Source organism: Acinetobacter higginsii, assembly GCF_000369525.1.
GTDB classification, from domain to species: domain Bacteria; phylum Pseudomonadota; class Gammaproteobacteria; order Pseudomonadales; family Moraxellaceae; genus Acinetobacter; species Acinetobacter higginsii.
In genome coordinates this window covers 78872-136542 of record NZ_KB850076.1, presented here as the reverse complement: position 1 = coordinate 136542, position 57671 = coordinate 78872, and the positions used below count along the sequence as shown (strand labels likewise).

Here is a 57671-nt window from a genome sequence, read left to right as displayed (position 1 = left end):
TTCACCTTGTCCCATATGATAAACTAAAGCATGTAGTCCAAAGCCCATCATAAAGTCAGCACCGGTTAAACGGTCTGCCACTAGAAACTCTTTATCTTTTAAATATTCATTTAAATAGCTAAATACTTTATCGAACTCAACTTGGGTATAATTTTCTAGAAATACCAACTTCGTACCCTGCTTGGTTTCAATCGCATTAAACGTTTTTAATAAAAATGGCAGCATGGCAGAGCTTTCTGAGAAATGAATCCACTGTAGATAATCGACATAGGTAGGTTCATCCATATCAGGTCCTAAATGCGGCGCAAGTTTCTGAATTAATAACTCAACGATTGCGCCTGACTCTGCAATAACTTTGCCATCCCATTCCAATACTGGAGATTTCCCTAAAGGATGGATGGTTTTTAAAGAGTCAGGGGCCAAATGCGTGTTTGAGTCACGATAATAGCGTTTCAGCTCATAAGGCTGCTTGATTTCTTCAAGTAACCACAAAATGCGAAAAGAACGTGATTGATCTAAATGATGTAGTGTAATCATGATAATTCCTATTTTTTTAAATTTTTACAACGACTTTGCCAAAGTTTTCGCCTTTCAACATACCATTGAAAGCATTGATCGTGTTATCTAAACCTTGCACCATATGCTCTTTATATTTGATTTTTCCGTCTTTCAACCATTCAGACATTTGCTGATAGAATTCCGGATACTGACTGCCATAATCATCAAAAATAATAAAGCCTTGCATGCGAATACGTTTTTTTAAAAGGGTAGAAATAAAGCCCGGTAAACGGTCTGGCCCTTGTGCTTGCTCGGTAGCGTTATACTGGGAAACCACACCACACACCGGTACACGTGCCGCAGAGTTAAGCAATGGCCATACAGCATCAAACACTTTACCCCCCACATTCTCATAATAAATATCAATACCGTTGGGAGCTGCTTGTTGTAATTGTTCTGCAAAATTTTCATCATGATGATTGATACAAGCATTGAAGCCGAGTTCTTCTACTGCATAACGACATTTTTCAGCCCCACCTGCGACGCCAACCACGCGACAACCTTTAAGTTTGCCAATCTGTCCAACCGTAGCACCAACAGGTCCTGTTGCAGCTGCAACGACCAAAGTTTCACCAGCTTTAGGCTGGCCAATGTCCAACAACCCCATATAAGCAGTAAATCCTGGCATTCCCAAAATACCCAATGCCCAAGATGGATGTTCAGGTTGCATACCTAAGCTTTGACAGGCAGACCCATTAGAAATTGCGTAGCTCTGCCAGCCATTTCCGGAAAGAACCCACTCGCCTTCTTTAAATTTTGGGTTTTTAGAGGCCACCACTTGACTGACTGTTCCACCGACCATCACTTCGCCAATTTCAACCGGTGCTGCATATGAAGGAGCATCACTCATGCGACCACGCATATAAGGATCGAGTGACAAGTAAATGGTCTTTAACAATATCTCGCCTTGTTTAAGTTCATTGAGCTCAATTTGCTCAATACGAAAATCGCTGTGTTTTGGCTCACCCACTGGCCGTTTAGCTAAAACGATGCGTTGATTAATAACTGTTTTCACAAATATAACTCCATGTTTTATTTAGAAGTATTTCTCTTCACAATCAAAAATTATGATTAAAATTTCTTTACAACCATTGTAGATGAGTTATACTAAAAAACAATACGACTGGTCTATTTTTTACAATAGAGTAAATAATTAATATGAAGCCTAATCCTATTAAAAAGTCTGAAGCGAAACGCTTACACATTCTTAACACTAGTTCAGACCTGATTTTGCATAAAGGTTTTACCGGTGTAGGATTACAGGAAATTTTACAGAGCTGTGAGATCCCCAAAGGCTCGTTTTATCATTATTTCCAATCCAAGGAAGCTTTCGGATGTGAATTGGTACAGCATTATGTAGACAATTACCAAGTCCGTTTAAATGATGTATGGCGTAGCGATAAATCCCCTTATCAAAAGCTGATTGAGTATTTTAATTTATGGATAGAAGATCCTGAAACACAGTGTGGTTGGGCGGATAGCTGTTTAATTGTGAAACTTGCCGCAGAAGTTGCCGATCTATCTGAAGATATGCGCTCCATTATGTCCGCTGGCGTCGATGATGTAATCGAACGTATTGCTGGTTTAATTGATTTAGGAAAACAGGATCAGTCTATCCAAGCAGATACTGAGGCCTCGACGTTGGCACAAGTACTTTACCAAATGTGGTTAGGTGCAGCATTACTGAGTAAGTTGCAAAAAGATAAAACACCATTACATCAAGCTCTGAGAGCAACTAAATTTCTATTAAAAAGTGAAGATTCATAAAAATTAGATTAAATATCAATTACATAATTAATGACAGCAGCCCAATAATTACTTATTAATGTGTTGCTATTAGATCAATTTACAATCCATGAGTATAGCGCACAATGAATTCTCCTTCTAAAGCCCTCATGACTCGTATTTTAGTCGGATATTTAGGCTTATATCCCACACTATTACTGGTACTCACTTTATTAAAGCCAATTACTCAGCATCAAAGTTTCCCGATGATGGTGTTGATTGAAGTCATAGTATTAGTGCCAGTAACGCAACTGATTTCTTTCCCACTGGCAGGTTGGCTCATTACACAGCTAAAAAATTTTAAGAGCCTGTTTTAAGAAGAAATTGTGCTGGCAACAGCAATCCTAAGTCGTTATTTTGCCAACCACAAAGGTTGGCAAAATAACTCATTAAGTCAATATTAATCTGCGTAAGCTGGATAATCAATATAGCCTTTTTCCGTCCCACCATACATAGTGCTTGCATCTACTGCATTCAATGGCCAGCCATTGGCGATGCGATCGGGTAAATCTGGATTCGCAATAAATGGGCGTCCAAATGCAATTAAATCGGCCAGCCCTGCCTCTAAAATTCGAGTCCCTCTTTCTGCCGTATATCGACCTGCATAAATAATCCGACCACTGAAAGTGTCTCTGACATCTTTACGAAAATCATGAGGAAGTTCTGGTGCATTATCCCAATCAGCTTCTGCAATCGATAAATAGGCAATCCCAACTTCTTCAAGTATTTTTATGGCTTCAATATAAGTCACATGTGGATCATCTTCAACCAACCCCATGTAAACACGATCTTCCTCTGTACTTTCAAATAGCGGGGCAAAACGCACTCCTAAACGATCTGCACCAACCACCTCAGCAACTGCCTGTACTACTTCACGTAAAAAACGCAAACGATTGTTTAGTGATCCCCCATATTCATCTTCACGGTGGTTACTATGTGCAGAGATAAATTGATTTACCAAATAACCATTTGCACAATGAATTTCAACCCCATCAAAACCAGCAGCCAAGGCATTGCGTGCTGCTTGAGCATAGAGTTGCACTAATTCTTTAACCTCTGCATTGCTTAAAGCACGTGGCATGGAAGGATCAGCCAAGGCCCCCGCATTGGGCCCGGTCTCAATAAAGACTTTAACATTACTATCAGCCCCAATAGCCGAAGGCGCGACCGGTGATGCATGATTGGGTTGCAAAGATGTATGTGAAACACGCCCAACATGCCAAAGTTGTGCAAAAATAATGCCTCCTTTAGCATGCACTGCTTCCGTCACTTTACGCCATCCAGCAATCTGTTCAGGACTGTAAATACCGGGAGTCCAAGCATAGCCTTGACCACGTGGCTCGATTTGCGTACCTTCGGTGACCATAAATCCTGCCCCGGTACGCTGTTGATAATAGGTTGCCATCAATTCATTTGGAATATTCCCTGGCTGAGTACTGCGCGACCGCGTTAATGGTGGCAATACAATACGGTTTTGCAAAACATAAGGGCCTAAGTTTAAGTTTTGAAAAAGTTTGCTGGCTTTCATTTCATTGTATCCAAGTAATCATGACTAAATTGATCTAAATTAAAAAAATACCCTTCCTTCCTGTATATAGAAAATTAAAGGAAGGAAAGCTATTCACTCAGGCCCTTCACCATTAAGGGAGGGTTATTTTGCTTATTGCGTCAGTTGCTCAGCGTCAGAAGTTTATTCACTGCTAAGCACCACAACAGACACCAGCTACTCTTTATTTCAACAATTGAAGTAATGCTGAGGCAGTTGCAGCAGAAGATGCTGGATTTTGTCCAGTAACCAGCAAGCCATCAACTTGAACATATACTTGCCAATCATCTACTTTAGAATAATGACCACCGTTTTCTTTAAGCATGTCTTCAACTAAAAATGGTACAATTTCAGTCAAACCTACAGCGGCCTCCTCAGTATTGGTGAAACCAGTCACTAATTTACCGCTCACTAAAGGCGCTCCATTACTCGCTTTCACATGACGAAGAACACCCGGGGCATGACACACTGCTGCAACAGGTTTGCCAGACTGAATCGCCTGTTCAATCACAGAAATTGAAATCGGATCTTCTGCTAAATCCCACAATGGGCCATGCCCGCCTGGATAAAACACTGCATCATAATCAGCTACAGAGATTTCGCTAAGTTTATGCGTCTGTGCCAATGCTTGCATTGCAGTTGGATCTGCTTCAAAACGATGAGTGGTTTCAGTTTGTGCTTCTGCCAAATTACTTTTAGGATCTAGTGGTGGCTGCCCACCTTGAGGCGACGCCAGCGTAACTTCAGCACCAGAGTCAATAAAGGTGTAATACGGTGCAGCAAGTTCTTCTAGCCAGAAACCTGTTTTCTTACCCGTATTGCCAAGTTGATCATGTGAGGTTAAAACGATTAAAATTTTCATGTTATTTCTCCGATATTTTTCAGGATTGAGGAGCATTGTTGCATGATCACTTGTCGTGTAGCGTGACCATGACAGATACGCTTATTTAGATACTCGTCTCGAGAATTTGGCGACTGATCTCTAATGAAACAGTTTTATGTTCGCCTAGCTGTGTAAGATTGTGTGATTTAAGTTGCGTAATGATGATCTCAATATCCGTCTCCCCCAGTCCATAATCGCTAAGACGAGTCGGCAATCCAAGTTGCTCAAAGAAGGCTCGAGTACGAGCAATAGCAGTATCAATACGTTGTTCTTCATCACCTTCGACAATCTGCCAGACTCGAGCTGCATACTGTAGTAATTTTTCTCGCTTCTCTTGACGACGCACTTGTAGATTGGCCGGCAACACAATGGCCAAGGTACGAGCATGATCAATACCATGTAAAGCCGTGAGCTCATGCCCAATCAAATGGGTTGACCAATCTTGTGGTACACCAGCTCCAATTAGCCCATTCAGTGCCATGCTAGCAGCCCACATCAAATTCGCACGCGTGTCATAATCTGCTGAATCTTCCAAGATTTTCGGCCCAATCTCAATCAGAGTTTGCAATAGACCTTCGGCAAAACGATCTTGTACTTGTGCATTGACAGGGTAAGTTAAGTACTGTTCCATGACATGAATAAATGCATCAACCACGCCATTTGCTAACTGGCGCGTCGGCAAACTAAAAGTTTTATTCGGATCGAGTACGGAAAATTGCGGAAAAACATAGGGGCTGCTAAATGACAATTTGGCTTGGGTCGATTTTCTGGTGACTACCCCACCGCTATTCATTTCTGAACCAGTTGCTGGAAGGGTGAGTACACTCGCAAAGGGCAAAGCTTGAGTAATTTTAGTACCATGGGTTTCTAAAATCTCCCATGTATCCCCTGTATAATTGACTGCTGCTGCAATAAATTTAGTACCATCAATTACCGATCCACCACCGACAGCCATCAAGAAATCAATATTTTGTTCTCGAATCAGCTCTACAGCTTTCATGAGGGTTTCATAACTCGGATTCGGCTCAATTCCGCCAAATTCATGAATTTCTCTTGCACCTAATGCTTCACGCACTTCAGCTAAAGTACCATTCTTACGTGCACTTTCACCACCAAACAACATTAATACTTTTGCTTCTGTAGGCACATAGTCATTGATTTTAGCTATTGTATCGCCACCAAAAATAATGCGGGTCGGATTATAAAAGTTAAAATTCAGCATATTTTTATCCTAGGATGATCAGCTAATTGATTTGAAAAACCACCGTTATTCATCAAATAAACTTTAAAAAATTGGACAACATTGCGGCTTTTGACTGCACCATGTGCTAACTATACATAAAAATAGACCAGTCGTCTATTTTTATAAAAAATATCTCAGCTTGCCGACTTGTGTGATGGTTAAACAAATTCAGGCTTGTTCTATATCACTTTTATTATTGATGTATTTTCACGAGCGATAGTTGGATGGAAGGTATCATCACGTATGACTACTGATATGGTCGTGAACGCATTCGCTAAAGCAGTGAATGGCTCATACAAAATAGCAATAATTAAATATTTTAAAAGCAGATTGGCACGGTTTAAGAGATGTACAAATGCGACAGTAAATTAGATATATTGGTTCAATATAAAGCATGTATATCGGTGCATTCGTTTATTTACCCTGTTTTGGATATTGACCCATGTAAATGATGAGATTAAGCCATTAAATAAAGTAGCCCAACTTGAATAAAAAGCCTCTGACAAACCACACAGGGTTGAAGTGCTGCCTTTCATTCAAAATTTCAGGCAGCACATTTATACATTTAAGCGTCGGTTTAAGCTGGTAGTTTACTTGCCAAAACATCTACTTTTTCAATAGACGGTGGCTCTGAAAATAGCTCTTCGGCCTGAGCCATCAACGCAGCTGCAACCTTGCCAGATAAATGTGCTTGGCGACCCGCCTCATCAGGAAATGCATCAAAAATACCAAATGTTGTAGGTCCAAGACGTAGGCCAAACCACGCAACTGTCGCAGGTTCTTCCATTACAATAGGTAAACCGGCTTTAAGGAAAGCTTCCACTTCGTCTTCTTTACCCGGTTTAGCTTCAAGACGGACATATAAAGCTGTTTTAAGCATGACTAAACTCCACTATTGATTAAAATTAAAACTCATTCTGACATTGCTAATGTATGCATGTCAGAAAGTTTTGTTGTACAAAAGTTAAAAACAATTTTCCATAGCTGAGCCAAAATCTGGGTGTTTATTTCGACATAATGCTATGAATTTATTCAAGTTAATATCATTAACATTTGAATCAAAAAATATTGCTCAAGAAGCATTCAAGAACAACATGTACATCCTCATATCTATGAAAGTTATTTAGCTAGGAATTTGCTGTGAAACTCTATATGTTTCTCTATAAAGCTCGCAATGAAGTAATAGCTATGGTCATACCCTTCTCTTAGGTTAAGTGTAAGAGGATATTCTTGTTCCAAACAAATATTACTAAGAAGATTAGGTCTTAACTGTTCTTCAAGAAAATCATCAGCTGTTCCCTGGTCGACTAAAATAGGTAAATGAACTTCAGCGTTTTTGATTAATTCAATCGCATCATAGCTTTTCCATAAAGTTTCGGTTTCACCTAGGTAGTGTGTAAAAGCCTTTTTCCCCCAAGGTACTTGGCTAGGTGCAACAATTGGTGCAAAAGCAGAAATACTTTTATACAGCTCAGGGTTTTTTAACCCAATTACTAATGCACCATGACCACCCATGCTATGACCCATAATGCTTTGGACTTGATTGGTCGGAAAATTCAGGTCAATCAGATTTCTGAGTTCTTCCACAATATAATCATACATTTTGAAATGCTGTGACCAGGGTGCTTGTGTTGCATTCACATAGAATCCTGCGCCTTGGCCTAAATCATAATCTGCATGATCTGGTACATCCTCTCCACGTGGGCTGGTATCTGGTGCAACAATAATGACTTTATGTCCAGCCGCATACTTTTGTGCTCCGGCTTTAGTAATAAAGTTCTGTTCGTTGCAAGTCAGCCCTGATAACCAATATAAAACTGGCAACCGCTCATCTTTGTCATGAGGTGGCAGATATATTGAGAATTTCATTGAACAGTTTAATGCTGTTGACTGATGGCGATACACTTCTTGCGATCCACCAAAAGAAGCATGTTTCTCAATTATTTCCATAATCAATTACCTATGTTGAGCAAGACTTCATGAGAAATCGAGTAAACAAAGAGTCTCACATTCTCCACAGAGAATAGTGATAAAGATTTAAAATGTAGGCAGGTTTATTGAACCTATACACGATGCCTACACAGATAGATCGGTTTTACAGATAATGTGCCGTTTTAGAGGATTCCATGCATGTCATTCATGATGCACATGCATGGAAAACTATAAGGTCTGACGCAATTATTCGTAATGAATTACAGTACGAATTGACTTACCTTCATGCATTAGATCAAAGGCTTCATTGATCTGATCCAAGCCCATCGTATGTGTCACAAATGGTTCTAATTGAATTTTACCTTTCATGGCATCTTCAACCATTCCTGGAAGTTGCGTACGACCTTTTACGCCACCAAAGGCAGAACCTAGCCATTTACGACCAGTAACCAGTTGGAATGGACGGGTAGAGATTTCCTGACCTGCGCCAGCTACACCAATAATTACGGATTGTCCCCAGCCACGGTGTGCACTTTCAAGGGCTGCACGCATCACATTCACGTTACCAATACACTCAAATGAATGATCTACACCCCAGCCAGTCATTTCGACAATGACTTGCTGGATTGGTTTGTCGTAATCTTTAGGGTTCAAGAAGTCCGTTGCACCAAACTCTTTTGCCAGCGCAAATTTATCTGGATTCATGTCAACCACAATAATACGTCCTGCTTTAGCTTGACGTGCGGCTTGTACGACTGCCAAACCAATACCACCTAAACCAAAGACCGCAACACTATCACCTTCTTGTACTTTAGCCGTGTTGTGTACTGCACCGATACCTGTTGTTACACCACAACCCAGTAAGCAGACATGTTCGTGATTGGCTTCAGGATTGATTTTAGCCAATGATACTTCTGCCACTACCGTGTATTCACTGAACGTTGAGCAGCCCATATAGTGGTAAATCGGTTGACCATTGTAGGAAAAACGAGTGGTACCATCTGGCATTACGCCTCTACCTTGAGTTTCGCGAACGGAAATACACAAGTTCGATTTTCCAGATTTACAGAATACGCACTCGCCACATTCAGCGGTGTAAAGTGGAATGACATGATCACCTGGTTTGACGCTAGTTACGCCTTCACCAACCTCAACGACAACACCAGCACCCTCATGACCGAGAATAGCCGGAAAAACACCTTCAGGATCATCGCCAGATAAAGTAAATGCGTCGGTATGACACACACCGGTATGGGAGATCTTGATTAATACTTCACCTTTCTTCGGTGGTGCAACATCAACTTCAACAATTTGAAGAGGTTGACCAGGACCAAACGCAACGGCAGCACGTGACTTCATGGAATAATTCCTTATACAGATCTATTTTAAATATGATTTTAGAATCTTAGCGATTTCAGCCAATTCTTCTTTTCGTTGTTGTTCTGTGGTTTCACCTGATACTAAAGTGTCCTTTAAATGAACCTCTAACATCTCATTCATTAAACCATTAATAGCACCACGCACAGAGCATATTTGTTGCAGAATTGCACCACATTCCACATTGTCTTCTAACGCTTTTTCAATCGCTTGCGTCTGACCTTTGATCTTTCTGACGCGTAGAAGAATCTTTTTTTTGTCTTCAACCTGATTAGGCATCAGACCTCCTTATTTGCTAGCTTTTATACTATAGTACCCCATAGTATAAAAAAAGCAATATTTTTTATAAATCGAAAATCAAAAAGCTCTTTAGCGAAAATTTTCTATCCCTGTTTTTAGTTTTTTTTAAATTAACATCATAGAGCTTATGCGAAAGTCACAAAAAAATGGGACTTTTAGCTCCCATTTTTTATTTTGGCTCATGTTCTTTGTAATGCTGTGACCTTTTAGAATTATGTTTCAAATTTTAGCCACTTTGTAGATATTTTAAACGTTTCAAGCCTTGAAAATACTACCGACAGTTTAGATTAAACTGCCTTTACAGACTGTACTAGAATATTTTTAGTGAGCGGATGATATTTATTATTCATTATTTAGGAATTATTAAATCCTATAAATATCATTTATTGGATTAATTTACTTTGGTACTGTGCATATCATCCCCCAGTTAAGAATAAGGAACAACTATGAATAAGATGATGAATGCTCTTATCCTAGAAAATTTTGGCGATCATGAATTTACACGTGTAGAACTCCCTATACCTCAACCAGAGGCTGGGCAAGTTCTAGTACGTATTCATGCTAGTGGTGTAAACCCTATTGATTATAAAATTCGTCTTGGTGAAGCACCATATGCTATGCCAGAACTTCCTGCCGTGTTAGGAACAGATATGGCTGGGGTTGTAACTGCTGTTGGTGAAGGTGTCACCCACTTCAACGTCGGAGATGAAGTTTACGGTCTGATAGGTGGCGTTCGTGGTCTTCAAGGATCTTTAGCAGAATATGTTGTAGCAGATGCTGATCTGATCGCATTAAAGCCACGCAATATCTCTATGCGCGAGGCAGCAGTACTACCATTGACGTTCCTCACCGCTTGGGAAGGTTTAGTGGATAATGCGAAGGTCCAACCAGGGCAAACTGTACTGGTTCAGGGTGGTGCTGGTGGCGTTGGTTATATGGTGGTTCAGCTTGCAAAAGCACTTGATGCAAATGTTTGGGCGACTGGTCGTACAGCTGATCAATCACTGATTTCAGAACTCGGTGCAACACCTCTCGATTACACAACAGCATCTTCCGATGACATTATTGCTGCAAGCCCTGAGGGTCAAGGTTTTAACATTGTTTACGACACTGTGGGTGGTCCAGTACTCGAAGCTTCACTTTCCATGACAACTCACTATGGCCACATTACCAGCTGTGCTGCATTTGGTAATCATAATTTAGCGAGTTCATCTCTACGTTGTGCCACAGTGTCTGGCGTATTCGTCCTAATGCCGATGTTAACAGGCAATCGCCGTGCTCATCATGGTGATATCCTTAAGATCGCGACTCGTCTCGTTGAGGAAGGTAAACTGCGTCCTATTGTTGATCCTCGTCATTTTACTCTAGACCAAGCGATTGAGGCTCATGATGCTGTTCAAGATCGCTCTGCCAATATTAAGGTCGTGATTGATGTCATTTAATGCACTTCAGGCCAAGACTTGGCGCTTCAATTCTATTGGAGATACAGATGTTCTGACATTAGAAACACTTCCTGTGGCTTTACCAGCCGCAGGAGAAGTTCTAATCCAGATGAAAACGATCGGACTCAACCGGGCTGATGTAATGTTTCGGCGTGGTACTTATATTCAAAAGGCAGTATTCCCTTCTCGTCTGGGATATGAGGGAGCAGGCATAGTTCTGGCGATAGGTGAAGGTGTACGCCAATTTTCTCCAGGAGATGCAGTATCGATTCTTCCGACTGACAATCTAGCCAAATATGGGACATATGCGGACAAGCTTCTGATTCCAGAAACTTTTTTAGTTCACAAACCCGATAGTTTAAGTTGGGAAGAAGCTTCTTCAATCTGGATGCAGTATTTGACGGCTTGGGGTGGTGTAATCCATGCTGGTGGAGTTTCGAAAGGAAAAACGATCTTGATCACAGCAGCTTCAAGTAGTGTAGGACTAGCTGCGATACAGATAGCTGAAGCAGCGGGTGCTAAGGTCATTGCAAGTACACAAACGATAGAGAAAAAGCAACGTTTACTGGATCTCGGTGTTAAAAATGTTATAGCCAGTGAAGATGAACCAGATTTGTATGAGGCGCTTGTTTCACGTTTGGGTGGAGAATATCTTGATGTCGCCTTCGATGCTGTAGGAGGGCCACATATTGAACAGATTGCAAAAGCGATGTCTATAGGAGGAACTATGGTTATGCATGGTGCACTTAGCCCGGAGATCACACCATTTCCCCTTAAAGTTGCATTACGCAAGAGCTTAACCATGCGAGGTTTTTTGTTCCTTGAGGTTCTCCATGACCCTGTTCTAAGGGAGCAAGCCAGACGATTTATTCTTAGCAGTATAGGTGCAGGATATCTTCGTCCAGTGATCGACTGTTGCTTTGACTTTGAGGACATGCATGATGCTCAGCGCTATCTTGAATCAAATCAGCAAATAGGAAAAATTGTTGTTACTCTAAATACATGATGGTCTTATCTGATTTCTACTTTCTAGAAAAAAGGTTAGTTCCATCTGATTCAGGTTTCTATATGGCCCAGCACTTCCGTTAAGTAATCAAACAATGCTCTGATTCGCAAAGGTGTCGGGCCCCGCTGTGGACGATATAAATACAGGCGCCAAACGGGAGAGGTTTCCTCATGAAGTATCTGAATGAGCTTACCACTCCTAAGCCACGGCAAAACTAGAAATCCAGGCATGTGTCCGAATCCGACTCCAGCGAGAATCGCTTGAAATTCAGCTTCTAGATCATCTGTAATAAAACGGGGATTTGATGGCGTAAAGTTTCGACTTTCGGTGAATGTCCATGGCCAGTAACGCCCTGTTTTATGATCGACTAGTGCTGTTAGAGGGTATTTATCAAGGTCAATAATTTTTTTAGGCATTCCAACCTTATCAATTAACTCTGGCGTACCCACAGAATAAAAGTTCACTTTCGCCAATTCCCTTGCTACATATCGATTGTCCGGCAAAAATCCAAATCTGATCCCGATATCTATCCGCTCATCGATCACATCCGAGTGTGAATCTGTTAGCACACAATCCACGACAATATCTGGATAACGTGTGGCAAATTCTGCTAGTGCAGGTACTACCAATTTACGCCCTAACACAGACGACACAGTAAGACGGACAGTCCCACGCATTTCATCTCGTTTTTCCTTGGTGTCTTTTACAAGCAAAGCATCAATGGATCCCACCGCAAAACGTGCTTGCTTTGCCAAACGCTCACCATCAGCGGTAATTTTAATTTGTCGAGTACTCCTGTAGAACAGAATCTCTCCGCGCTGCTCTTCTAGCTCTTTTATTGCCCGTGTCACTACCTGTGGGGAAATACCCAGCTGAGTTGCTGCCTCTTTAAAATTTCGAGACTCTGCTGCGACACAAAAGATACGTATCATTTCCAATTTGTTCTGCATGTCCAATCCTGTGTTCTGGTAATTATTCCGTAAATAGGAATTCTGAAAGATAATATTATTCATTTATTATACCTAACAAGGCTGTAATACTTAATCCAGCAAATATGATTGACAGATAGGTTGAAGGTTACTTGTATGAATAATATAGAAAATAAAGTTATTGTTATCACAGGTGCAAGTAGTGGTTTAGGTGAAGCTACTGCTCGCTTACTTGCTAAAAAAGGTGCAAAGGTTGTACTTGGTGCTAGACGTAATGAAAAATTAGAGGCTATTGTTCACGACATTCGTGCTGAAGGTGGTCAAGCTGAATTTATTGGTATGGATATAACCAAACCACATGAAGTACAAGCACTTATTGAAAAGGCATTAAGCGCATTTGGTCAAATCGATGTATTGGTAAACAATGCTGGATTAATGTCTATTGCACCATTAAGTGAGCTAAAAGTTGATGAATGGGATCGTATGATCGACATTAATATCAAAGGTGTTCTTTATGGTATAGCAGCTACCCTACCTGTTTTCCAAAAACAAAACTTTGGACACTTTATTAATCTCGCATCTGTTGCAGGGATAAAAGTATTTAGTCCAGGAGGTACTGTTTATAGCGGTACTAAGTTTGCTGTAAGAGCCATCTCAGAAGGACTTCGTCATGAAGTTGGGGGAACCATTAGAACGACTACTATTGAGCCTGGTGCAGTTGAGTCAGAACTAAAATTTGGTTCTTCTCATAAAGAAAGCTCAGAGTTTGTTAATGATTTCTACAAACAAGCCATACCAGCTGACTCAGTCGCTCGAGCAATTGCTTATGCAATTGAACAGCCTGCGGATGTAGATATTAATGAAATTGTTTTGCGCCCAACGAGCCAAGAGTTTTAATTATTGAATAACATAAAATGGGAGCACTTCGCTCCTATTTTTACTATATTTTTTAAATTTAAGGACAAATCTATGAAAGCCGTATCGTATGTTATAAATAACCATGATGATTTTAAAAATTCATTGGTAGATATTGAAAAAGCAAAGCCTACGCTTAAGGAGCGTGATGTACTGGTAAAAGTTCAGGCAATCTCTGTGAATCCAGTTGATACCAAAGTGAGAAAAAATTCGTCTGAAGCAAATAATCGTATTTTAGGTTGGGATGCCGTTGGGGAAATTATCGAAGTTGGCTCAAAAGTTACCTCGTTTAAAGTAGGAGATTCTGTTTGGTATGCTGGCGATTTAACCCGAGATGGTAGTAATGCTGAGTTTCAAGCAGTCGATGAACGAATTATCAGTCTTAAACCAATTACAGTATCTAATGCAGAAGCAGCAGCATTGCCATTAACTGCAATAACGGCATGGGAAATGCTTTTTGATCGGTTTCAAATTTCAGAAACAGAAGTTGGCAGTATTTTAATTATTGGTGGTGCAGGCGGTGTAGGATCAATCGCTATCCAACTCCTAAAAGCAAAAACAAATCTGACGGTTATAGCAACTGCTTCGCGTGAAGAAACGAAATCTTGGGTGGAATCACTTGGTGCCGACCATGTCATTGATCATAGCAAAGATTTAAATGCACAAATCGAGACACTAGGCATTGCAAAACCAAAATACGTATTCTCTACAAATCATACAGAAACATATATCAAGCAAATAGTTTCTCTGATTGCACCACAAGGCAAGCTTGGATTGATCGATGATCCACAAACATTTGATATTATGCCGTTTAAGACTAAATCTATTTCTATCCATTGGGAGTTGATGTTCACTCGTTCAATGTATGAAACCGATGATATTGAAAAGCAAGGTGATCTGTTGCAACAGGTTGCCCAATTAGTTGACCAGCAAAAAATTAGAAGTACCCTCAACCAAAATCTAGGCAAAATTAACGCTTCACACTTGGAGAAGGCGCATAAGTTACTTGAATCAGGCAAGTCAAAAGGCAAAATTGTACTAGAAAACTTCTAAAACAAATTAAAGGTGAAATAATGACTATTTCAGTAATTGCGAACTTTAAGGCAAAATCAGATCAAAAAGAGAGGTTAGAAGCGCTTTTACAAAGTGTAATAGAGCCTACGCTTCAAGAAGAAGGATGCTTGAAATATGAGCTTTATATTAGCGAAAATGACTCGAGTAGATATTTCTTCTTAGAAGAATGGCGTAGCAGGGAGGATTTAGATATCCATATAGCGTCTGATTATATTCAAAGTTTATTTGGTAATATCCAATCGCTCATTGAATCAAGTGATATTGTAGAAATCAAAAAAATATAGCCTTCTTGCGAGCCTGTAAATTATTTTGTGTAAGTTCCATTTTTTATAAATGATCTTTTAATCGATCATCGAACTGAATCGTAAACCAATTCATTGCTAAACGCCAATTTTGAATTGGCATCGTCCATTTCTTCGCAGCATTTGATGTTGCTAAGTAAATGACCTTCTTTACTGAGTCATCAGATGAAAAGATTTTCCTCTTCTTCGTTGAATGGCGTATTACGCTATTCAACGACTCAATCGCATTTGTTGTATAAATTGCATGACGTATTTCGGCTGGATAGCTAAAGATCGTTCGGATATTTTCCCAATTGGCCCGCCAGGATTCTCCAATTTTGGGATACTGGTGATTCCATTGATCACAGAAGATGTCTAGGGACTTTAAAGCATTTTCCTCTGTACTTGCCTGATAAATCGCTTTCAGACCCGAGGTAACAGCCTTGTAGTCTTTCCAGCTTACAAATCTCAGGCTATTGCGTACAACATGCACGATACACAGTTGAATATCAGTATGAGGGTAAACGGAGGCTATCGCGTCAGGAAAGCCTTTTAATCCATCTACACAAGCAACAAGAATGTCCTGTACTCCTCGATTTTTTAGCTCTGTCATGACTGACAGCCAGAATTTGGCACCTTCTGTCTGAGCAATCCACATACCCAGTAATTCTTTTTGTCCATCCATATTGATGCCTAAAGCAAGGTATACGGACTTGTTAATCACATTGGAGTGCTGACGGACTTTGACAACAATACAGTCAAGATAGACAACAGGATAAAGGCTATCTAAGGCTCTATTTTGCCACTCAGTCACTTGCTCAATCACAGCATCGGTAACTTTGCTGATGAGAGATGCTGAGACATCGGCATCGTACATTTCTTTGAAGAAGGCTACAATTTCCCTATTAGTCATTCCTTTTGCATACAGTGAGAGGATTTGGTCATCCATACTGGTGATGCGTGTTTGGTGCTTTTTGATAATTTGTGGCTCAAATGAACCTTCTCGATCACGGGGAATATCTAAAGCCAGTTGTCCATCTTGAGTTGTAATGGTTTTAGAACTAAACCCATTACGGCTATTTGAGCCTTTCCTGGACTGATGCTTTTCATAACCGAGATGGTCTGAAAGTTCAGTATTGAGTGCAGTTTCAATCATGAATTTTTTAAAGACTGCTGTCATTTGGTTTAAGTCTTCTGGTGTTTTTAGACCTTTAGCCAATTCGGCAGCCATACTTTTGATTGTTGCTTCATCCATGTGAAGTACCTTTTGTAATTATCCTCTGAAGGATAAATGAAAATTAAGTACTTACACAAAATTTAGAACAGTCCCAATTCATCTGAGTCATCCAAATTCATATGCAAGCACCCATAGGGGATTTATCCACAATTGAAAGTATTGTTATCTTTTTAATCTATATTTTTGCTTCGGACTTTTCGGTTTATCAGGAATGGTACGTTCAATCAAATTTGCTTCTATTGCTGGATTCAAGTAATTCTTTTGGAACGTTGCTCGATGCGTTAAACCCACAAATTGCATCAACTCAGCCAAGGTATAATCATCTTGCCCTAATGCTGAAATTAAACGCTGTACTTGATCACTGAGTTCTTTATGGACATGTATGCCAGCTTGAGCGGTAACATGATCGCTAGCTTGAGCGGTGTCTTGATCGCTTTGTGTAGAGTCAAGGATTGCATCTAAAATCATCTGCAAAATGAATTCAATAAATGGTGCTGAATCAGTACGATCTGTACTTGCTTGCAATGCTTCGTAATAAGCTTTTTGATTTTGATAGATCAGACTTTCAACTGGGATATTGGCAAAGATTAAATTCCACCCACTCAGGATCAATGTTTGCCATAGTCTACCCATTCGGCCATTACCATCTGCAAATGGATGGATAAATTCAAACTCATAATGAAATACTGAACTTTGGATTAGTGGATGTATTTCTCTATCATTTAACCATTCTAGTAAATCAGCCATTAAACGTGGAACTTGATTGGCAGGTGGAGCCATATGTACCACTCGATCACCTGACATTACGCCCACACCACCATGACGATATTGACCGATTTCATCAATCAAGCCTGTCATTAAAATTTGATGTGCTTGTAATAAGTCTACTTCTTGGCTTGGCTGCCATTGTTGAAATGCTTCATAGGCTTTAATGGCATTGCGCACTTCCTGAACTTCTTTCGGAGGTGCAATCACAGTCTTACCATTTAGAATCGCCGTGATTTGTTCTGTACTTAACGTATTCCCTTCTATCGCAAGTGAACCTTGAATAGTACGGATACGATTGGCTTTTCTGAGTTTTAAGCTGTCCTGAATTTCCTCTAAAACAGTCAAACGCCCTATATTCTCACTGATCTGAGCAATCAGATGAATGATTTTTGAGGTGATGGTATAAGGCGGTTGGTATTTCATACTAAATTTTTCCCCCTACCCCTTTAAACTTTTCAACGAACGCTGCAATTTTTTGAAAAATGCTCTGCTTTTTGGTTAAGTATTGTGGGTTTAATGGACTCATTTTAGGCAGAATAGCATTGAGCTCAGTGCCATTATCACTGGCAAATTCCCGTTTCAGCGAGGTCGCAATATAACGTCTCGCTGCATCCTCATTCAGGTTCTCGGCGCCAATCAGTTCTTGTACTTCACGCTGTTGTTCTGCTTGAGCAAAGGTGAAGAAAGTATCAATCACGCTAGCCTTATCACCAATCTGATCTAAGTCTGTTTGATTAATAAAATCGACCAGTAGACTTTCTTTGGCACGGTTGCCTAGGTTAGCACGGATCACTCGGCGCACATCCTCAACTAACGTTGCCTTATCTTTCACCTTTTTATTGTTCTCAAAAATCAGCTCTAGAATGTAATCCAGATTGATTTCTTGTGATTTCAGCAAGTCTACTTCAAAAACTACATCATCCCAATCAATGGTCGATTTTTCTTTTTGTTCAGCCAATTTTTCCCGACGTAACCAATCACGAATATCATTATAAGTGGAACGGTAATCTTGGATTTTTCGTTCAGCTGGCATCTGAATGGTTTGCAAGGCTGACAGATCCTCATCGCTTAAGTAATGTTGGGTCTTGAATACTTCAACTGCCACAAGGTCATTCGCATCAACATTCTGCAAAGCCTTTAGGCTGGCGTATTCATCGTAGTTTTGCAACACATTTTCTACACGCAAGTATTCGCCAAATAATTTCGTAAAGGCTTTTTTATCTGATTCTTTAAAAATTTCATCGGGGTTAGGAAAGCGTTGTTCTAATTCTTTCACAATATCCACAAAACCGTGCCGTGCATCACCAGTCACCACATCGGTAAAGCCTTCCATGTATTCCTTATAACTTTTTTCTAGCACCACATTCTTAGTGTTTTTATCACCAAATAAAGTAATCGCATCAATGGTCGCTTGCTCTAGGTCTCGAAAAGTAACAATATTGCCGAACGTTTTGGTGGCATCATAAATACGATTGGTACGCGAATAGGCCTGCATCAACCCATGATAACGTAGATTTTTATCTACAAATAAAGTGTTAAGCGTAGGGGCATCGAATCCTGTCAGGAACATCCCTACCACAATCAGCAAATCTATTTCTTTGGCTTTGACTTGCTTGGCAAGATCACGGTAATAATTTTGAAAACCCTTACTATCAACACTAAAATTGGTTTTAAACAATTTATTGTAGTCCGCAATTGCGGCGTTTAAAAACTCTTTTGCACTACTGTTCATGGCTGAAATATCAAAACTTTCATCCTGAATATCACCTACGGCATCTTGCTCCTCATTGGCTGCAAAGGAAAAAATAGTGGCAATCTTTAAAGGCTTGTCACTGTTTTTTTGCAGGTTGTTGAGTGACTCATAATACAGCTTGGCAGCTTCTACACTACTGACGGCAAACATGGCATTAAAGCCCTTGCTACCCGCTTGTAAGCGGTGCGTTTTCTGGCGGAAATTATTCAGGATGTACTGGCTAATTTCACGGATGCGGTCGGGATGCAATAAGGCTTGTTTGTTTTCCGCTGCACTGAGTTTTTTCTCATCCTGTTCGGTTTCGATGATTTTAAACTGTGGACGTACATCATTGTAGTCCACTTTAAATTTCAGCACTTTCTCATCACGAATCGCATCGGTGATGACATAAGAATGCAACTCACGGCCAAATACGCTGGCTGTAGTTTCAGCACTAAGGGCGTTTTGTGGAAAAATAGGCGTACCCGTAAAGCCAAACTGATAGTACTTTTTAAACTTCTTCTTCAGGTTTTTCTGAGCTTCACCAAACTGGCTGCGATGACATTCATCAAAAATAAATACTACTTGCTTGTTATAAATGGGCAAGTCACCTTCACTTTTAATCAGGTTATTGAGTTTTTGGATGGTGGTGACAATAATTTTATTATCATCTTTATCCAAGTTCCGTTTTAAACCTGCGGTACTGTCTGAACCATTGACGCTATCGGGCGAAAAGCGCTGGTATTCTTTCATGGTCTGATAATCAAGGTCTTTGCGATCTACCACAAAAAAAACCTTGTCAATAAAATCCAGCTCAGTTGCTAAACGTGCTGCTTTAAAACTGGTCAAGGTTTTGCCAGAACCTGTAGTGTGCCAAATAAAACCGCCACTTTCGGTATTGTTCCAGTTTTTGGCTTGATACGAACTTTGGACTTTCCACAAAATGCGCTCGGTAGCCGCAATCTGGTAAGGACGCATCACCAACAAGGTATCGCTGATATCGAAAACAGAGTAATGCAGCAGCACATTCAGCAAAGTATTTTTTTGGAAAAAAGTAGCCGTGAAGTCCTTCAGATCTTTGATTAGGCTATTATCGGCCTTGGCCCAGTTCATAGTGAAGTCGAAACTATTTTTATTACGTGTCGTCGTATTGGCAAAATAACGACTATCAGTCCCATTAGAAATCACAAACAGCTGTAAATATTTATAGAGGGAATTTTCGCTATTAAAACTTTCTTTGCTGTAACGGTGTACCTGATTAAAAGCTTCACGGATGGCGATGCCACGTTTTTTTAGTTCGACCTGCACCAAAGGCAAGCCATTTACTAAAATGGTGACATCGTAACGGTTTGCATGGCTGCCTTTTTGCTCAAACTGCTTAATCACCTGCACTTTATTACGAGCAACGTTCTTCTTATCTAAAAGGTAGATGTTTTGAATATGCCCATCATCAAAGACAAAATCATGAATATAGTCGTCATGAATCTTGCGGGTTTTATCAACAACACTGTCACTCGGTCTATCCAAATAGATTTCAACAAAGCGTAACCATTCGCCATCAGAAAACTGTACGTTATTCAATGCTTGAAGTTGCTCACGTACATTTGCCAACAAAGCTTTAGCATTGTTTAAAATGGGCAAATATTCATAGCCTTGATTGACCAAGTCCTGAATGAATTCGCGCTCTAAATCCCCTTCACTTTGGTAGCTGTCAACCGCTTGCCATTCTTTGCAATATTTATCTAAGACAATAAAATTGTTAGTTTCGGCAATAGGCTTATAATTAGTCATGGTTTTGATTCCATTGATTTTTGACCGAGAAGATAGGTCCAAAGTGATTTTTAGAATTTTTTAGATAAAATTGCGTTTAAATTTTTCGTGATTTTCAATATTGCTTTGAATATCTTCATGATTCCAAATTTGCAATTCCCAAGGGAAATAAAAATTACTTCTGTTTTTAAAGTAGATATGCAAACCACGATAGCCTTCTTTATCCCGCAAATACCAGTTTTTAAGGTTTAGTTCATCTTGCCAGTCATCCAGCAAATCCATCACGCTCTCAATTTCTTCAGTCGTTAAAATAATACGTGCACCAAAAATATCATTAAGCCAATTGTTTACAGGATATTGGTCTTCACGAGCAGAATAGCGCTGTATTTTGTCATCAATACTTTCACGGGTTTTTACTCGGTAAAAATATTTGATGTCTATATCTGCGGTCATCAAGTAGTCATTAATGCTTTCGTGTAAGGTTAAACGGTATTTATAAATATGTGCAGCAGGCACGTGCCGAATGGTTTTAGAGAGGTTAATTTTCTCAATTTTGCCATGTTCAAAATAATCCTTGGAAAAATCACGGTGCAAACGGTTAACTTCGCGAATGAGTTGTTTGACTTGACCAATTTTTTCCATGTTGGTGCTCCACAAATATCAATGTGATGGGATAGATGACTGAGGAAAACTTAATAGCAAATCACGGTAATACTCATACTGTTTTTGGCGTAGCTCAATTTCACGTGGTAAACCTTCAGTAATTGAACTGGTTAAAGTATCGAATTTATCTAAAATAGTGACAATTCGCTTTTGCTCATCAAGGTGAGGAATTGGAACATAAAAAGAAAAGAGTTTACTACTTTCAATAGATGCTACAGATCCGCCTGTTTTCCTAGCTGCCCGCAAAATATCCTCCCCTCTTGATCTAATCATATGTGCAAGGTAACTAGGCATAATATGGTTGTGTGGTATTACAGCTTTCATGTCTTGATTAAGTGCAACAGGTACAGGAATTAGTGCACTTGGCAGTAATTTATCTAAAATACTTGAGCGAACAACTATTGCAATTGAGTTTGCTGGTACTAACTTTGTCGAAGAGTTTTCAATCGCATCTTCGGTAATATAGTCCTGAGCTGAATCAACAATTGGTCGCCCCATATCTTTAGGCGAAACCCATGGGATAGTTCCATTTTCCCAATAATCACTATGGCTTTTAGATGGAGTTCCCCCACCGTACCAAGTACCAACATCTCTCAACGTCATCCATTTAGCCTCTATCCGCCGTCCGCTCTCGTCCGCTCTCGTCCGCTCTCGTCCGCTCTCGTCCGCTCTCGTCCGCTCTCGTCCGCTCTCGTCCGAAGGCGATTGTGCTTCGCTCATATCAAATGTCAATAATTTATCTCTAAAATATTGATATTGTTGATTTCTCAGTTTAAGCTCCGCAGTCAGCTCCGCAGTCATAGCAGTAAATGCATCCAAAATTCGTACAATTTCGGCTTGAATTTCAAGGGATTTTTTAGGATTCTCTGGGCTTGGAATGGGGATTTGAAATTTTCTAAAACCATCCATATCTACAGAGGCAAAACTTGACATCGTTGTATTTTTTTTACACCAATCTGCCAATAAAAAACAATAATAAAAAATAAACTTCATATCAAAAACTTTTACATAGCTATCTTTCAAACTTAAATTGGTAAACCTTTGATTTGCCAAATATGGAACAGTAATTAATGCATGTTCACCAATCGTGGCCGATGTTGAAATTATGATGGAATTGGCAGGAAATAATTTCCCCCCTTTTACAGCACTTTCCGAGATTTTTTGTAATGAGTCTCCAAGGATTTGACCATTCTCGCGGATGTCATCCATCCTAAACCACGGAACAGAACCATTTTCCCAAAATTCTTTTTTTGATGTCGATGGTGTATAGCCATTTTTTAAATGAAATATTTCTGAAACTGCTTTCCATTCAACCTGTGCGCCATCAAGTAGCTTTTGCATAAAATCTGTATTACTCATACCACGTCTTCCCCTTCAATCTCTGCCACTATCGCATCAATCTCTTTACGAAGTTGATCAATTTTAGTCACAGTGGTTTTTAACTCGGCATTAAGCTGAAAAATATCCACCTTTTCACGCGTGTCTTTGGCTTCAACATAGCTACTCACGGACAGATTATAATCGTTGGATTGAATCGCCTCTAAAGGTACAGACTGGGCAAAATGGTCTAAATTGGCCTTGCTGTCAAACACCTGCATGATCTGTTCAATGTGTTCATTTGTCAGAGTATTGGTATTGGTTTCTTTTTTGAATAACCCACCAGCATCTATAAACTGGGTTGTAGTGTCTGTTTTATGTTTGGATAGAACCAGAATGGTGACAGCAATGGTGGTGCCATAAAACAAGTTCGATGCAAGCGAAATGACCGTTTCTACATAGTTATTATCTACCAAATATTGGCGAATTTTCTGCTCAGCACCACCTCGGTAAAAAATACCAGGGAAGCACACAATGGCCGCTCGACCCTTAGCAGATAAATAACTTAAGGTATGAAGCACAAAGGCAAAATCGGCTTTAGATTTGGGAGCAAGTACGCCTGCTGGGGCAAAGCGTTCATCATTGATTAAAGTGGGGTCATCCGAACCAATCCATTTCACCGAATACGGTGGGTTAGACACAATCGCATCAAAAGGTTTGTCATCGCCAAAGTGAGGTTCTCTTAACGTATCGCCTAACTGGATGTTAAACTTGTCGTAGTTAATGTTGTGCAAGAACATATTCATACGCGCAAGGTTGTAGGTCGTATGATTGAGCTCTTGTCCAAAAAAACCGTCTTCTATAATGTGAGCATCAAAATGTTTTTTGGCTTGTAAAAGTAAAGAACCCGAACCACAAGCAGGATCATAAATTTTATTGACGCTGGTTTGTTTGTGCATGGCAAGCTGGGCAATCAACTTTGACACATGCTGCGGAGTAAAAAATTCTCCTCCTGATTTTCCTGCATTGGCTGCATAGTTAGAAATCAGAAACTCGTAAGCATCACCAAACAGGTCGATATGACTGCCTTGAAAATCCCCAAAATGTAACCCTGCTACGCCCTTGAGCACAGCAGCCAAGCGGATATTTTTATCTTTGACAGTATTACCCAAACGGTTACTGGTTGTGTCAAAGTCAGCAAATAGGCCTTTAATGTCCTGCTCCGACGGGTAGCCATTGGCAGAACTTTCTATAGCAGCAAAGATAGCAGCTAAGTCAGTATTCAAACTCTCGTTATTATTCGCATTTTTAGCAATATTGCCGAACAATTGACTTGGGTAGATGAAGTAACCCTTGGTTTTAATCGCATCGTCTTTGATATCTGTAGTAATAACTTGGTCAGAAAGTTCAGCATATTTAATGCTGTCGTCACCGCCTTCGATATAACTGGCAAAATTTTCACTAATAAAACGATAAAATAGCGTACCTAAAACATATTGCTTGAAGTCCCAGCCATCAACTGCGCCACGGACATCGTTGGCTATCTGCCAGATTTGGCGTTGCAGTGCTGCGCGTTGTTGGGTACTGGTCATTTACAAATCCTGTAAAAAAAATAAGAATCAAAGTTAAAACGAATATTAACCTATAAGTTAATATTCAAATACAAGATAAATCAACAATTAGACCTGATTACCCACTCATTCATTTAGCATCAGGCAGATATAAAAAATAAAGGGAGCCGAAGCTCCCAAGTTTATCAATTCTGTAATTCAACCATCTTAATTCACCACCCTCACACTCTGCTGCAACCCCTGCTGAATATCCTGCACAAACCCTTCAGGTGAACCTTGTTGCTCTACCGTCAGGTTCTGCTCTTGTTCAGGAAAGTACTCCTCCAGCACGTCTAACCCTTCTTGTATATCCATCTCAAACCGTGCATTGGCAAAACCTCGTCTGGCAATATGATCCAGTGCCTCCTGATAAAACCCTGCCTGCTTGCTCTGTTCATCAATTTGCTTGGCTTGAGTAATGGCATCATTCAGGCTAATACCCTCTCGTAAAGTTAGATCCACGTAGTACACCGGCTGGCGATAGCTTTGTGTGGTACTTTTCCCTCTTAAAGTGAGTTGCAATGGTAGGCACGACAGTAAGCCTCCTGAAGCTGCACTGTAGTAACTCAAGCGTGCTGCCAAAGTCCGAATACTGTTAAAGCCTGTGGTTCTAAAGATAAATGTTCCAAACTCATCCGAGTCATCCAAATTCACATGCAAACGTCCATAAGGCTTGCAATTCCCTCCTTGAGCCAATGGACATAAATCAGGTGATGGACAGGGATGTTGCTCGACCCCTTGATTGGTTAAACGTTGGCAGGTTTCACCATTACCTACACAAACAGGTCGACCGGTCTGCCGATCGAATAGGCTGTACTCCGCACGTAAGTTTAAATCAGGATCATTAAAGATCATTCTAACTGGAATGGTTCTAAGTTTTTGATTGGGTGCCTGCGCCCGAAGTTGTTCATCTAATGGATGTTTTATCCAGCCACTCTCTTTACTTTGAATCTGGGAAGTAATGGTGAACTGATCATCTTTTTCAGGTAGACGTTTGCCATTCTTTTCTACCATACGGCCAATACTGATACGTCCCAGAGCCGGTGGTGTAATCGCTAAACCTTTAATCATGGTTTGTAACTCCTAATATTTTTTTACTGCTGACCCTTTGTTATGTAAACAAATACAAAACCATTTAAAGATCAGATGAAATGCAAAGACCGCCATTATTAGTCCACCGCTCCTTCGGGAGTCGGTGGATCGGGGTGGTTTTTTGCGCTTTTTGGAAGATTAGAAATATCGATGCGATGAATTCAGTCATCTGTGTAGATCTGAAAACGTCGTGTACCTGTTTTGCTTTGCGGAAACTGCTCAAGCATTTCTGGGTGAAATTTGAGTAAGGCTTTGCTGTCTAAACTGATTGAATCTTTGGATTTCTTCCACGTCACTGAACCACTGACAAAGGTTGCTCGTTCAGCATCCCTCATCAACATCTGAATTTGATGCTTAGTTTCATCAAAATTGTTTTGATGTTTTTCAATGTGATGCTTTTCTTGAATCAGTTGAGCAAACAATTGATTGGCTTGTTCGTTATGACTCAAGTCTTCAACAGTCAACGGAATATGTTGTGGATAGAGCTGCTGTATGGCTTTGGCTGCCGATTCACTGGCATCCACATCAGGTGGTGTATCATTTTCCACACATTCCCAAAAGTAGCGTTCAGCATTGACGATATGCTCAATCACTGATTCCGAGCGTGTCACTTTGAAAATACGAGTTTCATGCCCACAGATCAGTACGCAAATATGTGCTGCTTTTTTACCTGTCACCGCCAATTGATGTTGTACCTGACACAGGACATATAAAGGCACACCATCTCGCCAAAGTTTGGCACCATATTCTCCTGCGGTTTTACATTCTAAAATTTGTACTTCATCACTGCCCACCACGGAGTAATCCAAATTAGCTAGCATGAAATGCTTATCCGCTTCGGGATGTTGCAGTACAGCATTGATACGACGGACTTTGTTGTTGGTGTGCATGCTGTAGTATTCAGCGACCAAAGGTTCAAGTTGCTTGCCCCAATATAAAGGTGCATGTCCTGAACTTTCATCTTCGATGGATTGTTTAACTCGCCCTGTTTTGATCATCCACAGTTCAAGCATCGACATATAGGGATTCAGCCCACATGCGGATGCACAGTCACTACTGCCGATTCCCTTGCGTCTTACTTCAAGCCATTCTGCCTGTGTCATATTTTTGGTATTCACTAGGCGTTTGGCTGTAAACAATTTTGGGGCAATAAAAGGTGTACTTGCTTGTTGAATGGAAGGATTTAATATTGCTGTATTCATGTTGAATTCCTGATTTTTAATTGAGCGTTATGAAGTCGTTTTGATCGAAATGACAAATTTCGGGCATAAAAAAACCACAGCCGAAGCTATGGTTTGATTATTCTTAAAATTTAATATTCCGTTTTAAAATAAGAATATAGGTCTAAATTTCCATGACTGAAAAATGTATTTGTCTCACTATGCAAGCATATTGAGTGCCTGCTCCAATCCTCGTTGTTTGATCGATGCACCAGCACCAAACCAAGCTGAATCGAGACGGTGATCAGTACTCATAGCTCTGCGTTCATGGTCAATAAATTCTGTGATGGAACACAGTAATCCATAGGCTGTTCCTTTGGAAGAGCTCAGCTCTGCACCACGCCCCTGACCGTTAAACATCTCCATCGCTTTACTCATCGATTTGGCATTCGGTTCAGATTTTTCCTTGCTATTGGCTTGGGCTTGCAAGGCTACATCACGGTAGAACTGAATGATGTTGTCCTCCTGATCTAATACGTTGTTCATGGTGTTGTTATTGAATACTGCATCAAAATAAGCAGAGGCTTCCATCTGACTAACCTTACGCTGTGTCAGTTGCTTCATTTCATACATGTGTTCATCCCATGCACGTACTGAAATACCCAATTGCTGTTTGACCTTATCTGCATCAAATTTAGTACTGTGTGGAACTTTGACCACACCTGCACTGCTATTTTGTCCTTTTAAGGCAATGGATAAAGTGTTGTTACAGACCACACGGATCGAGGTAAATTGTGCGGTGGTGGCAAGGGTTCCATCACATGCGGTTGCTAAAAGCATATAGCCATTACTGACATCTTTACCCTTTAACATAGAGGTTTGTCCAGTACGTGCCAATGCCCAGAATTTCTTTCCACCTTTCAATACACCTGCGGTTTCAAGCTCAAAGCCTGATTGCTCAGTGAGGTTGCGATAAAATTCTAAAATCTCTCTGGGTTGAACTTCCTGAAAGCGTTGACTGACGACTGACAGTGGAGCATGGGTATCAGAACGATAAAGGACTCGTTGTTCTTCATAGGGCATGATGATACTTTGCCCTCGTTCATTTTGAGCCATATAACTGACATTGGAGGATTCAATGCGCCAGTCCATGCCTGCTTGTTGTGCCCAGACTTCTATCGGTTGGTTTTGGGTGAGTTGGTTGCCGAGCCCATGCCAAGGGGTTTCTCCGACATACGCCATTTGTTCAATTTGATGTGACATCGTTTTATTCCTTTTAATTTGAAATTGAAATTTGAATCTGTGTTGATACGAATCAATCTTTAGTACAGAAGATGTGTTGGAAACTTTTGGTAGCAGTTATGGCAGAAGCATAAATTTTGCTGTGATGGTGTGCTTGATTCTGTGAATGAATTCAATACACTTCCCAAAACCGTTCCTGCGATTCCACCAATAATTGGTGGTAGATTGAATGTCTTTGCGACTGTTGTTCCTAATACTCCCAATGTGGTTGGGGTAACCAGACTAGATAAGGTTGTATTGGATTGTTGCGTACTTGCTTCAACCAACATCACATTCGTTGAATGGCAAAAGGGACAGCTCAAGCTCATAGCTCTACTCCTTAATTTTGGGCATAAAAAAACCTGCGGGGTGGCAGGCTTTGTTTTCATATATTCATGAATGGCTCGAAAAAGCTTCATGATTCTCATTAGGATGTTATGTATTTGAAATAATTTAGAATGTTATTCAGTCTACTTCGCTATTTGCATTTTTTTGATATTTTTCCGCCAACAGCTTTGCTGTGATTTTATTTAACAAATTTTATATTACCTCCATGCTGTAAAGGAGATAATCATGGCTAATTTATATCAATGTGCAGAATGTTACACAACACTCTATGGCGATGCTTTACCAGAAGGTGAATATTATAATTCTATCGTGAACGGTGAACTATGCTCTTCATGTCAAGCTGAGCAAGATGATGATTTTTATGACGATGATGATTGATATGAAGTTTTCAAACAACAAAGACATTCATCAATTCATTGTTAAACTTTTAAGGCAAGAATCTATCTATTTATCTAAAGGGAAAAAGCATAATTTTTTAATGATTAACAATAGGAAGTTAGCCATTCCATCTACGCCAAGTGATTTTAGAAGCTTTCAACAATTTAAACACGATATAAACCGATTTTTAAGAAGAAATTAACATGCAAACACCATCATTAGTATTTCCCACAGGCGCGGTACTGCTCAGAGAAATCACCAACCATTTTGGCTTAAAGAATCATACAGGTCTAGCAAAGCAAATAGATGAATATACGAATAATATTCACTATCCGCATTATTTTGAAGAGAGCTTTATCAAAGCACTTTTTAGTACCAAATATTTTTCAGCAAAAATTCAAAGTAAAATGATTCATGCATTTAGAAAAGCAATGCAGGAATTTTATGATTTTCAATTACTATTTAGCTTGAATGGTGATGCTCAGCAAAAGACCACAAATGATTTCTTGAATCTGATGATCTCAGTAAAATTTATTCCTATTCTAAAGCAACATTTAGTTTCACTTGGCCTCGTAGCCAAAAACCAAAAATCTCATTTTTTATGTGAACTTTTAAAACAAAGTTTTAACGTAAAAAAACTCGATAAAGAGCTACAAGATCGATTCAGAGTATGGGGAAATTTAGAGGAGTTACCTGATCCGCAAAACTTACACCTTATTGTTAAAAGTCATGTACATTTCACTAATCAAGCAGATGTTCTCTCCGCTCTTTTAACTGCTAGAGCTTTAGATAGTCTTTATAAAAATGGCATAACAGAGAAAGACATTTCAGATCAAGAGTTTGCGCCTTTTTTTCAGCAAATGCTTAACTCAGAAAATGAATCGGCATATATGCATTTGTCATTGAATGAGTTTATTTTTTCATCTTTGTTGAAACTTCCAAAAGAAAATATCATTTTAGATAAATATACAGATAATGCAGAAGGTACTCTATCCCTCCTATATAAGCGTATTCAGAATCAATCCAATCAACTGGAATTTAGTCTCACAAATATCAACTTATTTATGGAGACCATTGATCAATATCCAGAGTTTGAAAGCCTTCGCTTTAGTGGTTATTGGGCTAAGGCTCGTTACTACTTATTTACTGGGAAACTTGAAGATGCAATTCAACCCTATACGAAATGCGTAGAAAGTTGCATTCAATATGATGGACGTAATCTTGAGCAAATTTTAACTGAGGCTTTGACGGCTTGTTCATTACAAAACTCGCCTGACAATCATTCAATCAGAAAATTCGCCAATATCGCCATTCGCTATCATTTACGTTTCTCTAAAGTTGATTTAGATTTCGACAACCTTCCGCAAAAGTTTAAATTGGAAAATGTGTTTGAACCATGGGAACTAAAGGCTTTAAAAACTAAAGTATGTGATATTTTTGATAAACAGTTATTCATTAGAGATGAATGTTCTTTTTTAAATGATCTACCAAATCAAAAGTTTTTGACTTTGAAAAACAAGATAAGAATTGATCTAAGCCAGCCGAATAAGGTCATCAAAATTGATGAACAAAAAACAGTGAAAATGCCTCAACTTTTATATGCTATTCAATTACGTGATGTTAAAACTGTGAAAGCATTACTTGATGCTGGCGCAGATATAAATAAATTAAGTTCTAGCTATGATTCTTCGCTCACGATGTGCTTATATGATCATATTATGGAGTTATCTGATGAACAGCAGCAAATATTAGCTATACTATTAAAGCATACGTTTTTACCTGTAACATTAAATGCAGTCTCAACAAAAATACGTTTAAGCGCATTGCACCTTGCCATTCAACTTGGGGATGTTAATTTAGTAAAAACACTGGTGGATATGGGTACAAATGTCAACTTACTTGCGGATATTGATCACCACACTCCATTACACCTCGCTTTAAAAATGCTTCACTGTGTAAAAAGATCATTTCATTTTGAGGACATGATTCAGCGAACCTTATTACATCCCGAGCAAAGCAAGTACAGCTTATATCAACATTCAGCAGGAAAACTCAAGTTAAATGATGTTTTGAAAAATCTGGATACGCCTACGGGCAGGATGATTGGTAAAGAAGTGTTTGAAGCAATGAAATCCAAAGCATCTGTTGAACAGCTTAACAAAATCGTATTTATCCTACTTAATGCTGGTGCAAATGTGAATCAGCCAGCCAAGTTACCTATTTCAGGCTACACACCATTTATGCTCGCTTTAGAAAGTGATGAGTATGAAATTGCTCAATATATGTTAGAGCAGTGTAAGGCGGATATGAATGGTTCTTATGTTAACCCACGTAATGGTCAGTTGGTCTTTCCGACAGACATTATAAATCACTTTAAATCAACACAGTGCAAACAACTGATTCATTAATAGAACCAACTTATATCACTGTTAAAATCTTACTGTATGTCAGTAAGATTTTTTCTAGATATTTACCGAATAATCCCACATTTCTTTACACACATTTAAAAATTTATTAAATACAGTATCTCACAAGTTGATTATCAAAATAAAATCAGTAAGATAAATCCAAAAATCACCAATGACTTAAGAATTATGACCCAAATTAGAATTGCCGAATTTTGTGAAAAATATGGATTTACCGAACATCAAATTAGACATGCGACTCGCTCAGGTAAACTTGGAAGAATTGAGAAAGGTGTGCTCAATGAAGAAGAAGCATTACAAGTTCTAGAAAGTATCCAACCTAAAAATATTGGTCTAATCACACTGCAAAATGAAATTACTGAATTAAAAAAACAATTACACAATGCACTTGATCTAAAAAACTATTATGAAACTGAGTTAAATAAATTAGGCATATTTCCACCACAAATAGCGAAAATTCCACTTCACCCTGAAACGATAAAAAAATTAAGTGATCAGCCCACTTTTTCTCAAGAGTGGATGAAAGATCAAATACAACAAACGCCTGAATCCGAAAGAATCTTCAAAGCCCGTAAAGTACCAATTCCTCCAGAAGCGTTTACTTCTAGCCTACCTGACAAAGAACAATAGAACTTGATCTGTATTCAATCAAAATGCCTAGCACTGTTGGACATTTGCAACAATCCATATCATCGATCTTTGATTTTAATTTCTTTTTCACTACAGCTTGATTGACTCAGCGAGACCTTAAATTTATCATTCCATTGCTGACCTACATCGTCAGTCGGTTTTAGCAGACCGTTCAGCCAAAGCACACTAAAAAGTTTATCTTTTTGGTGGGCGACCCTGCGTGCCCCCTCTGCGGCGGAACGGGAGGGGGACACCTTCGGGTGTGCTGATCCTTTGGCTATCAGTCTGCTAACCCCTTTTCGTTTCGCCACCATTATTTAGCAGTAATGCGGTGAAACTTCTTTCTAGCCAAAGGAGTCATACCCATGACTAAGCATTTTTTATCTTTATTGTTTTCCCTAAAACGATTTTCAATTTCCTTGTTACCCTAATAGCACCCATAAAATTTTGCTGATTGAACTAATCTAAAAGCGATTTAGCCTTAGAAAGCTTTGTCTCACCCATGATTCAGTGAGTTGAGCAAAATTGATAACACAATAAAAAATTCGGGGAATCGATGAAAATGCTAACTTCGCTTGCACTCATCTCACTAGTCATGATGACAGCAGGCTGTGCCAGTAAAACAGAACGTCAGTTTATCAGTGGTTGTAAAACAGGAGGCATTGATGGCAGTACCTGTTCATGTATCTACGACAAACTTGAAAACAAATATGGTGAGGATGGACTGAAAGAAAATATCTATACCTTACAGCAAACTGAATCTTTCCAGACAGATATGATCAATGTGTCCTATCAGTGCATGAAGGAGTAGCTATGCGAACACTTGCAGGCATTATCTGCGTCATAGCTGTGATTTGTGTACTGGGTCTACCCTTCATTGGTTTCATGATCGTGATGGGAATTTTTATTGCATTGGCAAAATTTGCAACTGGGGGAAAGTAAATGAATTCAAATATTAAAACAGGTCTGATTAGCATCTATCTAGTAATCGGCTTTTTCTTTGCAGTCTATCAACACTTTTGGGGGCAGTATAACTACAAGTCTTTTGCCTACAATATTGGACAGGGCTTTGTTTGGCCTGCGGTGATGTTTCCTGTTGTTGGTAAAATTGTAGGGGGTATTCTGATCCTGTTATTTATCTGGTTCGTTGTTATTCGTCCAAAAATATAAGGGAGTGCAATCATGAAATCTTTACTTTCCACCATTGCCCTGTGTTCCCTATTGATGGCATGTAGTCAAGGTAATCAATCTGCAAAGACTGATACTTCGGGTGAGTCTGCCAGTGCTGTTGCAAAGCATACCAAGCCTGAATCTATTTATGCACCCTATACCGAGGAAGCAGTCAAAGCCAGATTGAATGATATGCGAGCGATTGTTGATTCAGGTCATTTATATTTACCTGCATATGAGAAGGAAGCGCAGTCTTACTTGGATAAGTGGCAGACCTACCCTGATATGCTAAAAGCTATGATGGAGTCTGAGCTTGATCCAACCGATACACAGGAAGTTGCCGATATCCCGCTTGACGAGGAAGAGGCTGCTATTGATGATGTTGCCTCAATCAGTGCCCGTGGTCGTATTACCGCTCAGGAGTCTCAATCTGCATTCAATGTGCCTGGTGCAATAGATTACTTCCTTGAAATCCAATCAACCAATGAACAGCCGTTTACCTTACAAGGTTTAAAGATTAACCGTGGTCGCTGTGGCTTTAGTACAGGTGATTTTTATAGCAAAATGCCTGTGACTTTAAATTATAGCGGTACAGTGAAATATTTACTGAAATGTAAGGGTGATCAAGTCCTTGAAGCTGAAATCATTACAGATCAAGGTAATTTCAATATTACATTTTAATAATATTGAATCGTACATATTGAAAAGCTCGGCAGCTTGCCGAGCTTTTCAATTTCATCTCAGAATAAAAATTCTGAGCTGGTTTAATTCGAGTTATAGCCAAACTTTCTTGTCATTAAAGTATCTTTCCACCAACTTTCTCTACTCAATATGACTTTGTCATCCGTTGTCGATTTAAAAATATCGAGAATTGAATATCTAAAATGGTTTTCAATATGCTCTTTCGAAAGTTGTTTAAGCTGAACATTCCCACCATGTCGACTTTTCACATAATTCTGCCATCGATTTAACAACATATTTTCAGCATATGCAGATCCAACATATTGTTTCCCATTAGATGTATCCGTAATCAAATATACTGCTTTTTGATTTTGCAAAGCTGTCTTCCATGATTCTTTTTCAATAACTCGTGTTAACTCCTGCCATGATATATTTACATTTTCATATCCTGGGAAAATATCATTGTCAAAAATATCGGGAAGAAGTTGATGTACTTCGCATTCATCAATAATTGTATTTGCCCAACGAATTAAGGTTTGAGATGAATTTTTATATTTCACAACTAAGCGACCAAAGAACTTACGGTATTGTTCCAAAGCCTCAAACTCATATCCAACATCATTAAATTTATTAAGATCCTTAGTCACTCTTCCGACATGAACCAATAGCCATAAGTCTTCATTTGGTTTTATTCTGATGAGCCCAATAGTGAACTGGCCTTCTCTATAAGATTTCTTGGAATTATAATTCCAATAGTGCCCTTTAAGAATTTCGTCAATATTCCCATTTTTAAATACTTCAATCGGGTTCCAATTTCCACCAAACATGACATTCAGTCTAATTTTTGTATTATCTAAATCTTGAATTTGCAAAAGATCATTGAGCATGACCTTATGATGAGCCTCAGCTAAAATAGACAGATGCTCTATTGCTTTTAAAACTAGGCCTGAGCGAATAGTATGAGGAAGCGTACCTTCTACAAAACGCTCCATGCGAATGACTGCTGTTAAGAAGGCTAGTGTCGTATTTTTATCAAAATGAAGAATTATGTTCTCATCTATATCGGCATATACCGACAATACTTCCTGATAATTCAAAACCATCTCATTAGCCATAGCTTTAATCAGATTATCTTCAATATCATTTATAGCCAAGTCAGGATGTAACTTTAAATTCTCTAAACTCGGAATAATTTCTAAAAGTGAATGATTTAAGTTCATAAATTTTTATTAAAAATATAGTAAATTTAAACCAATAATTTACAATAAAAATATAGTTTTATCTGTCCAAAAATTAATCTTCATCAATCCTAAACGTCATATTGCGTCGCTCATTAGTATCTAGATTACACAATATAGAGAACACAATACATTAGATGTGTTCTCTATTAAAAATTTAATATTTATAAACCTCTTCGGTTTTTCGAATCGATCACACCTTTACCAAAACTACGCATATTTGACGTATCCTTGACCCTTGGATGTTGTTGCTCTTTTTCAGCATTCACCAGATAAGGGACAACGTAATTCAGAAAATTATTAAGTTTATTTTCATCATGACGATGAATCATACCAATCCCTAATGTCCCCATCGCTTCGTAGATCGCCATATAGTCGGGATGGTTACAGTTAAAAATATAACCATATCCATGAGTAATCTGCTTCCAGCACTTACCTACCCACTCCCCTAACTCATAGCCTTCTTGATGTTTATTGCCATCGTACATAAGCAATAAATGGCAGTGATAGCCTTTGCTTACTCCATGCTCTAATGCCCACGCATAACCATACAAATCACTAAAGCAAGTATCCTGATCTGCGATACGCCGAAGTAAGACCTCTAAGGCTTGGTTAAATGCCTGAATGTTGTATAAGGCTTGATATTCTTTCTTTATAGACAAATCCACCCGAACAACTAACGTTCTCGCATAATGATGAATGAGTGTGGATGCATAATCAAAAAGGCTTTGTTGATTCTTCAATTCACGTTGTTGATGTTCAATTAGTTGCAGTCGGACACAGCATGATAATGACTGGATATAAGTCAAAATATGCCATACAGTCATTTCATCAAAATACTTAATAGATTCATAATCTGCCTGTGGCATTTGGCTCAGTGTGTAATCAACTGTCTTCACAATCTCAATGAATATCAGTACTGTATTGCAATAGAATAAATGAGCGTTATAGATTGGCTTAAATGACTGAACTAATTTTTGTAGGTCTATCATTAGGTTTTGATGATATAGATCATAACTACCCAAGCAAACCTCTTGAATGAAGTGATCTACTCCTGCCAACACTTCTGCTTCATGGTAAAGCTGATCATATAGATTATATTGAAATTGAATATTTTGGCACATTAGGATTCTCTTGAAATATAAGCTTCATATCTTAGAGTGAGATGTAAAATTTTACTGATCATGATTCTAGAGCAAGATGTTGTGATCATCCTGCTCAGCTGAATATGCTCATAGACTTTGAAACATACTATAGGGATAATTTAGAATGTTTTAACTCATTGTAATTTATATATTGTCTATAGCCCATTTGAATATGGGCTATACTGTGTTTAGTGACTTATCATAGTTGCTTTCAACATAAGCTATTGTTTATATTATTAATATATATTACTTATAGATAATAAAATAAGATACCTGTTAAGCATTCTGAGCTGTTGGTTCAATAAGATCATTGATCCACAAGATGCTGATCACCGATGTATCCGAAGAAATGTCAAATTGTGCTTAGGCTAAAGTTAGGCCTTAGATTTGGTTTTAACTTTAGGTTTGATCATACTGCCTTTAACTAAAACTTTAGGGACTCGAACGGTCGCTTGTCGCTCATACATCTCAAGGAAGCTGTAGTAATTTACCAACACTTCAAAGACTTGCTTTCGCCTTGACTGATTACCTATTTCAAGTAACAATGATTGCTGATTCATCTCAGGAACTGATGGCATCAAAGGAACCGTATCGAATAATGTTTTAAATCCATCCTGTTGAACAGTGTTCATTTGGGTTTTCCACATTTCTCCAAATAAATCATCCTTACCTTTTAGTTCCTCGTACTTCCTCGCATCAAAAACTAAAATTAGATCAAGATAAGTATACTGTCCAGCATATTCACGCCATGCTCCAAAATAGCCTGTCATACTGGATATAGGTTCCCTACTACGATTACGTAAAAACATTTCAGTGATATTTTTTGAGAAAATCTGCTGATTAACTTCTGCCCCATTTGACTCCAGACCAAAGCGAACTCGATAAAGAATACATTCCTTTTTAAGCAAGCTTTTTAAATATTTCTGCAAACTATTCAACCTCAGTCCACACTTTTTATAACTCGCTTCAATATGATCATTTGTAGAAATATCCTCATCACTAACACCTACCGCTTGGACATAGTCTACATATTCAATGACTTCAGCGATCGTTTCATGATTATCAATTTTAGACTCACCTAAGTCCGCTGTTACGGAATGCTGCACTTGTTTCCAGATTTTTACATCCAACTTAGACTGTCTAATATTCGAGTGATAATTCAATCGAAGTTGCTTGACCAGTGCATTGAATCTTTCAGCACCTTGCTTACTGGTTTTATCCACCAGTTGTTGCATCTGACAAAGATACATATTCTTTAAAAAGAATTGCACATTGATATTCAACTTAGACAAGAAAGGACTCATGCTTAATCGTTGTAAGTCAGATAAGTGACTGCATATCCATAACAATTGATGACCAATACGCGTGATTGAACGCTCAATTTCTTCAGCAGTCAACTCCACATTCCCCAGTCGAATAGGTAGATCAAATGCACCAACTGTGGTATCCATCACAGTCGCCATAAATATTTCTATATTCTGAATGAGCCCTATAAAATTTGGAAAATCGCTTAACTCAATTACCAACTCGCGATTGAAAATTTGTGAAATCATCAATCTATTTTTTGCGATGATAGGTAGATGGCGGACAGCCCATATTTTATCATCCTGATATTGTACTAAATCCTGAAAAGATTTTCGCGCCATCATCGTTAGATCGACAGGAAAATTACGTTCATCTAAAAGTTCAGAGGCATACCAGACTTGATTGATCGGGTAATTTTGGTTATTGGAGGTATATAGAAACTGGATAACATTATCTACATGCTTAAAAAAGCCCAAAATCCAATATTTAAAATCCTTTATTTTACGTTTATCCGTTAACTTAATTTCCCCATCGATAACATCTTTTTTCAATCCTTGAACAAGTTGCTCCCCCCAATGATGAATATGAAAAGGCCGATCAATCAAAACCTTTTTAAACTCAGATTCAAGTCTTTTAACTATCTTGGCTGCTACTTGTTCTTTTTTATTTTTTAATATCAATACAACGTTGAGATTTAATCCTGATACAAGATCGTGTTCCACCTTGGTCATCATAAACAATAATCCTGCAATCCCCTGCATAATCTGCTGTAACTGTGGGATTCGTATCAATCGATCTTGAATAAACGAATGATAGTCATCCATTCCACTGAACTTGAAAGGAATCTGAATATTTAAGGACAGGCAATAAAGCGATTGATATCTTTCTAGTAGAGCATCAAGAAGCTTCTCGCTCGTGACTAGAGGTGTTAGGGCAGTAATTACATAATTCGGCTGATAGTTAGTTGTACTTAAATACTGTTTCAAGCAAAACAAAATCTCGAAATACCAATGAGGTTGAAGATGCTTTGCATTACTTACATTTGTTGGAAACTCTGTAGTCGCATTTCCATTTAAATGTGAATACAGGTGATGCTGATGATTATTTAAATTTGATGATGATTGTTTATGAAGATTCAGCATACACCAAATTAAATAAAGTCCATCGCCAATTTTAAGATATAGCAATACCACCGCATTCGGGTCACAACTTAAAGCTTCGATCTCTTGTCTTTTAAGCACCCAATACGATGTCGTACTGTTCATTAAATTGTGCTTAAACTGATCCAAAGTCAAAGAAGAGTTTTGCTCAACAAAACACCACAAATACTGCAACTTTTCCAACTCATCGATCAGCTGTTGAGTATGATCAAAACCACTCGCATCGCCTCCATAAGAAGCCATCATTTGTAGTTTTTTAAATTTCAAAATATGAAATATATCTGCAATATTAATTTCTAAATTATTCCAATTAAAAGTATCTAGAATGCCTATATATCTTGATTCTTTCATCATTTCAAAATGTATTATTACATGTATTATTTGAATTATAGCGTATAGGAAAGTTAAAAAAATATATCTATAAAATATTATTTCATAGTCTATAGATAACAATCCTTTATATTATTTTCAATAAAGTGATTCTCAATTTTATTATTTCATAAATAGAAGCCGCAAAAAAAGCAGAAGATTCTACTTCTGCCCTAAAACTAAAAATATCTTTTCGACTCAGTTCACTAAAAATCACATTCCTACAAATGCACATACATAACAAAACGTATGGTGGATATACTGGACGAAACCATCCAAATCAATCGCAGCTTTCCTAAAAAATATCAGCAATTACCTTTAAGCAGAATTTCTTGCAATATCTCAGGCTGAGTTCTCAACTCATGGATAATGGTCTCAGCGATGTAGCCACCACTATAAGGCATTTTATAGCCGAATTTCTCCATCTCTCTAGAAGGATATTTTGACTTGAGGATTTGATTGATGCTTTTCAGTTCCATCTGTAATTTTTCTATTTTTTTAGTTATTGATGCTGGCTTTCTTCGCACACTACTAGAATCAGCATAAGCTTGTTTAGCTGACTGCCATTCCTGCTCAAGCGACCAGAGCATTTTTTGCTTCTCTGCAAGCTCTTCCTTAAGCCACTGAATATCATAGACCTCAAAGGCTTTGAGTAAATCATTAAGAATAAAATTAACTGCTTGATTCAGGTTCTTCCATTTACCACGACGTGCCACTTGATCACGTAAAATCCGATATATAATTTCCCGTCTTGGATATAAATGCTTGTCGTAACGAACTTTGACTGCAATGATTGACTTTGCACTTTTGGCAAGTGTACGGTTCTGAATAAACTCCACTCCACCGAGCATTTGCACATAAGCAATTAAAATATCTGAATATTGCCTTTGGAAAATTTTGGTAGGTAAGTCATTCACCTTAACCCTTAATGCATTAAGCTGTGTTAAAAGCTCAGCGAGCTGAGATGGTTTGAAGGGAATATTCAAATCACTTCCCATCATTTCAGCAAAAGAAATTCTCTCCTCATTAACTGAAAAATCATTCTGCTGCATTCTTTTTATGATTTTTTCTTTTTGATCAATATATGATTGATTCTCCGTTGCTATTAACTCATCATCCAATTCACACTGATAGTAGTAACAAAAGTTTAACCATATATTTTGCTCAAGCTGCTCTAAGCTTGATATTTTTTTATCAATCATAATTTATTAAAATACAGATAATTGTATAGCATAATACTACTATATTTCTAGATATGCGTACTGCTCTATTTTAAACATTTTCTAAATTTTATAGTTATCCCATCAATGAACTGAACTAATAGTTTTAATATTATAGGTTGATTTCCAGCCAATATTTAAGGTTAAAAAATTAGTTCTTTTATCTAATTGCGATAATCACAAAAGGATCAAAGATATGGGCTACTTAACATCTAAAGAAATTCGCCACAAACTCAAAAATTGCTCTACATCGACTTTATGGCGTTACCAACAACCTAATCAAAAAATGTTCGAGCAACCAATGCCTCAACCTATTAAGAAATGCGCTGGCTCTACTAGCCTTTGGGATGAAGAAACGTTTAACGAATGGCTAATCAAATATTTCAATAATAACCAAATGAGTAATCTGTCTAGCTAGACAGATTACTTAATTTTTTCCACCATTTTTTATAAGCCTTCGACATCTCTTTTTGATAATCATAATAGTCATATGTCCCCTGTTCCCCAGGCATCACATGACCAACCATCAGTTCCGCAACATCCCTACTTGTAAACGCACTGAAATTTGTCCTTGCTGTACGCCGTAAATCATGCATAGACCAATGATCCATTTCAATTTTATAATTCTTCCTTGCAAATTGCATGAAGTTATAAGGGGTATCTGTTGGCCCACTACGCCCCATTGGCTCTTTGCCATTTTCATGTGGGAAAATGTATTCAGAATTACTCAAATCCATTGCAGACTGAAGCCACGGTTTGATCTCATCAATAATAGGTCGAACAATGTCCCCTTTACTTTCTCCTGTCTTATGATTTTCATACGGTACTGTCCATGTATTTTTACTAAAATCAAAATCTGATTTCCGTGCAAGCCTCAACTCACTATATCGATTACCATAAAACAAACATAACTTGAGAAATAAAACATTCCTTAATGATGTTCTAGACTCATCACAAATTTTAAAAATTAAAGACAACTCATCATCTTGTAATACTCGAACAGTTTTATTTTTCTTAATATTCAAGTCACGCTTTCCAGTGATATGTCTTATGGGATTTTGCTCAATTAATTTTCGATTAATCCCCCAATCCAAACACTGCTTTGTATTAGTAAGAATGCGATCAGTTATCGATGGCGACTGTTTAAATTGCTCTTCTAGTAAATCTAACCACATATGTAATGTGATTTGCTCAGCAGGTATGCTACCTAACTTTGGGAAAACATAAAGTTCAAATGATCTCAAATATTGATCTGCATTCTTTTTATTAGGAATACTATATTTCGCATGCCACTCGCGAAATAACGCTTCAAAAGTTATAGCCTCTGTGATCTTGTGAAGCTCTACTTTTTTATGAATACGTGGGTCATGTCCCTTTTCTAAAATTGCTTTCATTTTCTGCAATTCAATACGAGCCTCTTTAAGGCTCATATTTGGGTAGGTTCCCAAGTCTAAACGAGCTTGCTTATCGTTATATCGAAAACGCATCTGAAAAGTGAGTTTTCCTTTTTGCGATACACGAACGCTCAATCCATCTTGATCAGACTCTGTATGTATAGCTGAACGTTCACGATCTAGATTCTTCTTAAGCCACGTATCTGTTAAAGGCATTTTACTCCACCTGTGTACATATTTTTTTTTAAATAGAAAATTCTAGAAAGTGTGTACACACATATGTACACAAACATACTGACTAGACTTGAAATCTATTGAATGGGGTTGAAAGATATACAAGATAAAGAATATCAATATTTTTATATTTTTACAGTACTTACAATGCTTTTATTATCATATTTGAAATAGGTTGAATGGGCTTGAATAGATATCAAATATTTGGGTGGGAAATGATCGCAAAGGTGCGACGTTGGGCAACTTGTGCCGCTAATTCATCTTTAAACATGAGAAAAATCTACACTTATATGCACCCATCCGTATCTACAAACTGAGACATTGGCGAATGGCATGCGAAGGAATTTAAAATTGGCGCAATTGTAGCAGATTTAGAAAATATATTTATCGATTGTTGATAGGTCTTGAGTTATCCACAAATTAGCACTCACTCAGTTCTAGAGTCGAATGTTCAGATTCATCGAGGTATCTCATCTTAGGAGAATAAAACCTGAATTACTGCCTTTGTGAAATTGAGAACATAACAGTCAGGTTCTATGGCTTTAGCTCATAGCACGATTGGGTTAGGATGAAAGCAGTCTAGAAATCATCCAACCTTTTCTCACCGCTAAAAGAGTAAAAATATGTCACAACAAGATTATGAAAATGGATTAAAAGTTCGCACTGAAGTGATGGGAGAATCCTTTGTCAAACGTGCGCAGGATAATACCGTACCTTTTACCCAGCCATTACAAGATTGGATCAATGAACATGCTTGGGGTTCAACATGGCAGCGCGAAGGTGTGCTACCACGCAAATATCGCTCTCTTGTAACCATCGCTTTTTTAACGGCACTAAAAAGTCCAACCGAGCTGAAAGGGCATATTCGTGGTGCATTGAACAATGGCGCAACAGTTGAGGAAATCCAAGAAGTGTTATTGCACAGCTTGCCATATTGTGGCGCCCCAGCAACACAAGAGGCTTTCCGAGCAGCATTAGAAGTGATCAACGAATATCAAGCCCAATAGACTGAAATCAAAATCAAGCTAAAATCCCTAATTACATTAGGGCTTTTAGCGCTTCCATTCATCAAAAATTAAAGCGATTCGGAAAACTTTTTTATTCGTAATACAATTCTGAGCAACTAAAAATAATGATTTTTCACGATCTCGATAAAAGCATTTGCTTCCTCATGATCAATATGTTGGGATTTGACTACACCTACATGCAAATTGAGAGAGAAATCATTTAATTCAATGATCTCCAACCCATCATGATTAACTATAAATTTATCAAATAAAGCTTTTGGATAAATACCGAAGCCGTCACCATTCAAAATACTTTGTAATTGCAACTCAACTCCATAAATTTCTTTATTGATATAAAAACCTAACTTTCTTTCATATAAAAGTTTGGCTAAGCTTTCTCTAAAACAGCAATTTTCAGGATGCAGTACCCATCCACGCTTACTACATTTTTCTAAACTATTATATTTATAACAGTCTCCTTTTCGAGCAACGATAACTAAGGGAAGCGTACCAACGTCAACAAAAGAAACTGAAGCAGCTAAGCTCAGGGTAGGTGGTAGCATCAACACCGCTAAATCAATTTCACCCGCATGAACTTGCTGAATAAGACCACTCCCCCATCCGCTATAAATATCAATGTCGTAATATGGATTAATTTTGTTGGATTCACTCATGACTAAGTCCAACAGATCATCAATCAATACTTGTGCAATACCAATCTTTATATTTTTTTTAATAATTTCACTACTTTCAGTATGAAAATTTTTGAGTGATTCAAACTGTCGCAATATAAAACAACTTTTAAAATAAACCTTTTTTCCTAACTGGGTTAATTGTAATGGTCGTGTACCTCGATTGAACAAAACACCTTTAACAATCTCTTCCATATTAAAAATGCGTTTTGTCACCGTCGACTGATTGACGCCTAATTTCTCGGAAGCGACGGTAATAGACTGATGATCAGCTACATATATAAAAGTTTTTAAATCCCTAATATCCAAAACTTTATACCTCAGATCGAATTACTTTAAATACTTTCTAAACTGGCAAGGCGAACATCCAGTCCATCCTCTAAATGCGCGTGTAAAAGCACTGTGTTCCGTATAACCCAATGTATATGCGATATCAGACAAACTCACATTTTCATTTTTTAATAAAAACAAGGCTTTTTCATGTCTTTTTTGTTTAACTAATAATTTAAATTCTTCGCCTTCACTTCTTATTCTTTTAGATAACACCCGCGGTGTTAATCTCATTTTTTTTGCTACTTTAATAAGATAAGGTTCTCCTTCCGATAAAATATTGCTGATTTGAATATTCACTCTACCAATAAAATCTATCTTATCCTCGCTTTTAAGTGGACAAGATGCAAAGAAGGCCTGCATACATAGTTCATCGAACTTTTTGCAAATCGTAACTGAGTCAAATAAATCACTGGTATATAGGGCATATTTATAGGCATCATCCAAGTCTGGTTCAAATATAAAGTGCGTATTCTCAACAACTAAACGATCTGTTAAACATTTAAACCCATCTAACAGATCTTGCCCAATAAAATCCTGATTTAATATTTCACAGCGATAAATCAAAACAATGCGAAAATGATCCAAAGACAAACTATTAATTAAAGAAAAAAACTTATCTATCTCCAAGAGAAAAAAAATTACTGCATGCTTTAGATCTTTATTGCCGACTTCAATAATATGCAGTCTTATATTTTTTTCACAATGTGAAAAAGTATGAAACATATTCTCCATCTCATATTTCAACTCTTAAGAGCTTATCAAACCTTGGTCTTATTTTTTTGACACTTTATATCCTATAAATAATCATTTTAGGAAAATTAAACAAACAGGTCTTTCTTCTCCTGTTTGTTTAATTTAATTTTTGATCTAAACTTGCTAGTTACAAATAAATAATCACATGATTATCTCTTATCTTTAAACGATAGTGTTCTGACACTCATCTCCTTTCCATGATAAACGTTCTACTTTATATTTCTGATCAAAATCAATACGTAACTGGCAACGTTTATAATCCTGTGTATTGGGTACGCGAATATCTAATACATAGTTCCACGTTTTGACTAGCATCAATCCTTCATTGAAATGTGGATTTCCTAAAATGTGGCGAAGCTGATCTTTATTCATTCCCACACCTAAACGCGCAACGTCATTCATTTCATAACGTTTAACCAATTTCAGATAACTTTTATCGACTTCCGGAAAAGTAACATCCTGTGCATGCATGGCATCTGTTTTGCTATGTGCTTGGCTTGGCAATACAGCACCCAATAAGCTCATCATCATTAAGGCTTTCATCTTTTTCATCTCGATTCTCACTTATTATTGTTTAAGTCAGGGAGAACCCTAAATGGCTCTCCCAAAGTTAAATAAATAATCAGTCAAATACACCGCTTAGACCGACTCGGAAGCTTGGATCGCCCTGAGAAGCTGCTGCAACACCAGTTGTGAGTGACCATCGGCCGTTATCTGCGGTCTTACGCAGTGTTAGACCCACGGCATTTTCACCACCATGGTAAGCAGCCCCAACGGCATAGGTATATTTACCTGAAATATACGGCGCGGTTTCCAGTGCCATTGCTGCTGCAACCCCTGCATTCGCCATTTTTTTGACATCGTCAATCCGTTGATTGGTGTCGTAGAAGGCCTGTTGCATTTGATCGCCAAGGTTTGTGATTCGATCACCTAATGCCTGATCGGCATTATTAAGTGCATTGAGTGCATCTCCTACATTGTTATGTGTGTTGCCACCAACCTGATAACTTGGTGCGGTCCAACCTGCACTTGGATCATAACCCGCTCCGCCACCTAAGGCCTTAGCTACATTTTCATAAGATTTATGCAATTGGCTACCGTTAATTGCATCTTTTGAATCTGCTGCAATTGCCCCTTCAGCCACAGCTGTAACTTTCCTGCTTCCTGCATCAATACCACCTTTGGTGATACTTGGTCCTTCCGCGATACGAACACCATCTGCTGCAATCGTAGTTCCACCTGCACCGCCTACATTGACCTGATTGGCATTAACATCCTTAGCCGTCACACTGTCGACGGTAATGTCTTTGGCTAAACCGACTTCATAATCCTTACTGCCATCAGCTTTAGTCGTTTCGTTTACGCTAATGTTGCCATCTTTATTGCTGACCGTTGATTTGGCTGCTGCAGCCGCACCTCGAACTGAGTTGATTGCATCATCAATGTTGTTTTTACCCGTACCACCCACATTACTGGTCGTAATTGAGCCGTCTGGATTCACTTTGGCATTACCTCCGACCACGTTTTTCACGCTGTCTGCAACACCATGTAATTGACCACCGTTGATCGCATCTTTAGAACCTGCCGCTACAGTACCATCGGCAACACCCGTGACTTTGTTATCACCTGCATCAATCCCGTCTTTAGTCACGCTTGGACCGCCTGCAATGGTTAAACCATCGCCATTGATGACCGTATCACCCGCAGTCACGCTATCGACTTTAACGTCCTTCGATAAGCCAACTTCATAATCCGTACTACCATCTGCATTTTGACGACTACTTACAGTGACATTTTCGTCGCCAGCCGCTTTACTTACCGTGGTTTTGGCCTCTTGTGCAGCTTTACCCACAGCGCCAATTGCATCATTGATGTTGTCTTTTCCTGTTCCACCAATGTTGCTTGTGCTAATGCTGCCATCAGGATTCACCGTGGTATTTCCACCGATTGCTCCAGCAACACTATCTGCAACACCTTTTAACTGGCTGCCATTGATTGCATCTTGTGAATCAGTTGCAATACGCCCTGGTGCAACACCTGTAATCACCGTATTGCCTGCATCTATGCCTCTTGCACTAATACGTGGACCAACGCTATTCCCCATCGGGTCAGCGAAACCAAGACCATCCTGACCAAGAATTGTGGTGTTTCCAGCTTGGTCTTTTAAGCTCACACCTTTGGCATCCAGAATAGTTTCATTGCCGTCTGCATCTGTTGCGGTGACACTGTCAAATTTCACGTCTTTTGCAGTAGCTACTTCATAGTTGGTACTGCCATCAGCATTCTTGCTTTGCGTCACCACCATATTGTCGCCTTCGGTCACCGTGGTTTTGGCTGCAACGGCCTGACCTCGAACTGAGTCAATCGCGTCATGAATGTTGTTTTGACCTGTGTTCCCTACATTGCCCGTAGTAATTGAACCATCAGGATTCAGCGTCGTTTCACCACCAATTGAGTTACGAACACTGTCTGCAATAGCATGGATTTGACCACCATTCACGGCTTCGGTTGAACCTGCGGCAATCGTGCCATCTGCAACACCACTGATCTTGCCTGTAGTTCCGTCAATGTTGACATCACCGACTTGAACCGAATCAAATGACACATCATCTTTGGTTGCAACGTTATAGATATCTTGACCATCAGCACCTGTGGTTTTAGTCACTGTAATGTTCTTGCCTTCTGTCACTTCGGTTTTCGCAGCAGCAGCTTCACCTTGAATCGCATCGGCAACCGTATCGTAGCCTTTGCCGCTCACTGTAAATGGACCATTCAACTTACCGCCTTCATTGGTCACGCCACCACCCAAGATATCACCTGTAGAGGCAACGCTATCATTCAGCTGACCGCCATTGACTGCATCTTTAGAGCCTGCTGCAACAGTACCATCTGTAACTCCACTGATTTTGCCTGTCGTGCCATCAATATTGACGTCACCCACTTGAACCGAATCAAAGGAGACGTCATCTTTGGTCGCTACGTTATAGATGTCTTGACCATCAGCACCTGTGGTTTTAGTGACGGTGACGTTCTTACCTTCGGTCACTTCGGTTTTCGATGCAACAGCGGCTTTGTCTAATTGACCTTTGTTGACTGCATCAGTGTCGTCAACACCTGCACCAACATTGCTAATTGGGTTACCCGCTGCATTGATGCCTGACTTGGTGATACTTGGGCCATTCGCAATAGTGACACCATCGGTATTAATCACCGTATCGCCCGCAGTGACACTATTCACTTTCAGATCTTTATTCAGACCATATTGAATCGTTTTGCCTTCTTTACTCACCGTGAGATTTTCTTCATCATTCACTGTGCCGATATCAACTGTGTCACCTGCTTTGATTGCACCGGCATTGGCACCGTTACTTTGTAGGTTCCAGCCTTTGTCCAGCTCTGAAATGGCTGCTCCAACATTAGTGACATTATTGCCGTTTACCGTATAGCTTGGCGCAGTCACGGTGCCATCTGGATTAACCACTGAACCACCGCCCAAAGCATCCGAGACACTCTTGGCTGTACCTGCCAACTGGCTACCATTGATCGCATCTGTTGAACCTGCTGCAACAGTACCATCTGTAACGCCACTGATTTTGCCTGTCGCTCCATCAATATTCACATCACCCACTTGAACCGAATCAAAGGAGACATCATCTTTGGTCGCTACGTTATAGATGTCTTGACCATCATCACCTGTAGTTTTGGTCACAATAACATTCTTGCCTTCCGTCACTTCTGTTTTAGAGGCTGCAGCTTCACCTTGAATCGCATCGGCAACCGTATCGTAGCCTTTGCCACTCACAGTAAATGGACCATTCAGCTTACCGCCTTCATTGGTCACGCCACCACCCAAGATATCGCCTGTAGACACAACGCTATCGTTGAGTTGACCACCATTGACCGCATCTTTAGAACCTGCGGCAACTGAGCCATCTGCAACACCACTGATCTTGCCTGTGGTTCCATCAATGTTGATACCATTTGGACCACCAACTGTCACATTATTAAAGTCCACATTATCAGCTGTTGCGACTTCATAATTGGTACTGCCATCCGCATTGCTTGATTCTGTGATCGTGATATTTTTGCCTTCACTGACCGTATTTTTACTTGCCGCTGTTGTCGCATCTAATTGACTTTTATTGACAGCATCTGTTCCTGCCGTTCCAGGTGCCACATTCGTGATCTTGTTACCTGCTGCGTTAATGCCTGACTTAGTGATACTTGGCCCGTTGCTAATGGTGACACCATCGGTATTAATCACCGTGTCACCCGCAGTCACACGATCAACTTTCAGATCTTTATTCAGTCCGTATTGAATGGTATTGCCATCTTTGGTGACCGTCAGATTTTCTTCACCATTGACTGTACCGATATCAACCGTGTCACCTGCTTTGACTGCACCTGCTTTGGCACCGTTACTTTGCAAGTTCCAACCTTGATCGAGTTGCTCAATGGCATCCCCCACATTACGAACCGTTTCTCCGTTTACTTCATAACTCGGTGCAGTCACTGTACCATCTGGATTAACCGTTGAACCTCCTCCCAAAGCATCCGATACACTCTTCGCTGTACCCGCCAACTGGCTACCATTAATCGCATCGGTTGAAGTAGCACTCACATCGCCCGCAGTGACTCCACTAATTTTGCCTGTGCTGCCATCAATCGTGACATCACCCACTTGCACATTGTTAAACTCAACATTATCCGCAGTTGCAACGTTATAGATGTCCTGTCCTTTTGCACCTGTGGTTTTAGAAACGGTGATGTTTTTGCCTTGAGTGACTTCGGTTTTGGCTGCCGCTGCGGCATTATCGAGCTGGCCTTTATTGACGGCATCGCTATCATTCACGCCTGCACCGACATTGCTAATTGGATTACCTGCGGCATTAATCCCTGACTTGGTGATACTTGGGCCATTAGTAATGGTCACACCATTATCATTCACTAAGGTATCGCCTGCTCGGACACTATCAACGCGAAGGTTTTTATTGAGACCATACTTAATCGTATTACCATCTTTGCTGACTGTCAGGTTTTCTTCACCATTAACTGTACCAATATCAACCGTATCCCCTGCTTTGACTGCACCTGCATTGGCACCGTTACTTTGTAAGTTCCAACCTTTATCCAACTCAGTCAAGGCAGCACCCACATTGGTCATGGTGTTGCCGTTGATCTCATAGCTTGGCGCAGTCACAGTGCCGTCTGGATTCACTACTGAACCACCGCCCAAAGCATCGGATACGCTCTTGGCTGTGCCAGCTAATTGACTGCCATTAATCGCATCTGTCGAAGTCGCACTGACATCACCTGCGGTTACTCCACTGATCTTGCCTGTGCTGCCATCAATTGCAACGTCACCTACGTCTACATTGTTAAACTCAACATTATCCGCAGTTGCAACGTTATAAATGTCTTGTCCATTTGCACCCGTGGTTTTAGAAACCATGATGTTCTTGCCTTGAGTCACTTCAGTTTTCGCTGCCGCTGCAGCATCGTCCAACTGTCCTTTATTGACAGCATCGGTATCATTCACGCCTGCACCGACGTTGCTAATTGGATTACCTGCAGCATTAATGCCTGACTTGGTGATACTTGGACCGTTGCTAATGGTCACACCATTATCATTGATTAAGGTATCGCCCGCTCGAACGCTGTCTACCTTCAGATCACGGTTTAGGCCATATTTGATATTGTTACCATCTTTAGTCACAGTCAGATTTTCTTCACCATTGACTGTACCGATATCAACCATATCTCCTGCTTTGATTGCACCAGCATTGGCACCATTGCTTTGTAAATTCCAGCCTTTGTCCAGTTCTGAAATCGCGGCGCCAACGTTGCTGACATTATTACCATTTACCGTGTAGCTTGGTGCAGTCACGGTGCCATCTGGATTCACCACTGAACCACCACCTAAAGCATCGGATACGCTCTTGGCTGTTCCTGCCAATTGGCTACCATTGATTGCTTCATCTGAGGTTGCACTGACTTCGCCCGCAGTTACACCACTGATTTTGCCCGTGGTGCCATCAATCGTGACATCACCGACAGTGACATTGTTAAACTCAACATTGTCTGCGGTTGCAACGTTATAGATGTCCTGTCCATTTGCGCCTGTGGTTTTGGAAACCGTGATGTTCTTACCTTGGGTGACTTGGGTTTTGGCTGCCGCAGCGGCATCGTCGAGCTGACCTTTATTCACGGCATCGCTATCATTCACGCCTGCACCGACGTTGCTAATTGGGTTACCTGCTGCATTGATACCAGACTTGGTGATACTTGGGCCATTAGTAATGGTCACACCATTATCATTCACTAAGGTGTCGCCAGCCCGCACACTATCAACGCGAAGGTTTTTATTGAGACCATATTGAATGGTATTGCCATCTTTAGTGACAGTCAGATTTTCTTCACCATTAACTGTACCGATATCAACGGTGTCGCCTGCTTTGACTGCACCCGCTTTGGCACCATTGCTTTGTAAGTTCCAACCTTGATCGAGTTGCTCAATGGCATCACCTACATTACGAACCGTTTCTCCATTTACTTCATAGCTTGGTGCAGTCACGGTGCCATCAGGGTTTACGGTTGAACTGCCACCCAAAGCATCGGATACGCTCTTAGCTGTACCTGCCAACTGGCTGCCATTAATCGCATCAGTTGAAGTCGCACTCACATCACCTGCGGTTACCCCACTGATCTTGCCCGTGGTTCCATCAATCGTGACATCACCGACTGCGACATTGTTAAACTCAACGTTATCTGCGGTTGCGACTTGATAATTGGTACTGCCATCTGCATTGCTTGATTCTGTGACCGTGATATTTTTACCTTCACTCACGGTATTTTTACCTGCTGCGGTTGCTGCATCTAATTGGCTTTTATTCACCGCATCTGTGTCAGCCACCCCTGCACCGACATTAGTAATTGGATTACCTGCAGCATTAATACCTGACTTGGTAATACTTGGACCATTAGTAATGGTCATACCATCGGTATTAATAACTGTATCTCCCGCAGTGACGCTGTCTACTTTCAGATTTCGGTTTAAACCGTATTGAATCGTGTTGCCATTATTGGTCACCGTCAGATTTTCTTCGCCCGCAACTGTACCGATATCAACTGTGTCGCCTGCTTTAATGGCATCTGCGCCAGCACCATTTGTTTGTAAATTCCAACCCTGATCCAAAGCTTCTATCGCATCACCAACATTATTGATTGGAGTATCATTCACGATATAGCTTGGTGCGGTTATCGAACCGTCTGAATTAACCACCGAGTTACCGCCTAAATGATTTGCGGTTGACTCAGCCAAATTGCCTAAAGCCTGTTGGGTTGAATAGAGTTGTGAACCATTAATTGCATCAGTACTGCTTTCGCTGACACGACCTGCAGCAACATTGGTGATTTGGCGTTCGCTACCTTCACTGCCTACACTGACCACACTGCTTGGACTGGTGCCTGCATAGTTATAAGTAATATCGCCAACGGTCCCATTCGATGTTGGATTGGCTGCTGCAGTGACTGAACCTGAACCTAATGCCACATCATCGGCATTGCTTGCTACAGCATTGGAACCGAGTGCAGTCCCACGAATTGCTTGCGCCTGAGCTTCTCCACCTAATGCAACAGCGTTATCACTCGTCGCCTGAGCACCAGCACCGATTGCAGTTGACTCAACCCCTGAAGCATTTGATAAAGCACCAAAAGCACTCAACGTTTCCCCACTGGCTTTAGCCGTTGAACCCATAACCGTAGCAGCAACACCCGAAGCTTCGGCAAAATTCCCGATTGCGGTTGCATGACCTGCGGTTGCTTTTGCCTGATTACCTGTCGCAGTGGTAAAATCAGCTGTCGCTTCTGCGCCTGCACCTAATGCATTTGCACCTGAACCCGTGGCTGAACTGGCTTCACCCACTGCAAGTGTATTACGCCCATCTGCATTCGCTTCACTACCAATTGCTGTAGCTGTACGAATAATGCCATCATCTTCAGTAACACCTCGTGCCGTTGCCCCATACCCCATTGCAATATCACGGGTGTTTGCTGCATTAGCAGTATCACCTAAAGCAATAGCACCAGCTGCTGATGCTTTAGAAATATTCCCGATGGCAACTGAACCCTGACCAATCGCTTCATTTGTGTTACCAATTGCTACCGCACCACTTGCCAAAGTGGTTGCACCTGTATCCCCTGCCGCAGTGTTGTCCTTACCTAAAGCAACCGCACCACTACCGCTAGCTCGGTTTGGATCACCGATGGCAACTGCACCATCACCATTAGCTACCTGATCACGACCTATTGCAACTGCCCCACCGTCAACTGTCTCCGAATTAGCAGTCGTGCCACTTGAGCCAATCGCAACATTTTGGCCTGTCGCTCCTGTAGTCACTTTATTCCCTACTGCAATATTATTGCTATTATCTAAAGCAGTCTTGGCATCACTACCAATTGCAATATCTCCGCTACCTTGCGCGGTAGCAGCATGACCTATAGCGACTGTTTCCTCAGCAGTTGCTTGTGCCCGACTTCCAGTTGCGAGTGCATAGTTTCCTGAAGCAGTTGCACTATTCCCAACAGCTGATGCTTCTAAGCCACTTGCAGTCGCAGTATTTCCCAATGCACTTGAAAAATTACCAGCTGCTTTTGCTGAATTACCCACTGCAATCGAATTATCAGCACTAGCTTCAGCAGAGTTACCAATCGCTGCAGCAAAGTTATCTGTTGCCTGCGCGGCATTGCCTATTGCTAAAGTATTATTTCCATCTGCTTTGGAGTTACGCCCCAAAGCAATCGCTGAAATATTACCCGCTCCACTTCGTGCATAAGCTGTATCGCCAACAGCCATATCTCCACTGGTTACAGCCTGTGCAGCATCGCCTAGTGCTAGTGATTTATCCCCTGTTGCTTGAGCAGCTCGCCCTATAGCTGCTGAACCTACACCGCTCGATACGGACCGATTACCAATCGCAGTTGCATCAACAGCCGAGGCTTTTGCCGCTGTATCAGGCGTTTCTCCAGAACCTATCGCAATTGCTTTATCTGCTGAGGCATTTGCATTTACCCCAAAAGCAGCCGTACCATTCGCTGTAGATTGAGAACCATCCCCCAAGGCAATTGATCGATCTCCCGATGCCCGTGTATTTCGTCCAATTGCTGCAGCGCCAACGCCACTCGCCAATGAAAGATTACCCACTGCTGTCGCACCCACTGCTGTCGCTCTTGCTGCAACAGCCTTACTATTTCCAGAACCAATCGCTGTTGCATTATTAGCAGAGGCTGTTGCATTTACACCTAAAGCTGCCGAGCCATTTCCTGTTGCTTGTGCTACTGCACCAAAAGCGACTGCACCTAGGCCTGTGGCATTTGCCTGAACACCAAAAGCTGCAGATGCATCGCCTGTAGCTTTGGAAGTCATTCCATAAGCAGAAGAAAAGTCTCCTGTCGCATTTGCCTGTACGCCGACGGCTGTTGAACCTTGCATCGCAGTTGTTGTTGGATATTGTCCTGCAACTATCGTACCGCCTGTAATTTGGTTGTATTTTGCTCTTAAAGCAGCATCATTTGCTAACCGGTCAACATCATCACCACCAATCGCCACCGAAGAATTTCCTGTTGCCCGAGTATTTGCACCTAAAGCAACAGATTGGTCGCCACCTGCACGTGAAAATGCACCAATAGAAATACTTTGGTTCGAAACACCACCAACCGATTGTGTCGATGCCGCTCGTCCAATTGCAATTGAATCATTTGTAGGCGCACAAGCATTGGGACCAAATGCAAGACTATTGGTTGATTCCGTACCACTGCCTGTACTTGCCGATGTACAGTTCGTAAAAGTTGAACCACCATTCAACTCATAACCTGCAAAACTATGACTACTATAAAAAATCGAACTCATCACCGTTGCCAATAAAATTGGCTTAAACAAAGATTGTGTATACAGTAAATTAGAATTTAAAGGAGGGAGACTACGAGCTGCTACCGTTGATGTTACTGAAACATTGCGTTTTTTCGTTGTACCGCGTGCAAGCTCTGAAACAACCGTCCATAAACCTAAATATTTATTCCAAACTAAGCGATATATTTTATTCATGATCGAGTGCCTTTCTTATTAATAAGCACTATTTAATTTAGAGAATAAAATGAGGGACTATTTAACAGTTACATCCAAAAACTTAACATTTAAGTTGCTTTTTTTGTAAGTTTTAAAATTAGATTAAAAAATAGAAAAACATTAACATTACAGGAATGTTTGATAAACATAATAGGCAGAGCATATTTACAATTGAAACATTTCTCAAATCACAGTTAAATAAAAAATAATATTTAATTTTACAAACCATATTCTACCAACCAACATCTTATATTATTTTTTAAAAATTATTAAATCACCAACCAGAACACATCATTTAAATTTATTAAAGATAAAACAACTATATAAATAAAAAGAGCAAACCTAAACATCGATTTACTCTTCTTATTATATTTAAATTACCACTGAATATTCACACGGCGGTTTGGTGCTAGACATTCAACCAACTGGGTATTGCGTGCTTGACCAGAACATTGCTGATAGACACTGGTTCCACCACTCACCTGTATTTGAATACGTTTTGGATCTACGCCTCGTTGTACTAATAGCTGAGCTACTGTATTGGCACGACGTGAAGACAAGTCTTGGTTATAGTCAAACTTACCAAGTCGATCTGCATAACCCGAAACAGTTACAGGGTTTTCGGATTGCTGAATTGCTGTCGCCATACTCTCAAGATTGCTTGAGTTTGGTTCTATCGCATTACTATCTGAGCGATCAAAGGCAAAAAATACCGTTCCTGTCTGTGGAGCCGTTTGGATTGGTGCAGGCAATACTGCTGGAACCACATTATTCACGCCCCAAGTCATCAAACCTTGGCACTCTTCACCTTTCCAAGACAAACGATTGGCAATGTATTTCTTGTCAAAATCAATGCGTAGCTGACAACGTTTATAATCCTGTGTATTCGGCACGCGAATATCCAAGACATAGTTCCATGTTTTCACCGCAAAGACACCTTCACTAAAGTGCGGATTGCCGAGAATATGGCGGAATTGGTCTTTGTTCATGCCCACATCTAAACGGGCAACATCATTGTATTCATAACGTTTTACCAGTTTAAGATAACTTTTATTCACCTCAGGAAAAGTCACTTCATCAGTCGTTTGTAACTCGACTTCACCTTGCGCCTCAACAGGGGTGACTGCCTGACTATTCAATGCAATGCCCGCAAGCGCCATCATCATTAAAGCTTGAATCTTATTCATATCCGTTCTCACTTATTTATTGTTTGAAGAAAGGAGAGCCTTTCGACTCTCCCTAAAAACTTAATCAATGATGGTGCTGACACCAACTCGAACCAGTGGACTATTGCCTTGGCTTCCCATTGCCGCCCCAGTCGTGAGTGACCAACGACCATTGTCGGCTGTCTTACGGAAGGTCACACCAATTGCACTTTGCTCGTTGTAATACGCCGCACCTGCTGCCATGGTGAGCTTACCAGGTACAAATGGCGCATTTTCAAGTGCAGCAGTTGCAGCAATCCCCGCAGACATTTTGTCTTCCAGCTTATCCATACGCTTATTGGTATCGTAGAAGGCTTGTTGTAACTGATCACCAAGATTAGTTACACGGTTATCAATTGCACCTAATGCATCACCAACGTTGTCATATTTTCCGCCTGCAACATCGTAGCTTGGCCCTTTCCAGCCTGTACTTGGGTCATAACCCGCTCCACCACCAAGCGCCTTACCAACATCTTCATAAGAACGATGTAGCTGCCCACCATTGATTCCATCTTGAGAACCACTGGCAATCGCACCATCCGCAACACCTGTGACTTTTTTGCCACCCGCATTGATGCCCTCTTTGGTCATGCTTGGCCCTTCCACGATACGAACACCATCTGCTGCAATCGTAGTTCCACCAGCGCCACCTACATTGACCTGATTGGTATTAACATCCTTAGCCGTCACACTGTCTACGGTAATGTCTTTGGCTAAACCGACTTCAAAGTCCTTACTGCCATCAGCTTTGGTCGTTTCGTTTACGCTAATGTTGCCATCTTTATTGCTGACCGTTGATTTGGCTGCTGCAGCCGCACCTCGAACAGAGTTGATCGCATCATCAATGTTGTTTTTACCCGTACCACCCACATTACTGGTCGTAATTGAGCCGTCTGGATTCACTTTGGCATTACCTCCGACCACATTTCTCACGCTGTCTGCAACACCATGTAATTGACCGCCATTGATTGCATCTTTAGAGCCTGCTGCAATAGTCCCATCGGCGACACCCGTGACTTTGTTATCACCTGCATCAATCCCGTCTTTCGTCACGCTTGGACCACCTGCAATGGTTAAACCATCGCCATTGATTACGGTATCGCCCGCAGTCACGCTATCAACTTTAATGTCCTTCGATAAGCCAACTTGGAAGTCTGTACCGCCTTCATCATTTGGACGGCTTGTAACAGTGACATTCTCATCACCATCAGCCTTGCTTACTGTGGTTTTCGCTGCTTGGGCTGCTTTACCTACAGCACCAATTGCATCATTGATGTTGTCTTTGCCTGTTCCACCAATGTTGCTTGTGTTAATACTGCCATCTGGATTGACGGTGGTATTCCCTCCAATTGCATTCGATACACTATCTGCAACACCTTTTAACTGACTGCCATTGATTGCATCGGTTGAATCTGCTGCAATACGCCCTGGTGCAACACCCGTAATCACCGTATTGCCTGCATCTATGCCTCTTGCACTGATACGTGGACCAACGCTATTCCCCATCGGGTCAGCGAAACTAAGACCATCCTGACCAAGAATTGTGGTGTTTCCAGCTTGGTCTTTTAAGCTCACACCTTTTGCATCCAGAATGGTTTCATTGCCGTCTGCATCTGTTGCGGTAACACTGTCAAATTTCACATCTTTTGCAGTGGCAACTTCATAGTTAGTACTACCATCCGCATTCTTGCTCTGCGTCACCACCATATTGTCGCCTTCGGTAACGGTAGTTTTGGCTGCAACTGCCTGACCACGAACTGAGTCAATCGCGTCATGAATGTTGTTTTGACCTGTGTTCCCTACATTGGAAGTGGTAATTGAACCATCTGGATTCAGCGTCGTTTCACCACCAATTGAGTTTTTAACACTGTCTGCAATAGCATGGATTTGACCACCATTAATCGCTTCGGTTGAACCTGCTGCAATCGTGCCATCTGCAACACCACTGATCTTGCCTGT

48 protein-coding genes and 2 pseudogenes (1 of these 50 cut by a window edge) are annotated in these 57671 nt (G+C 40.0%); 17 read left to right on the top strand and 33 right to left on the bottom strand.

The genetic code is table 11. The annotated features are described in order from the left end of the window. Both F902_RS21045 and F902_RS21040 read right to left on the bottom strand, forming a co-directional pair. A protein-coding gene (locus F902_RS21045) for a glutathione S-transferase family protein (protein ID WP_005206931.1) crosses the window boundary here: on the bottom strand, nt 1-537 show its 5' portion. It extends 102 nt beyond the left edge of the window; the window shows 537 of its 639 coding nt (coding positions 1-537); its start codon is at nt 535-537; its stop codon lies off the left edge, out of view. Nucleotides 538-553: 16 nt separating this feature from the next. Further along, a complete protein-coding gene (locus F902_RS21040) occupies nt 554-1573 on the bottom strand; it encodes an NADP-dependent oxidoreductase (protein ID WP_005206929.1) in 1020 nt (339 codons plus the stop codon). Between the two features lie 143 nt (nt 1574-1716). On the opposite strand from F902_RS21040, the gene F902_RS21035 reads away from it, so the two are divergent. Both F902_RS21035 and F902_RS21030 read left to right on the top strand, forming a co-directional pair. After that, a complete protein-coding gene (locus F902_RS21035; protein ID WP_005093648.1) occupies nt 1717-2325 on the top strand; it encodes a TetR/AcrR family transcriptional regulator in 609 nt (202 codons plus the stop codon). Nucleotides 2326-2429: 104 nt separating this feature from the next. Beyond that, nucleotides 2430-2660 (top strand): hypothetical protein, encoded by a 231-nt coding sequence (locus F902_RS21030; RefSeq protein ID WP_005206927.1) that lies wholly within the window; start codon nt 2430-2432, stop codon nt 2658-2660. Nucleotides 2661-2743: 83 nt separating this feature from the next. Here the strand turns inward: F902_RS21030 and F902_RS21025 are convergent, their stop codons facing one another. The 7 genes from F902_RS21025 to F902_RS20995 all read right to left on the bottom strand — a co-directional run bounded on the left by F902_RS21025 (nt 2744) and on the right by F902_RS20995 (nt 9603). After that, nucleotides 2744-3871: an alkene reductase gene (locus tag F902_RS21025; protein WP_005206923.1), complete on the bottom strand. Its 1128-nt coding sequence runs from the start codon at nt 3869-3871 to the stop codon at nt 2744-2746. A gap of 202 nt (nt 3872-4073) precedes the next feature. Continuing rightward, nucleotides 4074-4751: a type 1 glutamine amidotransferase domain-containing protein gene (locus F902_RS21020; RefSeq protein WP_005206921.1), complete on the bottom strand. Its 678-nt coding sequence runs from the start codon at nt 4749-4751 to the stop codon at nt 4074-4076. 85 nt (nt 4752-4836) lie between these two features. Then, a complete protein-coding gene (locus F902_RS21015; RefSeq protein ID WP_005206919.1) occupies nt 4837-5994 on the bottom strand; it encodes an iron-containing alcohol dehydrogenase in 1158 nt (385 codons plus the stop codon). Between the two features lie 598 nt (nt 5995-6592). After that, nucleotides 6593-6895 carry a putative quinol monooxygenase gene (locus F902_RS21010; RefSeq protein WP_000920558.1) on the bottom strand — a complete coding sequence of 101 codons (303 nt, stop codon included), beginning with the start codon at nt 6893-6895 and terminating at the stop codon, nt 6593-6595. Nucleotides 6896-7134: 239 nt separating this feature from the next. Further along, a complete protein-coding gene (fghA, locus tag F902_RS21005) occupies nt 7135-7965 on the bottom strand; it encodes an S-formylglutathione hydrolase (protein ID WP_005206917.1) in 831 nt (276 codons plus the stop codon). A gap of 228 nt (nt 7966-8193) precedes the next feature. Next, entirely contained in the window at nt 8194-9306 is a 1113-nt protein-coding gene (locus F902_RS21000) for an S-(hydroxymethyl)glutathione dehydrogenase/class III alcohol dehydrogenase (RefSeq protein WP_000842149.1), read from the bottom strand. 21 nt (nt 9307-9327) lie between these two features. Continuing rightward, complete coding sequence (locus F902_RS20995) at nt 9328-9603, bottom strand: metal/formaldehyde-sensitive transcriptional repressor (protein ID WP_001133624.1); 276 nt, start codon at nt 9601-9603, stop codon at nt 9328-9330. 467 nt (nt 9604-10070) lie between these two features. On the opposite strand from F902_RS20995, the gene F902_RS20990 reads away from it, so the two are divergent. After that, nucleotides 10071-11066 (top strand): zinc-dependent alcohol dehydrogenase family protein, encoded by a 996-nt coding sequence (locus F902_RS20990; RefSeq protein ID WP_005206914.1) that lies wholly within the window; start codon nt 10071-10073, stop codon nt 11064-11066. Next, entirely contained in the window at nt 11056-12072 is a 1017-nt protein-coding gene (locus F902_RS20985; RefSeq protein WP_005206911.1) for a zinc-dependent alcohol dehydrogenase family protein, read from the top strand. Before F902_RS20990 ends, F902_RS20985 begins: the two co-directional genes overlap by 11 nt. 50 nt (nt 12073-12122) lie before the next feature. On the opposite strand, the gene F902_RS20980 is transcribed toward F902_RS20985, so the two are convergent. Then, entirely contained in the window at nt 12123-13022 is a 900-nt protein-coding gene (locus tag F902_RS20980; protein ID WP_005206908.1) for a LysR family transcriptional regulator, read from the bottom strand. Between the two features lie 135 nt (nt 13023-13157). Between F902_RS20980 and F902_RS20975 the strand changes: the two genes are divergently transcribed. The 3 genes from F902_RS20975 (at nt 13158) to F902_RS20965 (ending at nt 15274) form a co-directional block, all read left to right on the top strand. Beyond that, the gene (locus F902_RS20975; protein WP_005206905.1) at nt 13158-13898 is read left to right on the top strand and encodes an SDR family oxidoreductase; all 741 of its coding nucleotides are present in this window, start codon (nt 13158-13160) and stop codon (nt 13896-13898) included. A 72-nt stretch (nt 13899-13970) separates the two neighbouring features. After that, complete coding sequence (locus F902_RS20970; protein ID WP_005206904.1) at nt 13971-14969, top strand: zinc-binding alcohol dehydrogenase family protein; 999 nt, start codon at nt 13971-13973, stop codon at nt 14967-14969. 20 nt (nt 14970-14989) lie between these two features. Continuing rightward, nucleotides 14990-15274 carry a putative quinol monooxygenase gene (locus F902_RS20965; RefSeq protein ID WP_005206902.1) on the top strand — a complete coding sequence of 95 codons (285 nt, stop codon included), beginning with the start codon at nt 14990-14992 and terminating at the stop codon, nt 15272-15274. A 43-nt stretch (nt 15275-15317) separates the two neighbouring features. Here the strand turns inward: F902_RS20965 and F902_RS20960 are convergent, their stop codons facing one another. From F902_RS20960 to F902_RS22260, 10 genes are all read right to left on the bottom strand, one after another. Further along, on the bottom strand, nt 15318-16526 hold the full coding sequence (locus F902_RS20960) for an IS256-like element ISAba26 family transposase (RefSeq protein ID WP_005202188.1): 1209 nt from the start codon (nt 16524-16526) through the stop codon (nt 15318-15320). Nucleotides 16527-16670: 144 nt separating this feature from the next. Next, nucleotides 16671-17699 carry a Fic family protein gene (locus F902_RS20955; protein ID WP_005206900.1) on the bottom strand — a complete coding sequence of 343 codons (1029 nt, stop codon included), beginning with the start codon at nt 17697-17699 and terminating at the stop codon, nt 16671-16673. A gap of 1 nt (nt 17700) precedes the next feature. Then, complete coding sequence (locus tag F902_RS20950; protein ID WP_005206897.1) at nt 17701-20799, bottom strand: HsdR family type I site-specific deoxyribonuclease; 3099 nt, start codon at nt 20797-20799, stop codon at nt 17701-17703. A 60-nt stretch (nt 20800-20859) separates the two neighbouring features. Then, a complete protein-coding gene (locus F902_RS20945; protein ID WP_005206896.1) occupies nt 20860-21420 on the bottom strand; it encodes a nucleotidyltransferase family protein in 561 nt (186 codons plus the stop codon). An 18-nt stretch (nt 21421-21438) separates the two neighbouring features. Continuing rightward, nucleotides 21439-22800 (bottom strand): restriction endonuclease subunit S, encoded by a 1362-nt coding sequence (locus F902_RS20940; RefSeq protein ID WP_005206894.1) that lies wholly within the window; start codon nt 22798-22800, stop codon nt 21439-21441. Beyond that, on the bottom strand, nt 22797-24350 hold the full coding sequence (locus F902_RS20935) for a type I restriction-modification system subunit M (protein WP_005206893.1): 1554 nt from the start codon (nt 24348-24350) through the stop codon (nt 22797-22799). The genes F902_RS20940 and F902_RS20935 overlap by 4 nt, the downstream gene beginning before the upstream one ends. 186 nt (nt 24351-24536) lie before the next feature. After that, nucleotides 24537-25439: a recombination directionality factor gene (locus F902_RS20930; RefSeq protein ID WP_005206892.1), complete on the bottom strand. Its 903-nt coding sequence runs from the start codon at nt 25437-25439 to the stop codon at nt 24537-24539. 182 nt (nt 25440-25621) lie between these two features. Then, the gene (locus tag F902_RS20925; protein ID WP_005206891.1) at nt 25622-26662 is read right to left on the bottom strand and encodes a YqaJ viral recombinase family nuclease; all 1041 of its coding nucleotides are present in this window, start codon (nt 26660-26662) and stop codon (nt 25622-25624) included. Nucleotides 26663-26839: 177 nt separating this feature from the next. Next, nucleotides 26840-27883 carry a DUF932 domain-containing protein gene (locus F902_RS20920; protein WP_005206890.1) on the bottom strand — a complete coding sequence of 348 codons (1044 nt, stop codon included), beginning with the start codon at nt 27881-27883 and terminating at the stop codon, nt 26840-26842. Nucleotides 27884-27942: 59 nt separating this feature from the next. Next, nucleotides 27943-28230: a hypothetical protein gene (locus F902_RS22260; RefSeq protein ID WP_081400810.1), complete on the bottom strand. Its 288-nt coding sequence runs from the start codon at nt 28228-28230 to the stop codon at nt 27943-27945. Nucleotides 28231-28474: 244 nt separating this feature from the next. On the opposite strand from F902_RS22260, the gene F902_RS22770 reads away from it, so the two are divergent. From F902_RS22770 to F902_RS20880, 8 genes are all read left to right on the top strand, one after another. Further along, complete coding sequence (locus F902_RS22770) at nt 28475-28627, top strand: hypothetical protein (RefSeq protein ID WP_005206888.1); 153 nt, start codon at nt 28475-28477, stop codon at nt 28625-28627. Continuing rightward, nucleotides 28611-28829: a hypothetical protein gene (locus tag F902_RS22765; RefSeq protein WP_225761790.1), complete on the top strand. Its 219-nt coding sequence runs from the start codon at nt 28611-28613 to the stop codon at nt 28827-28829. The genes F902_RS22770 and F902_RS22765 overlap by 17 nt, the downstream gene beginning before the upstream one ends. A 1-nt stretch (nt 28830) precedes the next feature. Further along, nucleotides 28831-31035, top strand: coding sequence for an ankyrin repeat domain-containing protein (locus tag F902_RS20905; RefSeq protein WP_005206886.1), 2205 nt, complete (start codon nt 28831-28833; stop codon nt 31033-31035). A 186-nt stretch (nt 31036-31221) separates the two neighbouring features. Next, nucleotides 31222-31683 (top strand): hypothetical protein, encoded by a 462-nt coding sequence (locus tag F902_RS20900; protein WP_005206884.1) that lies wholly within the window; start codon nt 31222-31224, stop codon nt 31681-31683. Nucleotides 31684-32239: 556 nt separating this feature from the next. Further along, nucleotides 32240-32494: a hypothetical protein gene (locus F902_RS20890; protein ID WP_017402032.1), complete on the top strand. Its 255-nt coding sequence runs from the start codon at nt 32240-32242 to the stop codon at nt 32492-32494. A gap of 2 nt (nt 32495-32496) precedes the next feature. Next, nucleotides 32497-32625, top strand: coding sequence for a hypothetical protein (locus F902_RS23020; protein ID WP_005206880.1), 129 nt, complete (start codon nt 32497-32499; stop codon nt 32623-32625). Then, nucleotides 32626-32853 (top strand): hypothetical protein, encoded by a 228-nt coding sequence (locus tag F902_RS20885; RefSeq protein WP_005206878.1) that lies wholly within the window; start codon nt 32626-32628, stop codon nt 32851-32853. Between the two features lie 12 nt (nt 32854-32865). Beyond that, nucleotides 32866-33534, top strand: a complete 669-nt coding sequence (locus F902_RS20880) for a hypothetical protein (protein ID WP_005206876.1) — start codon at nt 32866-32868, stop codon at nt 33532-33534. An 83-nt stretch (nt 33535-33617) separates the two neighbouring features. Here F902_RS20880 and F902_RS20875 read toward each other — a convergent pair whose 3' ends face one another. The 5 genes and pseudogenes from F902_RS20875 to F902_RS20860 form a co-directional block, all read right to left on the bottom strand. Further along, a complete protein-coding gene (locus F902_RS20875) occupies nt 33618-34421 on the bottom strand; it encodes a GIY-YIG nuclease family protein (RefSeq protein ID WP_032811740.1) in 804 nt (267 codons plus the stop codon). A gap of 33 nt (nt 34422-34454) precedes the next feature. Then, nucleotides 34455-34637, bottom strand: a pseudogene (locus F902_RS23080) (DUF6508 domain-containing protein); the annotation flags it as partial. A gap of 299 nt (nt 34638-34936) precedes the next feature. Continuing rightward, a complete protein-coding gene (locus F902_RS20870) occupies nt 34937-35896 on the bottom strand; it encodes a YagK/YfjJ domain-containing protein (RefSeq protein ID WP_005206872.1) in 960 nt (319 codons plus the stop codon). 395 nt (nt 35897-36291) lie between these two features. Next, a complete protein-coding gene (locus F902_RS20865) occupies nt 36292-38736 on the bottom strand; it encodes a hypothetical protein (RefSeq protein ID WP_005206870.1) in 2445 nt (814 codons plus the stop codon). A 320-nt stretch (nt 38737-39056) separates the two neighbouring features. Further along, nucleotides 39057-39953, bottom strand: coding sequence for a hypothetical protein (locus F902_RS20860; RefSeq protein WP_005206863.1), 897 nt, complete (start codon nt 39951-39953; stop codon nt 39057-39059). A 214-nt stretch (nt 39954-40167) separates the two neighbouring features. Here F902_RS20860 and F902_RS20855 point away from each other — a divergent pair, with 214 nt between their 5' ends. Continuing rightward, nucleotides 40168-40389 carry a hypothetical protein gene (locus F902_RS20855; protein WP_005206861.1) on the top strand — a complete coding sequence of 74 codons (222 nt, stop codon included), beginning with the start codon at nt 40168-40170 and terminating at the stop codon, nt 40387-40389. On the opposite strand, the gene F902_RS20850 is transcribed toward F902_RS20855, so the two are convergent. Continuing rightward, complete coding sequence (locus F902_RS20850) at nt 40382-41581, bottom strand: tyrosine-type recombinase/integrase (protein ID WP_004890115.1); 1200 nt, start codon at nt 41579-41581, stop codon at nt 40382-40384. The two genes, F902_RS20855 and F902_RS20850, sit on opposite strands and share 8 nt — an antisense overlap. Nucleotides 41582-41801: 220 nt before the next feature. Next, nucleotides 41802-41870, bottom strand: a pseudogene (locus tag F902_RS23135) (hypothetical protein); the annotation flags it as partial. Nucleotides 41871-42222: 352 nt separating this feature from the next. Here F902_RS23135 and F902_RS20845 point away from each other — a divergent pair. After that, a complete protein-coding gene (locus F902_RS20845; RefSeq protein ID WP_004804368.1) occupies nt 42223-42606 on the top strand; it encodes a carboxymuconolactone decarboxylase family protein in 384 nt (127 codons plus the stop codon). Nucleotides 42607-42722: 116 nt separating this feature from the next. Here the strand turns inward: F902_RS20845 and F902_RS20840 are convergent, their stop codons facing one another. The 6 genes from F902_RS20840 to F902_RS22255 all read right to left on the bottom strand — a co-directional run. After that, the gene (locus tag F902_RS20840; RefSeq protein ID WP_005206859.1) at nt 42723-43607 is read right to left on the bottom strand and encodes a LysR family transcriptional regulator; all 885 of its coding nucleotides are present in this window, start codon (nt 43605-43607) and stop codon (nt 42723-42725) included. A gap of 21 nt (nt 43608-43628) precedes the next feature. Then, the gene (locus tag F902_RS20835; protein ID WP_005206856.1) at nt 43629-44354 is read right to left on the bottom strand and encodes a helix-turn-helix domain-containing protein; all 726 of its coding nucleotides are present in this window, start codon (nt 44352-44354) and stop codon (nt 43629-43631) included. 192 nt (nt 44355-44546) lie between these two features. Then, nucleotides 44547-44936 carry an outer membrane protein assembly factor BamE gene (locus F902_RS20830; protein ID WP_005206855.1) on the bottom strand — a complete coding sequence of 130 codons (390 nt, stop codon included), beginning with the start codon at nt 44934-44936 and terminating at the stop codon, nt 44547-44549. 70 nt (nt 44937-45006) lie between these two features. Beyond that, nucleotides 45007-54486 (bottom strand): ESPR-type extended signal peptide-containing protein, encoded by a 9480-nt coding sequence (locus F902_RS20825; RefSeq protein ID WP_005206854.1) that lies wholly within the window; start codon nt 54484-54486, stop codon nt 45007-45009. 398 nt (nt 54487-54884) lie between these two features. Continuing rightward, on the bottom strand, nt 54885-55694 hold the full coding sequence (gene tpgA / locus F902_RS20820; protein WP_005206853.1) for a trimeric autotransporter adhesin/peptidogylcan-associated protein TpgA: 810 nt from the start codon (nt 55692-55694) through the stop codon (nt 54885-54887). Nucleotides 55695-55754: 60 nt separating this feature from the next. Then, the coding region (locus F902_RS22255) for a YadA-like family protein (protein WP_005206852.1) at nt 55755-57671 on the bottom strand (1917 nt) is incomplete at its 5' end.

What these genes read in the sequence shown, in the direction of transcription:
- F902_RS21035 (WP_005093648.1), top strand. Translation starts at nt 1,717, where the DNA reads ATGAAGCCTAATCCTATTAAAAAGTCTGAAGCGAAACGCTTACACATT.
- F902_RS21030 (WP_005206927.1), top strand. Translation starts at nt 2,430, where the DNA reads ATGAATTCTCCTTCTAAAGCCCTCATGACTCGTATTTTAGTCGGATAT.
- F902_RS21025 (WP_005206923.1), bottom strand. Translation starts at nt 3,871, where the DNA reads ATGAAAGCCAGCAAACTTTTTCAAAACTTAAACTTAGGCCCTTATGTT.
- F902_RS21020 (WP_005206921.1), bottom strand. Translation starts at nt 4,751, where the DNA reads ATGAAAATTTTAATCGTTTTAACCTCACATGATCAACTTGGCAATACG.
- F902_RS21015 (WP_005206919.1), bottom strand. Translation starts at nt 5,994, where the DNA reads ATGCTGAATTTTAACTTTTATAATCCGACCCGCATTATTTTTGGTGGC.
- F902_RS21010 (WP_000920558.1), bottom strand. Translation starts at nt 6,895, where the DNA reads ATGCTTAAAACAGCTTTATATGTCCGTCTTGAAGCTAAACCGGGTAAA.
- fghA (WP_005206917.1), bottom strand. Translation starts at nt 7,965, where the DNA reads ATGGAAATAATTGAGAAACATGCTTCTTTTGGTGGATCGCAAGAAGTG.
- F902_RS21000 (WP_000842149.1), bottom strand. Translation starts at nt 9,306, where the DNA reads ATGAAGTCACGTGCTGCCGTTGCGTTTGGTCCTGGTCAACCTCTTCAA.
- F902_RS20995 (WP_001133624.1), bottom strand. Translation starts at nt 9,603, where the DNA reads ATGCCTAATCAGGTTGAAGACAAAAAAAAGATTCTTCTACGCGTCAGA.
- F902_RS20990 (WP_005206914.1), top strand. Translation starts at nt 10,071, where the DNA reads ATGAATAAGATGATGAATGCTCTTATCCTAGAAAATTTTGGCGATCAT.
- F902_RS20985 (WP_005206911.1), top strand. Translation starts at nt 11,056, where the DNA reads ATGTCATTTAATGCACTTCAGGCCAAGACTTGGCGCTTCAATTCTATT.
- F902_RS20980 (WP_005206908.1), bottom strand. Translation starts at nt 13,022, where the DNA reads ATGCAGAACAAATTGGAAATGATACGTATCTTTTGTGTCGCAGCAGAG.
- F902_RS20975 (WP_005206905.1), top strand. Translation starts at nt 13,158, where the DNA reads ATGAATAATATAGAAAATAAAGTTATTGTTATCACAGGTGCAAGTAGT.
- F902_RS20970 (WP_005206904.1), top strand. Translation starts at nt 13,971, where the DNA reads ATGAAAGCCGTATCGTATGTTATAAATAACCATGATGATTTTAAAAAT.
- F902_RS20965 (WP_005206902.1), top strand. Translation starts at nt 14,990, where the DNA reads ATGACTATTTCAGTAATTGCGAACTTTAAGGCAAAATCAGATCAAAAA.
- F902_RS20960 (WP_005202188.1), bottom strand. Translation starts at nt 16,526, where the DNA reads ATGGATGAAGCAACAATCAAAAGTATGGCTGCCGAATTGGCTAAAGGT.
- F902_RS20955 (WP_005206900.1), bottom strand. Translation starts at nt 17,699, where the DNA reads ATGAAATACCAACCGCCTTATACCATCACCTCAAAAATCATTCATCTG.
- F902_RS20950 (WP_005206897.1), bottom strand. Translation starts at nt 20,799, where the DNA reads ATGACTAATTATAAGCCTATTGCCGAAACTAACAATTTTATTGTCTTA.
- F902_RS20945 (WP_005206896.1), bottom strand. Translation starts at nt 21,420, where the DNA reads ATGGAAAAAATTGGTCAAGTCAAACAACTCATTCGCGAAGTTAACCGT.
- F902_RS20940 (WP_005206894.1), bottom strand. Translation starts at nt 22,800, where the DNA reads ATGAGTAATACAGATTTTATGCAAAAGCTACTTGATGGCGCACAGGTT.
- F902_RS20935 (WP_005206893.1), bottom strand. Translation starts at nt 24,350, where the DNA reads ATGACCAGTACCCAACAACGCGCAGCACTGCAACGCCAAATCTGGCAG.
- F902_RS20930 (WP_005206892.1), bottom strand. Translation starts at nt 25,439, where the DNA reads ATGATTAAAGGTTTAGCGATTACACCACCGGCTCTGGGACGTATCAGT.
- F902_RS20925 (WP_005206891.1), bottom strand. Translation starts at nt 26,662, where the DNA reads ATGAATACAGCAATATTAAATCCTTCCATTCAACAAGCAAGTACACCT.
- F902_RS20920 (WP_005206890.1), bottom strand. Translation starts at nt 27,883, where the DNA reads ATGTCACATCAAATTGAACAAATGGCGTATGTCGGAGAAACCCCTTGG.
- F902_RS22260 (WP_081400810.1), bottom strand. Translation starts at nt 28,230, where the DNA reads ATGAGCTTGAGCTGTCCCTTTTGCCATTCAACGAATGTGATGTTGGTT.
- F902_RS22770 (WP_005206888.1), top strand. Translation starts at nt 28,475, where the DNA reads ATGGCTAATTTATATCAATGTGCAGAATGTTACACAACACTCTATGGC.
- F902_RS22765 (WP_225761790.1), top strand. Translation starts at nt 28,611, where the DNA reads ATGACGATGATGATTGATATGAAGTTTTCAAACAACAAAGACATTCAT.
- F902_RS20905 (WP_005206886.1), top strand. Translation starts at nt 28,831, where the DNA reads ATGCAAACACCATCATTAGTATTTCCCACAGGCGCGGTACTGCTCAGA.
- F902_RS20900 (WP_005206884.1), top strand. Translation starts at nt 31,222, where the DNA reads ATGACCCAAATTAGAATTGCCGAATTTTGTGAAAAATATGGATTTACC.
- F902_RS20890 (WP_017402032.1), top strand. Translation starts at nt 32,240, where the DNA reads ATGAAAATGCTAACTTCGCTTGCACTCATCTCACTAGTCATGATGACA.
- F902_RS23020 (WP_005206880.1), top strand. Translation starts at nt 32,497, where the DNA reads ATGCGAACACTTGCAGGCATTATCTGCGTCATAGCTGTGATTTGTGTA.
- F902_RS20885 (WP_005206878.1), top strand. Translation starts at nt 32,626, where the DNA reads ATGAATTCAAATATTAAAACAGGTCTGATTAGCATCTATCTAGTAATC.
- F902_RS20880 (WP_005206876.1), top strand. Translation starts at nt 32,866, where the DNA reads ATGAAATCTTTACTTTCCACCATTGCCCTGTGTTCCCTATTGATGGCA.
- F902_RS20875 (WP_032811740.1), bottom strand. Translation starts at nt 34,421, where the DNA reads ATGCTCAATGATCTTTTGCAAATTCAAGATTTAGATAATACAAAAATT.
- F902_RS20870 (WP_005206872.1), bottom strand. Translation starts at nt 35,896, where the DNA reads ATGTGCCAAAATATTCAATTTCAATATAATCTATATGATCAGCTTTAC.
- F902_RS20865 (WP_005206870.1), bottom strand. Translation starts at nt 38,736, where the DNA reads ATGATGAAAGAATCAAGATATATAGGCATTCTAGATACTTTTAATTGG.
- F902_RS20860 (WP_005206863.1), bottom strand. Translation starts at nt 39,953, where the DNA reads ATGATTGATAAAAAAATATCAAGCTTAGAGCAGCTTGAGCAAAATATA.
- F902_RS20855 (WP_005206861.1), top strand. Translation starts at nt 40,168, where the DNA reads ATGGGCTACTTAACATCTAAAGAAATTCGCCACAAACTCAAAAATTGC.
- F902_RS20850 (WP_004890115.1), bottom strand. Translation starts at nt 41,581, where the DNA reads ATGCCTTTAACAGATACGTGGCTTAAGAAGAATCTAGATCGTGAACGT.
- F902_RS20845 (WP_004804368.1), top strand. Translation starts at nt 42,223, where the DNA reads ATGTCACAACAAGATTATGAAAATGGATTAAAAGTTCGCACTGAAGTG.
- F902_RS20835 (WP_005206856.1), bottom strand. Translation starts at nt 44,354, where the DNA reads ATGTTTCATACTTTTTCACATTGTGAAAAAAATATAAGACTGCATATT.
- F902_RS20830 (WP_005206855.1), bottom strand. Translation starts at nt 44,936, where the DNA reads ATGAAAAAGATGAAAGCCTTAATGATGATGAGCTTATTGGGTGCTGTA.
- F902_RS20825 (WP_005206854.1), bottom strand. Translation starts at nt 54,486, where the DNA reads ATGAATAAAATATATCGCTTAGTTTGGAATAAATATTTAGGTTTATGG.
- tpgA (WP_005206853.1), bottom strand. Translation starts at nt 55,694, where the DNA reads ATGAATAAGATTCAAGCTTTAATGATGATGGCGCTTGCGGGCATTGCA.